This window comes from Brucella tritici, assembly GCF_008932295.1.
GTDB lineage: Bacteria > Pseudomonadota > Alphaproteobacteria > Rhizobiales > Rhizobiaceae > Brucella > Brucella tritici.
This window is the reverse complement of sequence record NZ_WBWA01000016.1, coordinates 56536-113722: the sequence shown is the minus strand read 5'-3', so window position 1 is coordinate 113722 and position 57187 is coordinate 56536. Positions and strand designations below refer to the sequence as shown.

The window sequence follows — 57187 nt, the reverse complement described above, 5'->3', positions numbered from 1 at the left end:
TTGGCTTTCATACCGCGAATATCGGAGCCCGCATCAGGCTCGGTCATGGCGAGCGCATCCATTCTTTCGCCGCGCACGGCAGGCAGGAGATATCGCTCGATCTGCTCGCCCTGACAGGCCATCAGAATATTTTGCGGACGCCCGAAGAAATGTGTGAGCGCCATCGATCCGCGACCGAGTTCGCGTTCCACCAGCGCGAATTCGAGATGGGAAAGTCCCGGGCCGCCGGCAGATTCCGGGAAATTGCTGGCGTAGAAGCCAAGTTCGATCGTCTTGCGCTTGATTTCCTCGCCGATCTCGTGTGGCACATGGCCGAGACGTTCGACGGTCGTTTCATGCGGATAAATCTCGTTCTCGACAAAGCTTCGAACTGTCGAGACGATCATTTCCTGTTCTTCAGTCAGTCCGAAATGCATTGCGTTCCTCCCATTACGCCTTGCTAGACCCTCTGGCCTATGGCGTTGTTATTTCTATAAGTGCAGGTCCCTCAACCGCCCGGGCGCGTCGCAGCGCTGTGGCAAGCTGCGCAAGATCAAGTGCGCCCGGACGAAGCGCGTCCTGATTGTCGCCATTTGTCAGCCGGATATGTTCGCCCGCTATGCCATAGGCCTGTGCGAGCTTGACGAAATCGGGCGCTGTCGGACGCACCCCAACCGGTTCTATCTCCCGGGACAGCATGTAATCTTCGATTTCCTGATAACCTTGATTGTTCCAGACCACGAAAATCACCGGTGCTTTCTCGTCCACGGCAGTGCCAAGCGTACCCAGACAAAACTGGAAACCGCCATCGCCCACAAGGCAGACGACAGGCGCGCCGCTCTGCGCAAGGCTGGCGCCGACAGCGGCAGGAGGACCAAACCCGAGCGCACCATAGCCGGTTGAAGCATTGAACCAGCTTCGCGGGTCATCGGCTTCGAAGAACAGATTGCCAGCATAGGCAAGCTGGGTGGAATCCCCGACGATAATGCTCCCGGGAAGCGTGTCGCGAATGGTATCCAGAACTTCGATCAATGCCTGCATTTTGGATGAAAGAGAGCGGTAGGCTGCCTCTGTTGCGACAGAAGCGCGTTCCTTTCCGCCGTCGCGCTCTGCGTGAGACAAATCACGAAGGGACGACGCGAGCGCTTCCACTATCAGGGCTGCGTCGCCTGTGAGTGAGAGCGCGGCCGGATAGCTGGTAGTGGCTGCATCGGGATCGACATCAATGCGGATCATTCTGGCGGGCGGTTCAAAACCGCCGTCCACATACATATCGTAATCGGTCGGCCCAAACTGGGTTCCAATGGCGACGACGAGATCGGCCTGTGCGATCAGTTGGCGGATCGGCGGCAGGCTCGGGCTTGCCTGCACCATAAGGGGATGGCGACCAAGCAAACCACGGGCATTTGTTGTGGTCACCACCGGTGCGTCAAGCATTTGTGCAAGGGTGGAAATGGCGTCACGCGCGCGGTTGGCGCCCCCGCCAGCGAGGATCAAAGGACGCCGCGCTTCCGCACACAATGTTGCGGCGTCGCTGATTTTGTCAGTGTCGAAAGCGGCGGCAGCCTTTTCCAACGGCTTCAGTGGTGCGCCTTCGAATGGAGCTTCCATGAGGTCGGTTGGAATTTCGATATGGACGGGACCGGGACGTCCCGATTTCATCCGGGCAAAGGCTCGGCCAACCAGTGCTACCAGATCACCGGGTTGTTCCAGCCGTTCTGACGACAAGGCGATTGTTCGCATCGTTGCGGACTGATCGGGCAGTTCGTGCAGATGCCCCCGGTAATGTCCGAGCGTGTGGCGGGCATTGACCCCGGAGATGACCAGCATCGGGATGGAATCCGCGCGCGCCTGCGCCATGGGGGTGATGGCGTTGGTCAATCCCGGGCCGGTAATCAGCAGGCAAACGCCGGGCTTACCGGACACCCGCGCATAGCCATCCGCCATGAAACCCGCATCCTGCTCGTCGCGCGGCGTGACGTGCCGAATGCCCGACCCGGCCAGACCGCGATAAAGCTCTGCCGTATGCACACCCGGAATACCAAATACGGTATCGACGTCGTGCGCTTCCAGAAGCTCAATCAACGCCTGCCCGACCGTTGTTTTGCTGCTCATGACACCAGACTTTCCGCATTGTGGTTAAGGCCGCGGGCAAAGCGGGCAATGCGGTCGCAAGCCTCGATAATCCGGTCTTCGGGAACGGTAACGCTCATGCGCACCAGATCCTTCGCAACCTGACCGAAAGATGTGCCGGGCATCATCGAGACATAGTGTTCTTCAAGCAGGCGGCTGGCGAATTCTTCGCCATTCAGTCCAGTGCCGCCAATATCCAGCAGTACGAACATGCCAGCTTCCGGCATGAGCGGCTTGATGCCTGCGACACCGCGCAATTGTTTGACGACGAGTTCGGACCGGGCCTTGTATTGGGCGCGCATGACGGAAGATGTCGTCAGGTCGTGGGTCAGCGCATAAGCCACCATGTCGGCGATGAAAGGCTGTCCGCCGAAAAGCATGGATTCGGAAAACGGCAGCAATCTTTGGCAGAACTCTTCCGATCCAATAGCCCAACCCGCGCGAAAACCGGGTGCTGCATGCGACTTGGATATGGAGGAGACCACGATTGCGCGATCAGCCATTTCCGAAATGTCGAGCGGCGAAGCAAATGCTGCGCCGAAGGTAAGCTCTTCATACACCTCATCGCAGATGATCCAGAGATTGTGCTTACGGCACACTTCGGCGATGGCGGCAATTTCGGGTTTTGTCAGCACCGAGCCGGTCGGGTTGTGCGGATTGTTGAGGAGCAACGCACGGCAGTCGGGCGTAATGGCGGCTTCCAGTATGTCCGCGCGAAGATGAAAACCGTCTTCGGCCCGCAACGGCACTGGAACGATATCGGCTCCCGGCGCGCGCACAACGCCTTCATAGGTCGCATAATAGGGGTCTGGAACGAGAACCTTGTCACCGGCCTCGACCAGTCCGGTCAGGACTGCATAGAGCGCTGTCTGGGTACCCGGAAAATAGAGGATATTGTCGGTGGTGATGGTGCGGCCAGTGCGCTTTGAGTATTTTGCGGCCAGTGCCGCCAGCACTGCCGGTTCGCCGCGACCGTTAGAATAGCGGGTGCGACCGGCGCGCATGGCATTGTTGCACACCTCCAGCAGCATGGGGTCTGGCGCGACGTCGGGTTCGCCAATCGTGAACTCGATAACCGGATGGCCGAGCGCGCGCAGTTCCCTGCCGCGCGCATGGACACGCCATTTGTCCGACCCCAGTCCTGATAGTCTTTCGGTGATGGAAGCGTAATGCATGTCAATGTCTCGGAAGTGGTGGCACGGCGGGAAGCTCGATGCCGAGAAGGGCGCCGATGGAGCTTAGTCCGATGCCGATTTGCATGGTGTCGTCGATTTCGTCCGCGCTGAGACAGCCTTCGATCCACAGGCCGTCGATCAGTGCATTGACTGCGATGGCGAGGCGTCGGCATGCCTCCGGGGTTGGCTCGCGGCCTTCCGCCGACAAGACCTCCGCAATCAGGGTCTCAGTCGCCCGGCGAAAAGCGAGATAGCCTTCACGATGCTCGCGTTCCAGATCCGGATCGAGATGAACCTGACTGACGAAAGTCGCCCAGAGCGAAAGCATGCGCGGGTCTGCAACCGCTCCACCAAGGCTGGCAGCGACGAAACGCGTCAGCCGGTCATGGGGCGTGCCGCCGTCCGATTCCAGAATACTCAACGCCGGTACGGTCATCATTTCGATCATACGCCGGTAGGCGGCGGCGATGAGATTGGCCTTTGATGTGAAGTGATGCCTGATGAGGCCATTGCTGACCCCGGCACGCGCCGCGACGGCGCGCACCGTCGTCGCCTGTATCCCCAGATCGGCAATGCAATCGAGCGTAGCCTCTATCATGTCTGTGCGACGGTCGAAGTCTGGCGCACGTCGAAACGATGCGGTCATCTTCTCCTCCCTTGATGCGTGACTATGCACTTGCATAACACTTATTCAAGTGTATAGTCAGCGTCAAGGGAACCGTTGGCTGCTTGTTGAGAAGTCGAAAAAGAACTTCGAAGCGGCTGATAGACAAGTAATATCCAGGTGGCTTTCGGCGAACCGATTGGGTGGCCGGGCCAAGGGAGGTTCGTGCCGCATGAGCCAGGGCGAAGAGGCGATCTCTGTCGTCGACCTTCACAAGCGTTTCGGTGATCTCGAGGTGCTTAAAGGCGTTTCACTCAAGGCGCGCGAGGGCGACGTTATCGCAATTATCGGCGGATCGGGCTCCGGCAAATCGACATTCCTTCGCTGCATCAACATGCTGGAACTGCCCACTTCGGGGGCGGTCACCATCCATGGTGAGACTATCGCCATGAAGAACGGTGGTAATGGCAGCCAGATTCCCACGGACAGAAAGCAGATCGAACGCATTCGCACACGGCTTGGAATGGTCTTCCAGAGCTTCAATCTCTGGCAGCATATGACTGTTCTGGAGAATGTGATCGAAGCGCCCGTGCATGTGCTGGGTGTGCCGAAAGTCGAGGCGATAGATCGCGCCGAAACGCTGCTGAAGCGCGTTGGGCTCTATGAAAAGCGGGATGTTTATCCAGCTTTCATGTCCGGCGGCCAGCAGCAGCGCGCCGCGATTGCGCGTGCGCTCGCGATAGAACCGCTGGTCATGCTTTTCGATGAGCCGACCTCTGCGCTGGACCCTGAGCTTGTTGGCGAGGTGCTCACCGTTATCGGAGATCTGGCCAAGGAAAAGCGCACGATGATTCTCGTTACGCACGAGATGAAATTTGCGCGCAAGGTCGCGAACCACATTGTCTTTTTACATGATGGCAGGATCGAGGAAGAGGGGTCCCCCGAAGACGTATTCGGGAACCCTAAATCCGAACGACTGAAAAAATTCATCAGTTCAACGCACTGAAACGGGAATGGGAGAAGTACTAATGAAGCGTCTTTTTACAAGTCTGTGTATCGGTGTAACATTTGCTGTCGCGGGCGTCGCGGTTGCGAATGCCGAACAGGTAAAGGTCGGTATCGCAGCAGAACCCTATCCGCCCTTTACCTCGCCCGATGCGTCGGGAAAGTGGCAGGGATGGGAAATTGATTTTGCCGATGCCGTCTGTAAAGAGGCCAAGCTTGATTGTGTGATCACGCCCGTCGCCTGGGATGGCATCATTCCGGCGCTGACCACCAGCAAGATCGACATGATTGTAGGTTCGATGTCGATGACGCCTGAACGTCTCAAGACGATCGATTTCTCGGACAAATATTACAATACGCCGACAATCGTCATTGGTACCAAGGATCTCAAATTCGATGCGACGCCGGAGGGGCTGAAGGACAAGACTCTTGGCGTACAGGTCTCGACCATCCATCAGGCTTACGCGATGAAGCATTTTGCGCCAGCCGGTGCGACGATCAAGGAATATCAGACGCAGGACGAAGCCAATAACGATCTGACAGCCGGGCGCATCGACGCTGTACAGGCGGATTCGCTGGCGCTTCGCACCTTCCTTGCCACAGACAGCGGCAAGGCATGCTGTGAGGAAAAGGGTACAGTCGCGCAGGACGTTGAGGTTCTGGGACCGGGCGTAGGGATCGGGTTACGCAAGGGCGATACGGAACTCAAAGACAAGCTGAACGCTGCAATCAAGGCAATCCGTGCCAACGGGACCTACGATACTTTCACGAAAAAATATTTCGACTTCGACATTTACGGCCAGTGAACGTGATGGCCAGTCGGCATCCTGTCGGCTGGCCTATTCTGATTTCAGCATGAACGGGACTGGCCATGGATGCACCACTGATCAACTGGAGCCTGCTTGCTCTCAATCCACCGGGGTGGGGAGGCGTCCTTCTGCAGGGCTTCTGGCACACGCTGCAAATTGCCGTCGGCGGTTATTCGCTCGGTCTGTTGATCGGCATGTTCGGTGCGCTGGGCAAGCTCTATGGCGGCCCTATCATTCGCGATCTGCTGGAAGTCTACACGACTGTGGTGCGCGCCGTGCCGGAGCTGGTGCTGATCCTCATCCTGTATTACGCAGGCACCGATTTGCTGAACCAGATGCTCGCTGTGTTCGGCTATGGCAAAGTCGATATCAGCGGGCTCGCTGCTGGCATCTTTGTCATCGGGGTGGTGCAGGGCGCCTATTCAACGGAAGTCCTGCGCGGTGCGATCAAAGCGATTGCACCCGGCCAGATCGAGGCGGCGCGCGCGTTCGGCATGCCGCCGTCGAAGATGCTCCGACGCATTACGATACCGGCCATGCTGCCCTTTGCCATACCGGGCCTTGCCAATCTGTGGCTTATCTCGACCAAGGACACGGCTCTTCTGGCTGTCGTCGGTTTCAGCGAATTGACGCTGGTAACACGACAGGCGGCAGGCACGACCAAGCACTATCTGCTGTTCTTCTTGACCGCTGGCGTGCTTTACCTCGGGCTCACCCTGATTTCGAATGCCTTCATCGGCATGATTGAGCGGCGCTCGCGCCGTGGTTTTGCGCGGATTGACTGAGATGAGCACATCTTCAGCCATATACGAAAACCGAACCTCTGCCAGAATCTGGCTTGAACCGCACCGCGTCGTGCTGATTGTCATCGCAATCGCACTGTTTGCCTCGGCGGTGATATTTGGCCGCTGGGACTGGCTGCCGCAATATCTGCCTCGTCTGGGGTCCGGCATTCTGGTCACCCTGTTCATGTTGTTTGGGTCGGCCATTCTAGGGTTCATGCTGGCGCTCCCGCTTGGGCTGCTTCAGGTGACTGGGCCCTGGTGGTTGAGCTGGCCAGCCAAGGCGTTCTGCACCGTCATCCGGGGCACGCCTCTGCTGTTGCAGCTCTGGCTGCTCTATTACGGCCTTGGTTCCCTGTTTCCGTCCATTCCCGGCATTCGCAGTTCATTTATCTGGCCTTATCTGCGTGAAGCATGGCCCTATGGACTTGCCGCGCTGACGATCTCATTTGCGGCCTATGAGGGCGAGGTCATGCGCGGCGCTTTCGCTGGCGTGCCGTCTGGCGAATTGCAGGCCGGGCGTGCTTTTGGCATGTCGCCCTGGAAAGTGTTTCGCCGCATCTGGCTGCCGCGCGCAATCCATCGCGCCTTGCCCACGCTGAACGGCGAAACGGTTCTGCAACTGAAGTCGACACCGCTGGTCGCAACAATCACCGTTGTCGATGTTTACGGCGTCGTCTCCCGTGTGCGGCAGGACACTTACCTGACCTATGAGCCGCTCCTTCTGCTGGCATTGATCTACATGATACTGACCGCAGGTCTGGTTTGGGTCTTCCGGCGTCTTGAGAGCCGAATTCCGACAAGAGGTGCTTGAATGCGCGATTTTTCGACTGCTATTCGCAACAACCTGCCCGAACTGACGGCATTGCGACGTGACCTTCATGCTCATCCCGAACTTGGTCTTGAGGAAAAACGGACCTCGGAGATTGTGGCGCGGGAGCTTGAGGCTTTAGGGTACAAAGTCACGCGCGGGCTTGCAAAAACCGGGGTGATTGGCACTTTGACGAACGGATCGAGCCGAAAGTCGGTCGGCATTCGCGCTGATATCGATGCGCTGCCGATCCACGAGCAGACAGGTCTTCCCTATTCCAGCAAGTCGCCGGGGCTGATGCATGCCTGCGGGCATGATGGCCATACGACCATGTTGCTCGGTGCCGCCAAGGCCTTGGCCGAGCGGCGCAATTTCGACGGCACCATTCACCTGATCTTTCAACCGGCGGAAGAGAATTTCGGCGGGGCCAAGATCATGATCGAAGAAGGATTGTTTGATCGCTTTCCCTGTGACGCTGTTTTTGCCCTTCACAATGATCCCGGCATTCCGCTTGGCAAGTTTGCCTTTCGCGATGGACCGATCATGGCTGCGGTCGATGAGGCGATGATCAAAGTGAAAGGCTATGGTGGTCACGGATCGGAGCCGGAAAAGACCGCCGATCCCATAATGGCGGGCGCTTCCATCGTGATGGCGTTGCAGACTATCAAGTCGCGCAATGTGCCGGCGCTGGACCCGGCGGTTGTGACGGTCGCCGCCTTTCATGGCGGCTCGGCAAGCAACATCATTCCGTCGTCGGCGGAAATTGTCGTCGGTATCCGCACCTTTTCGCCCGTCATTCGCGATCAGATTGAAGAGCGGATCAAACGTGTTGCGGCCTATCAGGCAGAGAGCTTTGGGCTGACTGCGGAAGTCGATTATCTGCGGAGCTACGACGCGACGATCAATCATACCGCTGAAACGGATTTCGCGCGCAATCTGGCGCTGAAATCGTTTGGCGCGACGAATGTGATTGAGCTGGAGCGCCCGTTTATGGGCAGCGAGGACTTCGCCTATATGCTTGTCGAGCGACCCGGCACCTATTTCTTTTTGGGTGGGGGCAAGGGAGAGAATGACTTCCAGCTCCACCATCCATCTTATGATTTCAATGATGATCTGATCCCCATCGGCGCGGCCTTCTGGACCGAGCTTGCTGAATCCTATCTTAAACCCGAGTGAGCCCATGACTGCCGTTTATGAATTCAATTCTGCCATCGTCCGGACACCGGGACGATCCGTCATCAATGGTTTGCGCGCCGATAACCGGGGCAACCCGACCTATGAGGGCGTCAAGGAAGAACACGAAGCCTATGTGCAGGCCCTGCGGCAGGCAGGTGTGGAAGTAACCGTGCTTCCCCCAATGGAGGAATTTCCGGATTCGATCTTTGTCGAAGACCCGGCACTCGTGTTTCACGAAGGTGCTGTTCTGCTGCGTCCCGGTGCGCCTACGCGTGTCGGCGAGACGGCGGAAATCGAGCTGGCTCTGCGCTCTCTTTTTGAGAGGGTCGTGCCGCTTCCATCCCCAGGCTTTGCGGATGGTGGGGACGTGCTTGTCACACCGTCGGCGGTGATGATTGGCCTGTCGGCGCGTACAGACAAAAGCGGCGCCGAGGGGCTTCGTGCAGCACTTGCAACCCTCGATCATGCTGCGGAAATTGTCGAAACACCGAAGGGCGTTTTGCATTTCAAGACCGACTGCTCGCTGCTTGATGAGGAGACCGTGCTTGCCACGCACAGGCTGGCGGGTTCGGGTTTCTTCAGAGGCTTGCGTGAAATCGTGACGCCCGAAGGTGAGGAAGCGGCCGCCAATGCACTGAGGGTCAACGATGTTGTCTTTGTCGGTGCTGATTATCCCCGTACAATCGATCTGCTTGATAAGAAGGGCTACAAGGTGGTTGCCCTGAAGACCGAGGAAATCGGTCGGATCGATGCAGGCCTATCCTGTATGTCGCTGAGGTGGCGGCGATAGTCAGTATGCATTCCAGATGATAGATCGGCGCTGTCATACAGCGCCGATTTTTATTGGATATCCGTGGGCCCGTCTCAGTGATAGGGGTCTATCGATAGGCATCCATATTGTCTGCGTCTGGTGTCCCAAAACTGCGCGCATAGGAATGGCCGCTATAAACCGCAGCGGCGATGATCGATGGTGCATAACAGTCACCAATTGAGGTGACGGATTTTATACCTGCGTCCTGCCATTCATTCCGGCGAGCTTCCAGTGCAACCGACAGGCTTTTGTCGGGATGACGGCTGGTTACAGGCACCAGTGTGCCGCAAGGAATTTCGGTTTCCCTGCCGGAATAGACACATGCGACAGACAGGCTGTCGGTGGTTTGTCTGGCGAGCCTGTGCAGCGGGATTATCCTGACACCCAGCTCTATCAATCTCGTTTGAATCTTCGACTGTTCGAGCGTGTGTTCACTCCAGGGGGCCACAATCGGCGCTGGTGTTACCAATGTCGTATGAATGCCGCGGCTCACGGCCAACTCGGCCAGTACCGAGCCGAGATAGTAACGATCATCATCGAATATCACCAAAGGGCCGCGACAATCATCAAGGGATGTTTTGTCTTTGAGAATGGTGTCGACACTCAATGTGTGACCATCCAGTGTTTGCAGAGGTTGTCGGTGGGAACGGCCCACGGCATCCGTGCGCCAGCGCGCGCCGGTTGCCAGCACCACGTTTGCAATTCCGTAGGTTAGAATCTCATCGGCATCCAGATGGCTGTCGAGATACATCTCCACATTGGTCGCACGCTGCAATTGCGTCATCCGCCAATCGCGAACACGCGCCCAGCTTGCAAGACCGGGGAGGGCCGCTTCCTCGGTCACACGCCCGCCCCAATGGGTGTTCTTTTCAGCGATGATGACTTCTGCGCCGCGCTCAGCCATGGCGCGGGCTGCTTCCAGACCGGCGGGTCCTCCACCGACCACCAGAACTTTCTCGGTAGTCTGTAGCTTGCCGATTTTTTCAGGGTGCCAACCCTTGCGCGCTTCTTCGCCAATTGTCGGGTTTTGGGTGCATCGCAATGGTGCAACGATGTTGTCGCTGGCGGTGCAGATATTGCAGCCGATGCATTCGCGAATGTCATCGACGCGACCAGTCCGGATTTTCTCGGGCAGAAATGGGTCGGCAATCGATGGGCGTGCAGCGCCGATAAGATCGAGAACACCGGACCGGATTGCCTGCACCATTGTGTCCGGTGATGTATAACGACCGACACCCACGACCGGTTTGCTGGTGAGCGATTTCACAAAGGAGATATAAGGCTCCTGAAAGCCCTCCTGCGAAAAGCGCGATGTCTGGCTGTCGTTGGACCAGCCGGACAGGTTCACATCCCAAAGATCAGGTTCATCGGCGAGAGCTGCGATGACATCCCGTCCTTCACCATTGTGCTGGATGCCCTGGTCTCCCAGAAATTCCTCTACTGCAAAGCGCACTGCAATCGCGCATTTGTCACCGACAGCGTCGCGCGTATCCGCCAGCACTTCGCGAAACAAACGCAAGCGATTTTCGAACGATCCGCCATATTCGTCTGTGCGGGTATTGTAACGTTGCAGCAGAAAATGCTGCAGCAAGGTCATGTCGTGGCCTGCGTAAACATAGACGATATCGAAACCGGCCCGTTTGGCGCGCAGTGCTGCATCGCGATGCCATTTGCGAAACCGGGCGATGTCGGCCTTGTCCATGGCCCTTGCCTGAACCGGATCTTCCACATCGACAATCATGTCCATGGGGCCGAGAGGCGCCAGTCTGGTCAGGCGGTTGGAGACATGGATACCGTTATGCACGAGCTGGATTGCAGCGAGACTGCCATGCTGGTGGACGGCGTCGGTCAGCTTCCGGAGACGGTCGGCGTCCTTCTCGTCCCATATGCGCCCTTGATTGGATGGCGTGATATCGGACGTGGGATGGATTTCGGTTTCCTGTGTGGAAACGACACCCCAGCCACCCTCTGCCTTCATCTCACGCAGCCGCAGGTCGTGCTCGGGATAACGATGTCCCATGCCGCTACAATGCGGAACCTGATAAAAGCGGTTCTTCGTCGTGACGGGGCCAATCTTGATCGGCTCGAACAGAATTTCGTGACGCTTGTCCATGGTCGCTCTGCTTGTCATTGTTCAGAATGTCATCCCTTGCGGGCGACTGCATGAAAAGTGGGTTTCCATCGCGCTTAACGCGCGATGGAACGCTTGAAGCGAGCTTCGAGTTTGGCCTGTCCATATTCCAGAACGATGGAGAGGGCCCAGTAGATCATCGATGCGGTGATCAGCATTTCGATGTGCCGGAACTCGGTCTGGCCCTGTGTGCGGGCGAGATACATGAGTTCCCATACGCCGATGACGGAGACCAGTGACGAGTCCTTGAGCATTGCGATGAACTGGTTGCCGGTTGGCGGAATGATGATGCGCATTGCCTGCGGAAGAATGACCAGCCACATGGTCTGCGAAGGGCCGAGGCCGAGCGCGAAAGCGCCTTCCTGCTGTCCGCGTGGGATGCTCTCGATACCTGCGCGGAAGATCTCGGTCATATAGGCGCCGTAGCACAGGGACAACGCCAGAATACCGGCGGGAATAGGCCCTATGACATAGCCCACCTGCGGCAGTCCAAGGTAGATGATGTAGATCTGCATCAGCAATGGCAGGCCGCGGAAGAGCGATGTGTAGAACGTCGCCAGCCCGTAGACGAGACCGTTCTTTGATAGCTTGGCCACAGCGCCAATCAACGCCAGAATGGTTGCGAAGAATATCGAGGCAGCGGAAATATAAAGCGTCGTGACGACACCCTGGCTGATCAGAAATCCGATCTTTCTTGCGATGAATTCAAATGAGAGATCGAAAGAATAGAAGAAGATCATCAGCAGCAGGAACAGTTCCAGCCATATTGCCGTGATCTGTGCCCAACGTGGGAAAAGTCTCAGGAAACTCCAATTGGCGAAGATGATAGCGCTAAGCAGTATCGAGGAGATCAGCGTCGCTTTGGTGAAACCGGCTTTCGCGACTTTGGGGTCGATACCAAGCCAGTTTGTTATGCCGGAGAACCGGATATTCATAAAACAGAAGAGTGCCGTCAGGATAACAAAAAAAGCTATCTGAACGGTACGCTTGGCGGCCTCCGGCCGCATCAGAAAAAACCTCCCGAGCATGTTCTCTCCTCTGTTAGCTTGCCTTTCGCTCAGCAAGCCAATCCTGCATCTGCAATTTCCAGTAGGTAAGCTGCGCGGCTGCGAGGCCAGCAGCTCCCCCAGCCCAGACCAGTCCGAATTTTTCGAAGAGCTTATAGCGGTCACTTTGTCCGCAAATGGCTTCGGCGACGACTTTACCGCCGATGGCGGTTGTGTTGAGCCCATGGCCACCAAAAGCGGTGCAATACCATGTGCTGCGGTCCAGTTGGCCTATCTGGGGCATCAAATGTCTGGCGTAAGACATCAGGCCCGACCATGCCAACTCCGTCTTCAGTGAAGCAAGCTGAGGATAAGTTCCCACCATCTCGTTGCGCAACTCGCGCACCACGCCGGGCGTATTGGCTGCTCTTGTGGTGATGCGTCCACCCCACAAAAGTCTGCGCCCACCATCAATCACGCGGTAGTAATCACCGGCCCTACGGTTATCACCAATCGCAGCCGTGGTGCGGATTGCGGATGCAATCAGCTCAGGCGCTTCTTCACTCACCATCACATAGGTTGCAATCGGCAGATAGGCTCGCCTGATCTGACCAACCAGACCGTCCGTATAACCACCGGTGGTGATCAGCACTGCGCCTGCATTGACCTGTCCGTGAGTTGTTTTGACCAGCTTGCCGTCCTTGTGGTCGAGCAACTGGACTGCGCGGCTATGCTCGAAAATCCGCCCGCCGAGCCGCTCTATCTCGCGCCCGAGTGCTCGCAGGTAGTTCAATGGATGGATATGGAATGCGTTAGGGTCGTAGACGGATTGGAAGTAGCGCTGCGAATTCAGGATGCTGCGTGTTTCCGCCGTTGGGTGGAAGTCTATTCTGTAGCCGTAATCGCGTTGCAGCGTATCTGCATAGTGTTTCAGGCTGTCACCATCGTCATAACGGCGTACGTTCAGAATGCCAGGAATGAGTTGTGCTTCTTCAATCTTCAGCGTGTCGATGTTCTGTCGAACGAATTCGACACCTTCAATCGATAATTGATGCAGTGTCTTGGCAACAGACTTGCCAGCCCGGGCAGCAATTTCATCGCCGCCTGAGGCAAAGCCGGGGCTGACAAACCCGCCATTGCGCCCGGATGCACCGAAACCGATGCTCTCAGCTTCCAGGACAACGACTTTCTTGCCCGCTCGCGACATCTGCAATGCGGCCGACAAGCCTGCAAGTCCGCCGCCAATCACTGCGACATCTGCTGTTGTTTCGCGTTCAAGCGTTGGACGCGCGAAATCGTCCGCCTTTGTTTGGCTGTAATAAGTGGCCGGATAAGTCATCGCAACACCAGGAAAAGCATATCGGATGAGCCACCTTCACGATGGCTCATTTCGATATTGATCTAAGGATAATGTCAGTCGGCGCTGTAGTCTTTGCCGTACCACTTTGCAGTGAGTGTCGCCAAAGTGCCGTCAGACTTCATCTGCTTGATGATTTCGCCAATCTTGGCGGTCCATTCCGGATCGTTCTTTTCGTCGATGACGACGAGCGGCTCGCGGAATGCATATTCGCCCTCAAGAATCTTCACCGGATAACCGTTCTTGATGGCGTTCTGTGCCGTCTGTTCCGGAGCGATGATCGCATCAATGCGAACGCCGTCACCCAGTCTCAGATCGTCGAATGGCAGCATGGAATCCGCGAAGGTGCGAATTTCGCCCGGTTCCAGCTTGTATTCGATTGGGGGAAGGCCCGGTGCGTCAATCTCCAGCTGCCGACGCGCGAAATCTTCCGACGTCGTTGCCGTTTCTACGCCAATGACTTTGCCCTTGAGATCGGCGACGGATTTCGCCTCGCTGTCCTTGTGAACGACATAGACATAGGGGCTGTAATAGTAGACCCCGGCAAAATCGATGACCTTGGCGCGCGCCTTGGTCGGGGTCACCGACCCAACGCCAACGTCGTAACGGCCCTGCCAGCGCCCACCGGTCAATGTCGCCCAGTCCGGCGTCTCGAAGGAAACGGTGACGCCAAGACGTTTGCCAATCTCGTTGGCCACATCTACGTCGAAGCCCACGAGCTTGTTGGAATCATCCAGAAAGCTTTGGGGTGGCCAGCCTGCATTGGTTGCGACGACCATGGCCTTTTTTTCCATGACGCGATCCAGCGTTTCGCCTGCAAAAGCAGAGAAACCCGTCGCCAGAATGGCGCCTGCGACACCCATTATCGTTATGATTTTTTTCATTTTATCGAACCCCTCCTCTGGTTTGATGCATCAGCATTGCATAAACCCGGAAGCAACGGCTAGGCGGCCCGGATAAGTAGGTTATGAAATTAGCGTATGATGATATGCTGTTCTTGCAGGATGTGGGTTCAAGCCTGCTTGTGTTCGGGGCCGCTCATGCGAGAGGCCCCGGTGTGATGAACGAATGCGTCTTATTGTCAGTGTTACCGACTATGGATTGCGCACAGCCATTGCAGTGACTTCGACCCGCATTTCCGGGGTGGCGAGGCCTGCAACGCCCACGGCGCAACGAACCGGAAACGGCTTTTTGAAAAAGCGCAGATAGACTTCGTTAAAAGCCGGGCGTTCATTGATGTCGGTCAGGTAGATCGTCAGGTGAATGACATTGGCCAGACTGCTCCCCGCCTTTTCGAGCGATGCTTTGAGACTATTCAGCGTGCATTCGCTCTGAGCGGTTATGTCGCCGGTTTCCATGGAACCATCTGCCCGGATGGGAACATGGGTGGTCACTAGGAAATTGCCGATGCCTGCAACATCAGAAGAGATTTCGCTTTCGTCCGTATCCTCCAGAAAATAGGGCGTTGCGTTGTTTGTCATGGTCATTCTCCAAGAGGTTAGGTGTTTGTGAAAAGCGTGAAGCGGTTTTCCGATAAGTTGTGCGCTAAAACAAGCAGCCAGATCATTTCCGTCGATTGAGTGAGCCTGATGGTCTTGAGGTAGCAACAATGTGTACTCGCCGGGACGGGCAACCTATTGCGATGGTGGTCGAGCGGGTCTAAGAAACACGTCGGAGGCGAGGAGGCTTCCCTCAACGATGACCGGTTCCGGTCTGAAGGCAATCCATGACAGAAAAACATTCTCATCGCGGGCTTGTTGTTGCCGCGATTATGGCAAGCATGGCCATGATCGCCGTCGAGGCAACGATTGTGTCAACCGCAATGCCACAGATCGCGGCGCAGCTGGGTCAGCTCAATCTCTATTCCTGGGTTTTCTCGTCATTTCTTTTGACACAGACAGCAACGACCGTCGTGTTTGGCAAGCTGGCTGACATCTACGGGCGCAAACCGGTTCTTGTTTTTGGTATTGCGCTGTTCCTGACGGCTTCTGTGCTGGCCGGTTTCGCATGGTCGATGCCGTCGATGATTGTTTTCCGGCTATTGCAGGGCATTGGGGCAGGGGCGATCCAGCCTGCGGCCATGACCGTGGTGGCCGATCTTTTCCCTGGAGCGCAGCGCAGCAAGGTTCAGGGATATCTTGCCAGTGTCTGGGCACTGTCAGCCGTTGTCGGTCCGCTGCTTGGCAGCCTGATTATTCACAATCTGAGTTGGGCCTGGGTATTCTGGATCAATGTGCCGGTCGGCATTCTGGCGGCATCGGGCTTTCTTCTCTTCCTGCATGAAGAGAAGCGGACAAAGCCGGTATCGATCGATGTGCTCGGCGCAGCACTTTTTGCCGTCTCCATTTCCTCTCTGATGATTGCGCTCACCCTGATGGAGAGTGCAGTTTCGCTCGAAGGAATTCTGGCGTTCATTCTCTTTGCTCTTTCACTGATTGCGTTCATCTGGCAGGAACGTCGCGCAAAGGAGCCCATGGTCGCACCAGACCTGTGGCTGAAACGTCCTATCGCTTTCTCCAATCTGGCGGTCTTTCTGGCCAGCATGTCGATCATGGGGTTGACGACATTCCTGCCGATGTATGTGCAGACAGTTCTCGACCGTTCTCCTGTGGTCGCGGGCTTCGCCCTGACCATGTTGCTGCTGGGCTGGCCGTGCGGGGCCACGATTGCATCGCGGCAGTTTACGCGGTTCGGATTGCGCCCGATCATGATCGCCGGAAGCATCTGCATTCCGATTGGCACCTCTCTGCTTGTCATGCTGAGCCCGTCAAGTTCCGCCACACTGGCCGGAACCGGTTCTCTGATCATGGGTTTTGGCATGGGGCTGCTCAATATCGGGGCGCTCATCCTGACACAGGATAGCGTGAGTTGGTCGGAGCGCGGCAGCGCCACGGCATCGAACGTCTTCTCGCGCAATTTGGGCAGCACGCTCGGAGCAGCCATTCTCGGTGCGGTGCTGACCTATGGCCTTGCCAACGCCAATCATGGCGAAGCGATTACGTCAGACCAACTTCGGGACCTGTTGAATGGCGCGGAGATGTTGATTGACCAGCAGGAGCTTCGGCTGGCGCTTCAACATGCGCTGCACGCAACATTTGTAGCAATGATGCTTATCGCGGTGCTGATCGTGCCGGCTTGCCTCTGTGTGCCCGGAGTGAAGAAGACCTACGAAGAAAACGTGGTGACTTGAATGTCTCCGAATATCTGCAAGCCATGGACTCAGCCGACCTGAAATCAACGGTCGGCTGAAATCGTGACCTTGCGGTAACCGCTTTGGTGAGCAATAGCTCTTCGCAGATGGAAAGCGTCTGAAAAAGCAAAAATCCCGGACAAAGCCGGGATTTTGTTGCCTGTACTTAACGGAAAACTGGAGCGGGCGAAGGGATTCGAACCCTCGACCCCAACCTTGGCAAGGTTGTGCTCTACCCCTGAGCTACACCCGCTCGCGCCAGTCGTTTCCGTCAGGCAGGCGCTATATGAACTAACACCCCGGAGATTGCAACAGGGAAATTACAGGAAAATGCCGTTTCAACGAAATTAGCTGCCGGTTAAATTGTAACTGTCTGTAAATATTGCATTTTTCAGATTATATGCCGTATTCTCGACTGTGGTTCTTCGTTAAAACAAGGAAAACGCGCTTCCACGGATAACGGAATCGGCTGTCGGAGGTGTGAGTCAGCGCAGTTGCGTTTCGCGCGAACATTCCAATTTGCTTTGCATGGTTTCTAAGCATGTATCCATGGTCTATAAGCGCTGTTGCAAGTCGCCGAAGCGTGAGGAGCGTGACGACATGCGCAATATTTTCAATGCCGAACAGAATGGGTGGAATCATGCCTTTGTCGCCGAGCGAGCTTCACGACTATCTTCAGAAACTCGGTATCGAAGTAAAAACTGTCGAACATCCTCCCTTGTTCACAGTCTCGGATTCCCAAAGCCTGCGTGGTGAAATTCCGGGTGGCCATACGAAAAATCTCTTCCTGAAAGACAAGAAAGACAATTTCTTTCTCGTGACAGTCGAAGAGGATGCGGTGGTCGATCTGAAGTCGATTCATCAACTGCTAGGCGCTGCAAGCCGTGTTTCGTTTGGCAAGCCGGAAAAGCTGATGGAATATCTGGGTGTGTTTCCGGGCGCAGTCACCGTGTTTGGCGCGGTCAACGATACTGCACATAATGTGCAGGTCGTTCTTGATGCCGATTTGATGAAGTATGACGTCATCAACGGCCATCCATTGACCAATGAAGCCACGACTTCCATCAAGCGCGAAGATCTTGTCGCTTTCCTCAAGTCCACCGGCCATGAACCGCGTGTTCTCGCCGTTTCCGAAGGTGCGAAAGCAGGCGCTTCGGTATAAACTGATTTTCAAAACGGGCGACTTTCTTGCACATAGCAATTGGCGATTGAAGTGGAAGGCCGGAGCGCTAAGTTACAGCGCAACTTGCTGAAACGACCGTCTTGAAATTGGCTTTCGAAGATACGAACTGAAAGAACGACACCGGCTTATATGCGGAGCATCGCATCGGTCGGAAAATACGAAGGAATTTCCTATGAGTAGCCAGAACAATCCTTATGCCGGTGCAGGTGGCCAGATGACGGCAAATGTCTCTTTCGGTTCGGCGCCGACCGCTACTGGAGGCGCGGAGCTCGTCAAGGATACGACGACGGCAAGTTTTCAGGCGGACGTCATTGCCGAATCCCGTAATCAGCCGGTGCTGGTGGATTTCTGGGCGCCGTGGTGCGGACCTTGCAAGCAGCTCACACCGATCATTGAAAAGGCCGTGCGGGACGCTGGTGGCGCTGTCAAACTGGTCAAGATGAATATCGATGACCATCCGGCCATCGCTGGTCAGCTCGGGATTCAATCCATTCCGGCGGTCATTGCTTTCGTCAACGGTCAGCCGGTCGATGGTTTCATGGGGGCTGTGCCGGAATCGAAGGTGAAGGAATTCATCGCCAAGATCGGCGGACCGAGCGACGCGGAAGCGGCGCTTGCCGAAGCCGTCACTGCCGCAAATGAACTGGTCGAAGCTGGTGATTTCGTTCAGGCATCGGAGATTTTCTCGTCCATTCTTCATGCCGTCCCGGATAATGTCGATGCGATTGTTGGTCTTGCGACCTGCCTTCTGGAATCCGGCGATGCGGAAAAGGCGCGCGAACTTCTCGCCCAGCTTCCCGCTGACAAGCAAAATGCACCTGCCGTTCGGGCATTGGAAGCGCGTCTTGCATTGGCTGATCAGGTCAAGCTCATTGGTGATCCGATTGCGCTTGAAAAGCGAATTCAGGCTGATCCGAAGGATTATCAGGCCCGGTTTGACCTTGCTCAGGTGCGTAATGCACAGGGGCGGCGTGAAGATGCGGCCAATGAGCTGCTTTTCATCATGAAGTCTGATCGCGAGTGGAACGAAGACGGCGCACGCAAGCAGCTTCTTCAGTTTTTCGAAGCATGGGGCAATGCCGATCCGGCGACGCTCGGTGCGCGGCGCAAACTGTCGTCGCTTCTGTTTTCCTGATCGCGAGTGTCGGGATTCCAACTGTTAGGGCGCATGTTTGGTGCGTCCTAAAGGGAGGTTGCAATGCAGGTGGGCAATGCCCGTTACAGAACGGGCGCTGATATACCCGAGACCGTGCCGGTTTTCCCGTTGAAGGGGGCGCTGCTTCTGCCCGGTGGCCAGCTTCCGCTCAATATTTTCGAGCCGCGCTATCTGGCGATGGTCGAGAATGCCCTGGCGGGTAAACGCATCATCGGCATGATCCAGCCGAAAATCGACGGCGATGATGACGAAACAATCAATGAGCTGGATGAAAGCCTTCGTCCGCAATTGAGCAGTGTCGGCTGTCTTGGCCGTATCACAACCTTTGCCGAAACGGGCGATGGTCGCCTGCTGATTACCCTGCAGGGCATCTGTCGGTTTCGCGTGCGGGAAGAAGTCAATTGCCGTCAGCCTTACCGGCAATGCCGGATCATGCCGTTTCTGGCTGATCTGGAAGAGGCGCGGGATTCATCGGAAATTGACCGGGACGCTTTGCTGGGGGCTTTCCGCGATTATCTGGAAGCGCACAATCTGGAAGCGGACTGGGATAGTATCACGCGGGCAAACAATGAAACCCTCGTCAATGCGCTCTCCATCATGTCGCCTTTCGGTCCGGCAGAAAAACAGGCCCTTCTGGAGGCCCCCGATTTGAAGACGCGTGCAGCAACTTTGATTGCCATTACCGAAATGGTATTGGCCAGAGTAAAGGACGATGATTTCGGATCGCGGCTGCAATAGATCTCAGGAATAAGCCAATGGACGACAAGACGGAAACCGGAAATATCGATGTTCGACTGCTGGAACTCCTCGTATGCCCGCTTACAAAGGGGCCCTTGGAGTATGATGCGGAACATGCCGAACTGATCTCGCGCAAGGCGAAGCTTGCCTATCCCGTCCGGGGCGGAATACCTATCATGCTGCCGTCCGAAGCACGCAGTTTGACAGAGTAAATACAGGTCGATTTGCAGGTGACTGGCGGCCTGAAGCGCTGAACAGCACGCGCTCTATCGGCTGTTATATAATTTCTGCACAAGCCCCTATCTTTTTCATAAGTTTCAGCCACGCGCATTATTGCTTGTCGGACAACAGGGCTCTATAACCCTCGCGGAACTTGATAAAGATGGTATCGGACGGCTTTATGCTCTTCGCTGCTGTCATGGATTTGAACGCAGTATTTCTGGCAAAACGGGTCATTGTTTTCCGGAATATGCGAAACAATACAGAGGCTTGGCATTATGGCATCCAGAAAACTCCTTCTCCTGCCCGGCGACGGCATCGGCCCAGAGGCGATGGCGGAAGTCCGCAAGATCATCGCTTTCCTCAACTCGGGCCTCAATCTCGGCTTTGAAACCGAAGAAGGTCTGGTTGGCGGCTGCGCTTACGACGCGCACGGTCAGGCGATTTCGGATGCTGATATGGAGAAGGCGCTGGCTGCCGATGCCACGCTGTTCGGCGCTGTCGGCGGTCCGAAGTGGGATGATGTGCCTTATGAAGTGCGCCCGGAAGCCGGTCTTCTGCGTCTGCGCAAGGACATGCAGCTCTATGCAAATCTGCGTCCGGCCATCTGCTACCCGGCTCTGGCCCATTCTTCTTCGCTGAAGCCGGAAGTGATCGAGGGTCTCGACATCCTCATCCTGCGCGAGCTGACCGGCGGCGTTTACTTCGGCGAGCCGAAGGAAATCATCGACCTCGGCAATGGCCAGAAGCGCGGTATCGATACGCAGGTCTATGACACCTACGAAATCGAGCGCATCGCCGATGTTGCCTTCGAGTTGGCGCGCACGCGCCGCAACAAGGTCACGTCGATGGAAAAGCGCAATGTGATGAAGTCGGGCGTCCTGTGGAATCAGGTCGTTACCGCTCGCCACAAGGACAAGCACGCCGATGTGGAACTGGAGCATATGCTGGCCGACGCTGGCGGCATGCAGCTCGTGCGCTGGCCGAAGCAGTTCGACGTTATCGTGACGGACAATCTGTTCGGCGACATGCTGTCGGACGTTGCTGCAATGCTGACCGGCTCGCTCGGCATGCTGCCATCCGCTTCGCTCGGTGCAGTCGATTCCAAAACCGGCAAGCGCAAGGCGCTGTATGAGCCCGTCCACGGTTCTGCACCGGATATCGCTGGCAAGGGCGTTGCCAATCCGATTGCGATGATCGCTTCGCTTGCCATGTGCCTGCGTTATTCGTTCAACCTCGTCGATGAAGCCGACCGTCTGGAAGCCGCGATTGAGCAGGTTCTCGATGATGGTCTGCGCACCGCCGACATCTGGTCGGAAGGCAAGACCAAGGTTGGCACTGTCGCAATGGGCGATGCCATCCTCGACAAGTTTTCGAAGCTTTCCGCTGAATAAGCGCGACGAGATCGCTTGATGAAAGCCCGCCTTGCACTTTGCATGGTGGGCTTTTCTTTTTTGAATAAGCGCCCGATTTGAGGCTGTAAATTCCTGCTCTGCTGCATAAGAATAGCTGCATGTTGTTCACGCTCCCAGATCAAAACAAACTCTACGACGCACTTGTCGCCCGTGATGCCGCTTATGAGGGCAGGGCCTATGTCGGTGTTGTCTCAACCGGAATTTTCTGCCGCCTGACTTGTCCGGCGCGGAAACCGAAACAGGAAAACTGCCGCTTTTTCGCATCGGTTGCCGAATGCATGGCCGATGGTTTTCGGCCCTGCAAAAGATGTCATCCGTTACAACCCGCTGCCGAGGCGGAGCCTTCCGTCAAGAAGCTTCTCGATGCGCTTGAAGCCGATCCGGAACGACGCTGGAGTGAAGAGGATGTTGCCCGAATGGGGCTTGATCTCTCGACCGTCCGTCGCAGTTTCCGCCGTCATTTCGGAATGACATTTCTGGAAATGGCGCGGCAGGAACGCTTGCGGCACGGGTTCCAGGCGCTTGCCGATGGCGGGCGCGTCATCGACGCCCAGATTGATGCGGGTTTTGAATCCCCGGAAGCTTTTCGGAGTGCCTTCGCACGTATTCTCGGGCTTCCACCCGGAAAATTGCGGGGTGATGGTTTGCTGCGCGCTGACTGGATCAAGTCACCGCTTGGTACGATGATCGCGATCTGTGATGCGCGAAGCCTGCACCTTCTGGAGTTTGCTGATCGCAAGGCGCTGTCAGCGGAACTGAAGAAGCTCTATACCACCTGTCGCGGTGATCTGGGGATCGGTCGTTTCAGCACCCATGACCTCGTCGAGCAGCAGTTGAATGCCTTCTTCGACGGCAATTCTCCGACGTTCGATTTGCCGCTGGTGCTGCATGGCAGTGCTTTTACGCAAGGGGTATGGCGGGAACTTCAGAACATTCGGGCCGGAGAGACGCGGAGTTACAGTGAACTGGCGCAGGCCATGGAAAAGCCGCTTGCCGTGCGTGCGGTCGCCCGGGCCAATGGGGCGAACCAGATTGCCATCGTCATTCCATGCCATCGTGTGATTGGCGCGGACGGATCGCTGACCGGTTATGGCGGCGGTCTCTGGCGGAAGCAGAAGCTGATCGAGATCGAAGCGCAATATCGCAGATAGATCATCAGACGAACATGAAAACGCCGCCCGATGGGCGGCGTTTTCTCGTTTGTAGGCGCGTTGGCTAGTCGAGCTTGTGCAGGTCGACGCCCTTGGTTTCCTTGACGAAGATCATGCCGATCACAAAGGTGATGGAGGCGATAATGATCGGATACCAGAGGCCGTAATAGATGTCGCCCCTGGCAGCGCTCAGTGCGAACACGCCAGCCGGAAGCAGGCCGCCGAACCAGCCGTTGCCGATGTGATATGGCAGCGACATGCCGGTGTAGCGGATGCGGGTCGGGAACATCTCGACGAGGATCGCGGCAATCGGGCCGTACACCATCGTCACGTAGATGACGAGGATGGTCAGGATGGCGATTGTCAGGAACCAGTTCACCTGTGCAGGGTCGGCGACCATCTTGAACGCACCGGCATTCGGGATGGTGTAGACAGCCTGATCGGTGCTGACGCCAAGGCCGTCAGCTTCGGTCTGGGTCAGAAGCTTCTGCTTCACCAGATCGGCAGCCGGAACCATGGTCTTGTCTCCGCCGCGGATGGCTTCGGCATTCAGCTGAAGTTCCGGATTGGCGGCGACGAATGCATCAAGCTTGCTGTCCGTCACTTTCGCAGGGTCGCGAACGAGCGGGAAACCTGCCTTCTGCAGGGCAAGGTTCACGTCGTGAGACAGGGCTGACTGCTTGGCCGCAGCATCTGCTCCAGCCTGAACCGCGTCGTAAGACGTGATCGTGCTGTCGCCGATCGTGACGGTTGCCGGGGTGCCGGCTGCTGCTGTCTGCACAATCTCATAAGGCACCGAGCTCTTGGCGAGGAAGCTTGTCGCAACATCGCAAGAGGTAGTGAACTTCGACGTGCCGGTGGCGTTGAACTGGAAGTTACAATCGCCGGGGGCAGCAGTAACGGTTGCCTTGATGGTCTGTTCAGCCTGTGCGAGAGCCGGGTTTGCAGCGCCGGTGAGAGCCTTGAACAGCGGGAAGTAAGTTACGGCAGCAAGCAGAAGACCTGCCATGATGATCGGCTTGCGACCGATCTTGTCCGACAGCCAGCCGAAGAAGACGAAACCACCGGTGCCGATCAGGAGCGCGATGGCGACCATGATATTTGCCGACTGGTTTTCGACCTTCAGAACGTTCTGGAGGAAGAACAGGGCGTAGAACTGACCGCAATACCACACCACGGCCTGACCGGCGGTAAGACCGAAGAGGGCGATGAGTGCGATCTTGGCGTTCTTCCATTGGCCGAATGCTTCGGAAAGCGGGGCCTTGGAGGTCTTGCCTTCTTCCTTCATGCGCTTGAATGCGGGCGACTCGCTCATTTGCATGCGAATCCAGACGGAAATGCCGAGCAGGAAGATGGAGACGAGGAACGGAATGCGCCAGCCCCAGGCAGCGAAGGCTTCCTTACTCAACAAAGCCTGGATGCCGAGGATCACCAGCAGCGACAGGAACAGGCCGAGCGTTGCCGTGGTCTGGATCCATGACGTGAAGAAGCCGCGCCGATTGTTCGGAGCATGTTCGGCAACGTAGGTTGCAGCACCGCCATATTCGCCACCGAGTGCCAGACCCTGCAGCATGCGCAGGGCGATCAAGATGATCGGTGCGAAAATGCCGAGCGTGGCCGAGCCGGGCAGGATGCCCACGAGAAACGTGGATGCACCCATGATGACGATGGTGACAAGGAATGTGTATTTACGTCCGACGAGATCGCCGATGCGTCCGAAGACGAGAGCACCGAACGGACGGACGAGGAAGCCTGCCGCGAAAGCGAGCAGAACGAAGATGTTTCGGGTTGCTTCCGGATATTCGTTGAAGAAGGCCGCGCCGATGAAGGCAGCAAGCGTTCCGTAGAGATAGAAGTCATACCATTCAAAGACGGTACCAAGCGATGACGCAAAGATCACCTTGCGTTCTTCGCTCGTCATTTTCTGCGTGCCGACATCGGCACTTGACGAGACTGCCATTAATCTGTCCTCCCAAACAGAGCCCCTGACGGGCAAATGTAAGACGATCTTTCTTCACCGGATAAATGAAGTTCGCTTGTTGCGCCGGGAACAGTTCCTCTCAACTGTCCGGGCGCTCTCCTCACACTTGCATGATGAACCGAAAAAGGGGATTCGTGCAGTAGTCTTTAGTATGAGACAGAACTGACGGCTTGAAATACTAGGGAAAATTAATAAAGCGCATCCCGAAAAGTGTGAAACGCCTACGCAGGGAAATCAGCCCACTGGACTGATTTCTGATCCTGCTTCGATCGGATAAGATGTGCGTGGATAGCCAAGGATTAGAGCGCTGATCTGATCCAATCAGATCGAAATGCGCTCTTAAGCGCCAAAAAATGCGCTCCTTGAAGGGTTGGAGAATTGACTCCATCTATAAACCGCGTAAAAGCAGTGGCGAACGAAGGAGAACCCGCGTGGATCGCGTCAACGTAGCGTCAGTTTCGCTTGGAACTGCCGGCATTTTTGCCGGGGCAGCGCGCATGCCTTCGATTTCCAAAACACTCACGGCCATTACTAAAACGACCACGAAAACGGTCTGATTCCCTTGGCCTGCTCGCCCTCTCCCCGGGTCTGGCCCGGGGGCGGAAGTCCCGCGTGGCCTGCGGGGTTCCGAATCTGGAAGCGGAGAGGGACAGGAGACGAAAAATGGGTTTCAAGGTTGCAGTTGTCGGCGCCACCGGTAATGTCGGGCGCGAAATGCTCAATATCCTCGAAGAACGCGGCTTTCCGGCTGACGAAGTTGTCGCGCTTGCATCGCGCCGCAGCCAGGGCACGGAAGTGTCCTATGGCGACCGGACGCTGAAGGTTAAGGCGCTCGACACATATGATTTCTCCGATACGGACATCTGCCTGATGTCTGCCGGCGGCGAGATTTCCAAGGAATGGTCGCCGAAGATCGGCAAGCAGGGCTGCGTCGTCATCGATAATTCCTCGGCCTGGCGTTATGACTCGGAAGTGCCGCTGATCGTGCCGGAAGTGAACCCGGATGCAGTCGAAGGCTTCCGCAAGAAGAACATCATTGCCAATCCGAACTGCTCGACGGCTCAGCTCGTCGTGGCTCTGAAGCCTTTGCACGATGTTGCCAAGATCAAGCGCGTCGTTGTGTCGACCTATCAGTCGGTTTCGGGTGCAGGCAAGGAAGGCATGGATGAGCTGTTCGAACAGTCGCGCGCTGTTTTCGTCGCCGACCCTGTCTCTGCGAAGAAGTTCACCAAGCGCATCGCGTTCAACGTGATCCCGCATATCGATGTCTTCATGGAAGACGGCTACACCAAGGAAGAATGGAAGATGGTGGCCGAAACCAAGAAGATGCTCGATCCGAAGATCAAGCTGACGGCAACGGCTGTTCGCGTTCCGGTCTTCATCGGTCACTCCGAGGCGGTCAATATCGAGTTTGAAAACCCGATCACGCCGGAAGAAGCACGCGAGATTCTGCGCGAAGCTCCAGGCTGCCAGGTTGTCGACAAGCATGAGAACGGTGGCTACATCACGCCTTACGAATCCGCTGGCGAAGATGCGACTTATATCAGCCGTATCCGCGAAGACATCACCGTCGAGAACGGTCTGGCTCTGTGGGTTGTTTCGGACAATCTGCGCAAGGGCGCTGCTCTCAACACGATCCAGATCGCTGAACTGCTGGTCGCGCGCGGCCTTATCAAGCCAAAGGCGCTTGCTGCCTGATCTGCTGTATTCAGTACTGATATTAAAAGCGCCGGGAAACCGGCGCTTTTTTTGTTAGCGGGAAATGCTGTCTGAAAGATTGCCGCGTATATTGAGCAATCGCGTGCGTAAATCCCGCAACTCATCGATGGGCTGACCAAGTGCGCAGAACACCTGTTCGGGGATGCTCTCGGCTTCCATGCGCAGTGCCTTGCCTTCGTCGGTCAATGTGATGCGGACTTGCCGCTCATCTTGCGGGTCACGCCGACGCGCGATACGTCCGGCGGCTTCAAGGCGCTTCAGCAGAGGGGTCAGGGTTCCTGAATCGAGATTGAGCTTTGCGCCAATCTCCGAAACGGTTCGGTCGTCCTGTTCCCAAAGAACGATCATCACCAGAAACTGCGGATAGGTCAGATCAAGCTTGCTGAGGATCGGTTGGTAGGCACGCGTCAGCGCATTCGCGGTCGAGTAGATCGCAAAGCAGACCATGTTGGAAAGGCCGAGATTGGAATCCTGATCGTCGCGCTTCATCATGATAACTCCTTGGCAAATATATACATCATACGCAATTGGATTGCGCGTCACTTAATTGTGAAATTAAATTTTGTAAAATTATATTGCGCACAATTTAATTATCTGCAAGTTTGGCTACGGAGACAAACCAAAGGAGAAGCCCAAATGCCAATTCTGTACACAACCCAATCCACAGCAACCGGCGGCCGCACCGGCAGCGCCAAGACTGCCGACGGACGGCTCAGTGTCGTTCTCGATACACCGAAGGAACTCGGCGGTTCGGGTGGCGAAGGCACCAATCCTGAGCAGCTTTTCGCTTCCGGCTATGCTGCTTGCTTCCTGGGCGCGTTGAAATTCGTTGCTGCCAAGGAGAAAGTTGCCATTTCGGCAGACAGCACCGTGACTGCGACGGTCGGCATTGGTCCGCGTGAAGATGGCACTGGCTTCGGGCTCGATGTGGCGCTGCAAGTGGCACTTCCGGGCGTGGACAAGGCGAAGGCGGAAGAGCTGGTTCAGGCTGCGCATATCGTCTGCCCGTATTCGCATGCGACACGCGGCAACATTGATGTTCGCCTGAGCGTGGCATAACAAAGAAAAGCAAAAGGCGCCCGACGAGGGCGCCTTCTATTTCGCAAGCTTATCGGCGCGTCACTTCGATCGCTAATACATCAAGTGCTTTTTCTACCTGCTCATACACCTCGGTTCCCAGTGGCAGGATCGGGCGTGGTGGCGCGATTTTCGCGAGGCCCAGAAGGTCGGCAATGACATACATTACGCGGAAACTGCTGTGGGCTTTGAACAAATCCCAAAGCGGCGTGAAAGCTGCATTGATGCGTTCCGCCTCCGCCCTGTCTCCGCTTTGTGCCGCGCGCGTCAACGCCAGCGCTGGCTCGGGAAGAAGCCCTGCAACCACGCTGTACCAGGCATCCGCGCCAGCCAGAAGCGCATCCGCCGCACCCCAGTCGCCGCTAAAGCCTATGACGAAGCTTGATGGCGCTTCCGAACGCAATTTGGAGATGGCACCCTCGTATTCACCGCTTGCGGGCAGGGGCATCTTGATCGCGCTGATATTCTTTACATTGGCAAGCCGTGCGATCAGTTCATCGCTGAAGATGAACTTTGTCGTGCCGGGATTATTGTAGATGCAAAGGGGAAGGTCGGTCGTTTCGGCAACGGCTTTGAAGTGCTGGAACACTTCTTCCTGTGTCAGCGGTGTATAGGAAACAGGCGCCAGCAACAGCCCGTCTGCACCGGCATCTGCGGCGTCCCGCGCCAGTGCTTGCGCCTCATCTGTCCGCAACGCACCAACGCCGACGATGATCGGTGTTCTGCCGCCGATAGACCTGACGGCGGTGTTGATCGTATGCAACCGCTGTTCCCGCGTGAGAAAGGCATAGCTGCCAGTGCTTCCCAGAAGACCGATAGAATCCGCTCCCGCCTCGCAGATGCGCTCAAGAAAGACGCAGAGCGTATCCTCCATGAGTTTGCCCGCGGCATCGATTGGTGTGAGCGGAAAGGCGGAAAGACCTTTGAAGAGTTTCATGGTGCTCATTTCTCAAACGGATTAGCGCGACAGAAGCAGGCGGATGCCGGCAAGGCCGAAAACAGCCGCGAGTACGCCTTCGATCCAGCGGCGCGCGCGACGATAGAGGCGCACCATGGGCATAGTGGAAAATACGATGGCATAGCCGCAGAAAATGGTCACGCTGAGCGCGATGCAGCCGCCCAGAAATGCTGCCAGATGTGGCCATGAGGAATTGGCGCCAAGCCCCAGCGTAACCAATGCGATCCAGGACAGGATGGACTTCGGGTTTGACAGATGCATCAGAAGGCCACGGCGATAAAGCTCCCCATGGGACAAAATTGCCTTGCTGCCGGAAGTTCGCATAGCCAATGCTTCGTCCGATGTCATGGCCGCCCGTCCGGCCTTGAAGGCAAGATAAAGCAGATAAAGCCCGCCGAAGATTTTCAGGATGAACAGAGCTTCGGCAAATCGTGTGAGGATGGCCGAAACGCCGGTCGCGGCCATCACGCCCCAGAAAATGGAGCCAGTGACAACACCGGCGGCAAAGAAAAGTCCTGACTTGCGGCCCTGATCCATCGCCACGCCCATGATCCGCATTGTGCTCGGACCGGGGCTGCCTGCTGCTATGATGTAAGTCACATATACGAGGAGAAGCTGGTAGATGGCAGGGGAAATGCTCATATCGCTACTCTAGTGAATTGAATTTGACGTTTGATACCCGTCCGATATAAATCCCGTTTCAAACGTCAAATTCGAAAAATCCACTAGATTCATAAGGTTACTAGTAGTCTTTTTGCTTCCGACATTTGCTCGGCGCTCATATCCGAGGGATGCAAATGTCGGAATCAGACCGCTAGTTGCATCAGGAGAATCTATAGCATTCTCTCAATGCAATATCTGTATGCGATTGTGCCAGAATCCAAGGAGGAACTGCCGGAACTGCCGATGGTTTCGTCGAAAACGACAAAACTTGACGCTTTGATCCTGCTCGAGCGGTTCTACTCGGCCTGTGCCTCGATATTTTCCATATCGTCATCGGACAAGCCGAAATGATGGCCGATTTCGTGGATCAGAACATGGGTGATGATATCGCCCAGCGTTTCTTCATGTTCGGACCAATAGTCGAGGATCGCACGGCGGTAGAGCGTGATGCGATTGGGGCCTTCGCCCGTCTGCAGGCTGAAACGTTCGCCGATGCCGCGACCTTCAAAAAGGCCGAGCAGGTCGAAAGGCGTTTCCAGCCCCATATCCTCAATGATCTGGTCGTCAGGAAAGTCGGCGATCTGGATGATGATGTCGCCGCACAACGCACGAAACTCCTGCGGCAGATGCGCAAGAGCTTCAATCGCGATGGATTCTATTTCGTCCAGCGAGGGCGAGAGACGTCCCGCCCAGTCGCCGCTTTGATCTTCTCTGGCCATTCCAGCCAATCGTGTCCTATTCACTTGTGCAGGCCGCCAGACCTGCGACCGGGCATTCTGGCCGAGTATATATAGTGCATACCGACATTATGCCCAGGGACGCTGTTCAGCGCGCTTGGCCTCGAATGTGTCGATGCTGCCAGCCTTTTCCATGGTCAGGCCGATATCATCGAGACCGTTGAGCAGGCAGTGGCGCTTGAAATCATCGACATCAAAGGAAATCGAACCGCCATCCGGACCGTGAATTTCCTTGGCTTCGAGATCGACGGTAAGGGTCGCATTGGCGCCGCGCGAGGCGTCGTCCATCAGCTTGTCCAGATCTTCCTGGCTGACCTTGATCGGCAGAATGCCGTTCTTGAAGCAGTTATTGTAGAAGATGTCGGCAAATGAGGTCGAGATCACGCAACGGATGCCAAAATCAAGCAGAGCCCATGGCGCATGCTCGCGCGAGGAGCCGCAGCCGAAATTGTCGCCAGCAACGAGGATCTGCGCGTTGCGATAGCCCGGCTTGTTCAGGACGAAATCCGGGTTTTCGGTGCCGTCTTCGTTGAAGCGCATTTCGGCGAAAAGACCCTTGCTCAGACCCGTGCGCTTGATCGTCTTCAGGTAATCCTTCGGGATGATCATGTCCGTATCGATATTGACGATCGGCAGGGGGGCGGCAACGCCCGTGAGCTTGGTGAACTTATCCATGTCCTGAACCTGTCGGTTGGGAATTTGCAATTTGCAAACTGGTTTACATCAGCTTGACCGAGAGTCAACGTTTGAGGCCGAAACTGCCCAATAGGTCGCAACTCCCGACCCGCTTCGCGAAATATCCGACGCGCGGACAAGCGCGCCGGATAGTCCGACTGTCGGGTTATGCGCATAATCCTGTCTGGAAACCGCGTCAAGTTTTCCGGATCATGCGTCATTGACGCAGTTCACGCAATTATCCGACGTTGAGGGCGACGCCACCGGTCTCGCTGCCGGTCAGTCGGCGGGATTTGCCATCTGTGCCAACGACGATCGTATAACGCCTGCGCCGCATTGAGAGGTTCGGCGAAACCGCCACATCGATGGCCGGATCGAACTGAAGCGTGATGCGCCAGAGTTCGGGCTTGATCGTTTCCTCGACGGCGATGATGCGGGCATCGAACGGCGTGGTATGAAACATGCCGGTAATGCGCTGTCCGACGCGGTAAGGCGCGGTATCGTCCTCAACTGGTGCGGGCGCCACCTTGCCGTCATTGGCGGCAAGCGTATTCCAGTCACGTGTGCCGGACTGGCGCGCTACAAGGTCGAGTGCCTTGCCGTGGCTGATGGTGATGCCTTCCTCACTCAAAGCCTGCCGCAGACGGCGGGCCTGATGCTTGAAGTCAGCGTTATTGGTCCCAGCGATAATAGCTGTGGTCATTGTTTTCGCTCCTGGTTGTGAGCGGCGTTTTCATGAACGGGTGCCCGCGTTGCCGTTTCTGCCGTCACCGGAACAAAAACGAAGTTTCAGAATGCTTTACCATGGCCGTAAGGCTGCGGGCGGCGGGTGCATTCCAACCGAAAGCTGGAAAATAGGCGTGTCGATACAGGATTTCAAGGGCCCGCCTGCTCGCGCTCTCGGCGCTTGCGCAGCAGGGTGGTTCCGTGCACAAATCGGGACATGAAAACTATTGTTCGTCCCCGCCGTTCTGTTCTCTTCGTTCCTGCCGCCAATGCTCGCGCTCTTGAGAAGTCGCTGACCCTTTCAGCGGATTGCGTGATCTATGATCTGGAGGATTCCGTCGCGCCGGAGGCGAAGGTCGCGGCGCGCGATGCGCTAGCGGTGCATTTCGCAAGCCATCCGAAGGTCAATTTCGAGCGGATTGTACGGGTCAATACGGCGGAAACGCCGTGGGGCAGGGATGATGTCGCGGCGGCTGCGAAGATGGGGGCGGACGCCATCCTTCTGCCCAAGACTGAACGACCGCAGGATATAATCGACGCGGCCAACCGGCTTGATCGTCAGGATGCCGATCCGGCAGTTGGTGTATGGGCGATGATCGAAACCGCGCGCGGTATTCTCAACGCCGACGAAATCGCCGTTCTTGGGCATCGTTCGGCGGTGCGGCTTGCCTGTTTCGTCGTCGGGCCGAACGATATTGCGCGGGAAACCGGTGTGCGCCCGCAACCGGGGCGACCTTATCTCGTCCCGTGGCTGATGCAGATCATTCTCGCAGCGCGCGCTGGCGGGATCACCGTTCTCGACGGCGTTTACAATGATTTTCGGGATAGCGTTGGCTTCGAGGCAGAATGCGCGCAAGGTGCCGCCATGGGGTTCGACGGCAAGACGTTGATTCATCCAGGCCAGGTTGAAGCGGCTAACCGGGCCTTCTCACCAACCGAGGACGAGGTGGCCCGTGCCCGCGCTGTCGTTGAAGTCTTTGCCCGGCCTGAAAATGCCGAGAAAGGCGTCGTCTCGCTCGACGGGCAGATGGTCGAACGTCTTCATCTTGAAATGGCCGAGCGCGTGCTCGCGAAGGCGGACGTAAAGTTATAACAGAGGAAGTAACAGCATGAAGTTATATCGTTTCATCACAGGTCCGGATGATTCCGCATTCTGTCATCGCGTCACGGCGGCGCTCAACAAGGGCTGGCAGCTCTATGGTTCGCCGACCTATGCTTTCAACGCAGCAACCGGCGTCATGCATTGCGGTCAGCCGGTGGTGAAGGAAGTCGACGGCGTCGATTACACGCCGGACATCAAGCTCGGCGAATACTGATGGCCGTCCGCCGCATCGTTGCCAATATTGCAGCCGCCGATGCTGCGGCGGCAAAGCGCTTCTACGGCGACTTGCTGGGCCTTGATGTGGCGATGGATTTCGGCTGGATCGTCACCTATGCCACGGATGTGCAGGCACGGGTACAGGTGAGCATCATGAATGAGGGCGGGGCGGGCACACCGGTGCCCGATCTTTCCATCGAGGTCGATGATGTCGATGTCGTGCTGGAGCGCGCAATCGCGTTGGGATTTCCCGTCGAATATGGTCCGGCAGATGAGGAATGGGGTGTGCGTCGTTTCTACACGCGTGACCCGTACGGTCGGCTCGTGAATATTCTGACTCATAAAAACTGAAAAAGGCCGGTTTCCCGGCCTTTTGTTTTTGGTTTAATTCAATCCGCGCTTTTCAATCATCGCGTCCGGTGTCGGCATCTTGCCACGGAATGCCTTGTAGAGCTCTTCCGGGTCACGGCTGCCGCCAGCGGCATAGATATGCTGCTTCAGCTTCGCCGCCAGTTCAGGATTGAAGGCGTCGCCGGTTTCCTCGAATGCCGAGAAAGCGTCTGCATCCAGCACTTCCGACCACATATAGGAGTAGTAGCCAGCGGAATAACCGTCGCCGGAGAAGACGTGAGTGAAATGTGGCGTGCGATGACGCATGATAATCGCATCCGGCATGGAAAGCTTTTCCAGCGTCTTTACCTCGAAAGCGAGCGGATCAGCGATCTTTTCCTTGCCGGTATGGAACGCCATATCCACCAGCGCGGATGAGGTGAACTCGACCGTGTTGAAGCCTGCATTGAAAGTACGGGCCGCAAGCACCTTGTCGAGGAGCGCCTTCGGCATGGCTTCTCCTGTGCGATAGTGCACGGCGTATTTTTCGAGAACAGCCGGAACTGTAAGCCAGTGTTCGTAAAGCTGCGACGGCAGTTCCACAAAATCGCGGGAAACGGCGGTGCCGGAAACGGCGGGCCAGGTCACATCCGAGAGAAGCCCATGCAGTGCATGACCGAATTCGTGGAACAGCGTGCGCGCATCATCAAGCGAGAGCAGGGCAGGTTCACCAGCCTTTGGTTTCGCAAAATTCATCACGTTGTAAATGATCGGCTTCTGTCCGCCGTCAAGCTTGTGGCTCGATTGCAGGGAACTCATCCATGCGCCAGAACGCTTTGAGGTGCGCGCAAAATAGTCGCCAAGGAAAAGGCCGCGTTCGCTGCCATCCGCATTGAAGACCTGAAACACCCGCACGTCCGGATGCCATGCGGCTATGCCCTTCTTTTCCTCGAAGCGGATGCCGAACAGACGGCCTGCTACGTCGAAAGCGGCTTCGATGATCTTTTCCAACTGAAGATATGGCTTCAGTTCCGCTTCATCAAAGGCGAAGCGTTCGGCGCGCAGCTTTTCGGCATAGAAGCGCCAGTCCCATGGAGCAACCTTGTGATTGCCGCCATCGGCTGCGATCAGGCGCTCCAGTTCGACCTCTTCTTCATGGGCCTTGGCGCGCGCCTTGTCCCAGACCGGCTCAAGCAAGTCCATGACTGCCTTAGGTGTCTTGGCCATGGTGTCGTCGAGCTTGTAGGCGGCAAAGTTGGCGTAACCGAGCAGATGGGCTTTGCGCTCGCGCAGTTCCACCATTTCGCGCACGATTTCACGATTGTCGCTTTCGCCGCCATTCTCACCGCGCTTTGCCCAGGCATTGAACGCCTGTTCACGCAGTTCACGGTTTTCGGAGAAGGAAAGGAATGGCTCGACAATCGAACGTGATAGCGTAACCGCCCAGGAATCAGGTTTGCCGCGTTCGGCGGAGGCACTCTGCATGGCGTTCTTCAGGAAATCCGGCAGGCCGGCGAGGTCGGCTTCATCGGTGATGAACAGGGCCCAGCTCGATTCATCCTTCAGCACGTTCTGACCAAATCGCGCGCCAAGTCCGGCAAGCTTTTCATTGATGCCTGCAAGCTCCGTCTTGCCCGCTTCATCGAGCTTGGCTCCGGAGCGGACAAAACCTTTCCACGTCTTTTCAAGAACGCGTTTGGTCTCGGTGTCGAGGTCCAGCATGTCGCGATTTTCATAAAGCGCGTCAATGCGGGCGAAAAGCGCCGGGTCCATCATGATGCGAGAATAATGACGCGACATTTTCGGCGCTATCTCGCGTTCCAGAGTCTGGATCGTGTTGTTGGTATGGGCGCCAGCACGCATCCAGAAAACTGCGGATACGCGGTCGAGCGCTTTGCCGGTCAGTTGCAGAGCTTTGAGTGTGTTGTCGATGGTCGCTTCGTCCGTCGCCTTGGCGATGGCTTCCACTTCTGCGAGGTCCGCAGCCAACGCGGCATCGAATGCGGATGCGAAATCGTCATCTTTGAAAGCGGTGAAATCCGGCAGGCCCAGCGGTCCGTTCCATTCAGTCAGCGCGTGATTGTAGGCAGTCTTGTCGGACATGATGAAACTCCGGTTCAGATGAATTCGAGGTGAACCAGACTTAGGATTTACTTGCCGGTGGAGCAAGGGTCTGAACAGCCAAATAAAGTGAGAAGCCGCCTTTGCTTGACCCTGTTCCGCACTGCGAATAAGGATTGCTTGCGCGCGGGTCGCCAATATCGCGGGCTATTTTTTGAAGACCCTAGCCGGTCGTAAACGAGCATCGCATTTCATGAACGTCCAGCCGCAGCATCGCCCGGAACAGGAAAACGAACGCCCGGTGATGAGCGAGCTGCGTGTCGGTATAGTGGGCGGATTGCTTGCTGCTATCGGCCCAATGTCTATGTCGCTTTACACACCTGCCATGACCGAGATTGTTCATGCCTTCGGTACGACGGACGCGCTGGTCAAGCTCACGCTATCCATCTACTTCGCCGGTTTCTGCTTTGCCCAGCTCATCTGCGGGCCGCTGTCTGATGGCTTTGGGCGCAGACCCATCACCATTGCATTCATGGGCATCTATCTGGCCGCAAGCGTTTTGGCGTTGTTCTCCGGATCGATAGAGGTCCTGCTGGCTGCACGCTTTCTGCAAGGTGTGGGTTCTGCCGTCGGTGTAACGGTTTCCCGCGCCATCGTGCGCGATCTTTTCACCCATGAAGCCTCGGCGCGCGTGATGAATCTCATTGGTATCGTGATTGCGATTGGGCCTGCAATTTCGCCGACGCTCGGCGGTTTCACCATGGAGTTCTTCGGCTGGCACGCGATTTTCGTGGTGATGGTGATCCTTGGATTGCTGGTCGTGTTGATGGCGCTCTTCGTCATCAAGGAAACGGTGGCACGCGATCTCAGCCGCATCCGCCCGCGTGAGCTGGTTCGTTCTTACCGAACTCTGCTGACAAGCCGCCATTTCATCTATGCGAGCCTTGGTGTTGGCGGCACCACGGGAGCGCTCTATACGGCTGCAACCATTCTGCCTTTCATTCTGATGGGGCGGGTTGGTATGTCGGCCACCCATTTTGGAATGGGCCTTTTGCTGCAGACCGGGAGTTATCTCGCTGGCGGGTTGCTGTTTCGTCGTCTGATGACGTTCTACAATCCGCGACTGCTTGCGATGGCGGGTTATCTGGCAATTGTGATTGCCGGTAGTATCATTATTGTTTTGCTGAGCTTCTTGGAACCATCCTACCTGCTGGTTATGGCGCCGATGGCGCTCTTTGCCTTCGGGATCGCTCTGGTCATGCCGGTGATGACATCGGCAGGCATGGCACCGTTTCCGGGCATGGCTGGTGCCGCTTCGGCATTGATGGGATTTTTCCAGATGGGCGGTGGTCTTGTCGGCGGAGCCATCGCTGCCCTGATGGGCGATCCGCTGGTCGCTTTCGCGACGCTCATCCCCACCATGGGCTTCATTGCCACCGGTTCCTTTCTGCTCTGGCGGCGTTTGCCGCATGCAGCTTGATGGCAGGACGAAAAAGCGTTCGACTTCGTCTCGAAGGGCTTGACTTTGTTGGCGACCAAGCGCACATCACGCCCGCAGCCGAATTTCTGCGGCAGCATTTTCAACCGGAGTTTTATTCTCTTATGCCCAGCGACAGTCACAGTCGATTGTTTCAGCCGTCAAGGCAGTTCGTGATCTGATCGCTCGCGGTCGGCTTGCACGGTCTGCCTTCGACGGCGGATCGACAGAAAGGCAAGCTCATGACCGACAACAACTTCTTCCCGGAAGTACTCAATGTTGCCGACCTCCCTGCTGCTGCCATCGCAAGCCGCATTGCGGACATGCGTACCGGCGACGCAGTGGAACTCGTTAACGAACTTGATGCAGATGATGCAGTCGCCGTCATCGCGCAGCTTTCGCACGAAGATGCCATCCGTCTGCTCGACCAGCCGGAACTGCACCGTGCTACCGAAATCATCGCTACCCTCCCGCCCGGCCTAGCAAGCCTTCTGCTCGACGGCATGTCGGCCGACCGTGCAACCGACGTTTTTCAGGAACTGGAAGACGATGATCGTGCACGCCTGTTTCCCGTTCTCGCACCTGAAACCAAGGTCGCGCTGAAGAAACTGATGGGCTATCCGCCGAATACGGCGGGATCGCTCATGACCATCGAATTTATTGCCGTGCCTTCCAACTGGAATGTTGGCCAGACGCTGGAACATATCCGCAAGGTCGAACGCACGCGCGAGACGGTTTATGCGATCTATGTGGTCGATCCGGCCAGCCGTGTCCTGTTGGGTGTGGTCAGCTTGCGCCGCCTCATCATCCGCCAGCCGGACGAACCGATTCTGTCCATTGTCCGCGACGAAGAGCCAATCACCATTTCGCCTCTCGCCAGCCGTGAGGAAGTGGCGCGCCTGTTCCGCAAGCACGATCTTCTGGCCGTGCCTGTCGTGGACGAAAGCCGCCACATCATCGGCATTGTGACTGTCGACGACGTGCTCGACGCCATGACGGAAGAGGCAAGCGAGGACGCGTATCGTTTCGGCGGTATGGAGGCTCTGGACCGGCCTTATATGCGCATTGGATTCGGCGAGATGCTGAAGAAGCGCGCCGGCTGGCTTGGTATCCTTTTCCTGGGCGAGATGCTGACCGCGAGCGCGATGCAGCATTTCGAGCTGGAGCTTGAAAAGGCTCTGGTGCTGACGCTGTTTATCCCGCTCATCATGTCATCCGGCGGTAATTCCGGTTCGCAGGCGACGTCGCTGATTATCCGCGCGCTGGCCTTGCAGGAAATCAAGCTCAAGGACTGGTGGCGTGTCGCCCTGCGCGAATTGCCAACGGGGTTGGCCCTTGGCAGCTTCCTCGGTGTCATTGGCATCATTCGCATCGCCATCTGGCAGACGCTCGGCATATACGACTATGGCGAACACTGGATTCTGGTGGCCGCGACCGTCGGTATGGCGCTGGTCTGTATCGTGACTTTCGGCTCGCTGACAGGCTCCATGCTGCCTTTCATACTGCAAAGGCTCGGATTCGATCCGGCCAGCGCATCGGCGCCTTTCGTTGCAACTCTGGTCGATGTGACCGGTCTTGTGATCTATTTCAGCGTCGCGCTGGTCATTTTGTCAGGCACGCTTTTATAAGGCTCAGGCATGTCGCGAAAAAGTGGAAACCGGTTTTTCGATAACGACATGCCCGAAAAGAATTCAAAAAACTGTCAGAATGACAGTGTAAAAATGCAATGAAATTCGGGTTTTTCGGGTTAATTGAGGGGCAGTTTCGCGCTGCCCCTTTCTAAAATGCAAAAAAACCTGTAAGAGCGCCGCATTGTTTTTCCGCGCGGGTCTGTTGGCGCGGCTCCCAACTCATATAGAAGTGATCTCCATATGGAATTGCGTAATATCGCTATTATCGCACACGTCGATCATGGCAAAACCACTCTGGTCGATGAACTCCTGAAGCAGTCCGGCTCGTTCCGCGACAACCAGCGCGTCGCAGAGCGCATGATGGATTCCAACGACATCGAAAAGGAACGCGGGATCACCATTCTCGCGAAGGCCACTTCGGTTGTCTGGAAAAACACGCGTATCAACATCGTCGACACGCCGGGCCACGCCGACTTTGGCGGTGAGGTTGAGCGTATCCTTTCGATGGTGGACGGCGCTATCGTTCTCGTTGACGCTGCCGAAGGCCCGATGCCACAGACGAAATTCGTCGTTGGCAAGGCGCTGAAAGTCGGCCTGCGTCCGATCGTTGCGATCAACAAGATCGACCGTCCGGATGGCCGTCATGAAGAAGTCATCAACGAAGTGTTCGACCTCTTCGCCAATCTCGACGCGACCGACGAACAGCTCGACTTCCCGATCCTTTACGGTTCAGGCCGTAACGGCTGGATGGCGCTGAACCCGGAAGGTCCGCAGGACGAAGGTCTGGCTCCGCTGTTCGACCTCGTGTTGAAGCACGTGCCTGCGCCAAAGGTTGCTGAAGGTCCGTTCCGTATGATCGGTACGATCCTCGAAGCCGATCCGTTCCTGGGCCGCATCATCACCGGTCGTATCCATTCCGGCTCGATCAAGCCGAACCAGGCCGTCAAGGTTCTCGGTCAGGATGGTTCGCTGCTCGAAAATGGCCGTATCTCGAAGATCCTCGCTTTCCGCGGCATCGAGCGTCAGGCTATTGACGAAGCCCATGCAGGCGACATCGTCGCTATCGCCGGTCTTTCCAAGGGCACTGTTGCCGACACCTTCTGCGATCCTTCGGTAAGCGAGCCGCTCGCCGCGCAGCCAATCGATCCGCCGACCGTGACCATGTCCTTCATCGTCAATGACAGCCCTTATGCGGGCACCGAAGGCGACAAGGTGACGAGCCGCGTTATTCGTGACCGTCTGCTCAAGGAAGCTGAAGGTAACGTTGCGCTCAAGATCGAGGAATCGACCGAAAAGGATTCGTTCTTCGTTTCCGGTCGTGGCGAATTGCAGCTTGCAGTTCTGATCGAAAACATGCGCCGCGAGGGCTTTGAGCTTGGCGTTTCGCGTCCGCGCGTCGTCATGAAGGACGGCGAGAACGGCGAAAAGCTGGAGCCGGTGGAAGAAGTCGTCATCGACGTCGATGAAGAATATTCCGGCACGGTTGTGCAGAAGATGTCCGAACGCAAGGCCGAAATGGTCGAACTGCGTCCTTCGGGCGGCAACCGCGTTCGCATGGTGTTCTATGCGCCGACCCGTGGCCTTATCGGCTATCAGTCGGAACTCCTGACCGATACGCGCGGCACGGCGATCATGAACCGCCTGTTCCACGACTATCAACCGTACAAGGGCGAAATTGCTGGCCGCAATAACGGCGTTCTGATCTCCAACGATCAGGGTGAAGCTGTTGCTTACGCATTGTTCAACCTTGAAGATCGCGGCCCGATGATTATCGACGCAGGCGTCAAGGTTTATCAGGGCATGCTGATCGGCATCCACAGCCGTGACAATGATCTTGAAGTGAATGTCTTGAAGGGCAAGAAGCTCACGAACGTTCGCGCCTCGGGCAAGGACGAAGCCGTGAAGCTGACGCCGCCGATCAAGATGACGCTGGAACGCGCCCTGTCGTGGATTCAGGACGACGAGCTGGTTGAAGTGACGCCGAAGTCGATCCGTCTTCGCAAGCTCTACCTCGACCCGAATGAGCGCAAGCGCTTTGAAAAGAGCGGCAAGTCCAGCGCTGCATAAGTTCGACAACATAAAAGAAAACGGCGCCTTCGGGCGCCGTTTTTGTTTGCACGTTTAACGTGAACTTCAGCTCTTTGGTCGATTATGAGATCAATTGGGGGCGCTGATGATATTCTCGCGTTATGAGCGATTTGTTCTGACTGTCGTTGGTGCGTTGGGCGCAATCGACATTCTTCTGATTGCCGCGAAGGGCATTCGCGTAGACTGGACAGGCTACGGGATGATCGGGATGATCGGTCTCGGAACGATCATGCTTGGCCTGTTCTATCGTCTGGTCAGACATGATGCGCGCATTTCGGAAACGCTCATTCTGACGGCGGGCTTCGTATTGTTCACTCTGGTCGGTTCGGTATTCAACTATATGTTGCTGCCGATCCATTTCCCGCGAATTGACGATTTCTGGGTGAGTGTTGACCATCTGATGGGCTATCACTGGCCAAGTCTGGTCCTGTTCTTTTCCGAACGGCCCGGCTTTGCGAAGCTTCTGAAGATCGTTTATTTCACGTCTCTGCCGCAACTGGTCATCGTGGTGCTTCTGCTCGGCTTTACCGGACAATCCCGCAAGCTCGCGCATTTTCTCATCACCGGAATGATTGGCGCGCTAGTCTGCATGGCGATATGGGCGTTTTTCCCGTCATTCGGAGCATCCGCCGTCTCGACACTGCCCGCGAACGTCGAGGCAAAGCTTGGTCTTCCCGTTGGCCCGACCTATGCCGCAGAACTTGTTCGTCTTTCGATACAAGGTGTCGACTATCTATCGCCAGCCAATGTGCTCGGCCTCATAGGCTTTCCATCATTCCATACCGTAATGGCGGTCATGTCGGTGTTCTTCACATGGCAGATCGTGTGGCTGCGTTTGCCCGTATTGGCCCTGAATATACTGATGGTGCCCGCTTTGCTTTTACACGGCGGACACCATTTGAGCGACTTCCTCGGCGGGCTGGCCGTATTCGCCGTCGCCTGCCTTGCTGCCGGTTATGTTGTCAACGCTCTCCGCGACGATAAGGCTGCATCAGCGCCTGCGGAACACGTGCACGCCGCGCCATGACGATCAGCGCCACAATCGACATGATATAAGGGATCATCAGGAAAAGCTGGTAAGGCACGACCTTACCGTAAACCGTTTGCAAGCGGAGCTGGAAAGCATCGAACAGCGCGAACAGCAGCGCACCCAGAAGTGCGCGTGCAGGCTTCCATGACGCGAAGACGACGAGCGCAATACAGACCCAGCCGCGCCCCTGCATCATCGTCGGGAAGAACGAATTGAAGGCGGAAAGCGTAAGGAACGCGCCGCCGACAGCCATGAGCGCGCTGCCGAACATGATTGTGAAAATGCGCACGCGGATCGGGTTGATGCCCTGCGCTTCGGCTGCATGTGGGTTTTCGCCAGTCATGCGGATCGCAAGGCCGAGCGGCGTGCGGAAAAGCACATAACCAAGCAGCAGTGCCAGAGGAATGGCGATCCACGTGAGCGCCGTTTGCGTGCCAAGCACCTGTCCGACGAACGGGATATCTGCAAGCCAGGACGGATTGACCGGCTGGAATGGTGTGATCGTCGGCGGAGTTGAAGAGAGCGGCACCAGAAGACGAAACAGGAAATAGCTAAGGCTCGATGCAAATAATGTGATGCCCAAGCCCACAACATGCTGCGACAGGCCGAGCGGCACGGTGAGGGCTGCATGAAGCAGGCCGAACACGGCGCCCGATGCTGCTGCCGCAAGCACGCCCATCCAGAGGTCTGCGCCATTATAAACCGTCAGCCAGCCAATCATCGCGCCGAAGGTCATGATGCCTTCAATGCCGAGATTAAGCACACCCGCCCGTTCGCAATAAAGTGCGCCGAGCGTGCCGAAGATCAGCGGCGTTGCAATGCGCAGGACCGAGACCCAGAGGCCTGCGGAGAGCAGGATATCCATCAACTCGTTCATCGGGCGATCCTGTATTGTGTGAAGAACAGAGCAACCAGCATGGTCAGAAGCGACAGCGCCACAGTCACATCGGCAATGAAGCTTGGAATGCCGATAGCGCGGCTCATGCCGTCGGCGCCGACAAACATAGCGGCTGCAAAAAGCGCTGAGAAGATCGCGCCGATAGGATTCAAATTGGCCAACATGGCGACAATGATACCGGAATAGCCGAAGCCCGGTGAGAGGTCAGTTGTGACGTAACCCTTGACGCCCATGACCTGTATTGCGCCTGCAAGGCCCGCAAGACCACCGGAAATGCAGGCGACTTTCACCAGCGTCTTGCCAAGCGGAACGCCTGCAAAGCGCGCGGCTTGCGGATTGAGACCGGCAGCCTTGGTTTCAAGCCCGAAGACGGTGCGCTTCTGTACATAGGCAATGATGAGCGCCAGAGCGATTGCGATGACGATACCAATGTGCAGTCGCATGCCCGCCATGATTTTCGGCAGTATCGCTGCATCCGGCACAGGCTCGGATTGCGGCCAGCCAAAGGCGAGGGGGTCTTTCATCGGCCCTTCGATCATCATCGAGACGATGAGCACGGCAACAAAGTTCAAGAGTAGTGTCGTCACCACTTCATCGACACCGAAGCGCAGGCGAAGCCCGAGCGGAATAAGCAGGAAAATCATACCTGCAATCGCACCGACCACGAGCAGCAGCGGAATGAGAATAGCGGCTGGAAGCTGCAATTGCGTGCCACAGGCGACGACCGCAAGAGCCCCCATATAGAACTGGCCTTCGGCGCCGATATTCCAGAGTTTTGAGCGAAAGGCGACGGCAGCGGCAAGGCCGGTCAGCATCAGGGGTGTTGCGCGGGTGAGTGTTTCGGTGATCGAAAGCTTGTTGCCGAAAGCGCCGATGGCTATCTGGCGGAAGGATTCCAACACCGGCGCACCGGCAGCGGCGATCAGCAGACCGGCAAGCACGAATGCGGTCAGGACAGCGATAATAGGTGCGGTCGCCACCAGAGCCATGGGCCGTGTTTCGCGTCGTTCAATACGCATCAATTGAGCCCCTTCTTGGTATTTGTCTGCCACTCGCCAGCCATCATCAGGCCCAGCCTTTGTGCATCGGCTTCTTCCGCGTCGATGGGTGGGGAGAGGCGACCTTTAACAATCGCTTGAACACGATCCGCCAAGCCAATGATTTCATCCAGATCTTCCGAAATCAGCAGTACTGCGGCTCCCTTGGCGCGCGCTTCCAGAATGCGGGCATGGATGGCCGCAACGGCACCTTCATCAAGGCCGCGCGTCGGCTGCGCCGCAATCAGGATACGTGGAGCGGTTTCCAGATTACGACCCAGAATGAGCTTCTGCATGTTCCCGCCGGAAAGCAGGCGAATGCGGCTGTCGGGCGTTCCGCCACGTACATCGAAATCCTTGATGATGCGGTCGGTAAATTCACGCGCGGCCGTACGGTTGACCAGAAGACCATTGGAGAACTGCGGATCGCGCACGCGTTCAAGCACAGCATTTTCCCAAAGTGTCAGGTCACCGATTGCGCCTTCCGCATTGCGATCTTCCGGAATGCGGCCAACACCTTCCGCCACAAAGCGGCGGGGATCGAATTTGGTAACTGCCTGCCCGAACATGACAAGTGAGCCGCTCGCAGGTTGGCTGAGGCCGGAAACGAGACGCCCGAGTGCTGCCTGCCCATTGCCCGACACGCCAATGATGCCCAGCGTTTCGCCTGCGCGGAGGTGAAAGTCGAGATCGCTGAGGCGTGTCGCACCATCTTCCACGACCGTTACATTCTTTGCTTCCAGCAAGGTTTCGCCGGGCGTAGCTGCTGCACGCGAAGGGCGCGAAACGCGACGGCCAACCATCAGTTCGGCGAGTTCTTCCTTGGAAGTTTCGGAAGCCTTGCGCTCAGCGACAAGCTTTCCACCGCGCAGGACGACAACGTGGTCGGCTGCCGACATGACTTCATGCAGCTTGTGCGAGATGAAGATCAGCGAAAGCCCCTGACGTGCCATTTCTTTCAGTGTCGCAAACAGGTTTTCGGCTTCCTGCGTGGTCAGAACGGCGGTCGGCTCGTCGAGGATCAGAATGTCGGCGTCGTTATAAAGCGCTTTCAGGATTTCCACGCGCTGTTGCTCGCCCACCGAGAGATCGCCAAGCCGTGCATCGGGATCAACCTGCAGGCCAAAGCGTCCGGCGATGTCGGCAATCTTGGTGCGCGCGGGTCCATGTGCCGATTTGAGTTTCCAGAGGCTTTCAGTGCCGGTGATGATATTTTCAAGCACTGTGAGGTTGGGCGCGAGCGTGAAATGCTGGTGCACCATGCCCACACCCGCATCGATGGCAGCGCGCGGCTTGCCTTGCGGGATTTCCTCGCCCTTGACGAAGACGCGGCCCTCATCCGGCACATAATGGCCGAACAGGATGTTCATCAGCGTGGTTTTGCCTGCACCATTCTCGCCAAGAAAAGCGAGGATTTCGCCGCGCTCAAGCTTCAGCGAAATATCGTCATTGGCGGTAAGCTGGCCAAATCGCTTGGTGATGTTTTGCAGTTCAAGAACGGTCGTGGTCATATGTTCAACCCCGCAACGGGAAATCTGTGCTGCCAGCGCTGATCCTCCTCCAGACGCTGGCCAAGGTTCAGAAGCCGCCGGTCAGCGCCCATTGGCGCCACGAGCTGCAAGGCGACCGGCATGCCGTTGGCGTCGGTTCCAAAGGGAAGGGAGAACGCCGGGAAACCGGAAATATTCGCTAGCGCCGCATAAGGCGCGAAGGCATTCATCTTCTGCCAATGCGCATCGACATCGCCTTGATCCATGGGAAAGGAGCCGAGCGGCATCGGCCCGCGCGCGAGCATAGGCGTAATCAGCACGTCGATGTCGCGGAAAATCTGCCAGAGCATATGTGCGGTGCTGACGGCTCCGTTCATGGCGCGGTAAAGCGCGGTGGCTTCCATGCGCCGCCCGCGCTCCGCAACCGCACGGGTAAGCGGTTCAAGCCTGTCTTCATCAAGCGCCAGAAAGTCAATTGCAGCCGCGAGATTGACGGAAATGATACGGTCGAAAGCGCGTGCGCTGGAAGCGATCAGCGGGCTGAATTCCGAAGCCGGAATTTCACGGATTGTATGACCTTGTGCATCCATGAAATGCGCTGCATCGGCCACAACCTGCAGGCGCTCCGATGTGATTGGATAGTTTGCAAGATCGCCGGTCACGATGCCCACACGAAGGCGCTCCGGCAAATCACCTGCCTGCATTGCCGGGTCGGGCAGAAAGCCTTCTGTTTTGCCTTCGACAAGCGGCAGAAGCGCTTTCGCATCACGGACGGAGCGACAGAGCGCAAATTCGCTCGCAATGCCTGCAAGATAATTGCCGAAATGCGGACCCGCTGGCATGGCGCCACGGCTTGGTTTCAGGCCGACAAGACCGCAGGTTGCGGCGGGTACACGGATGGAGCCGCCAGCGTCGGTGGCGTGCGCAATTGCGACTATCCCGGCTGCGACGGCTGCCGCCGCTCCGCCGGATGACCCGCCGGGTGAAAGCGTTTCATCGAAGGGATGGCGTGCAGGCGGGGCTCCCGCTGGCTCGCTCGCAAGCGCCAAGCCGAATTCTGGCACGGTGGAGGTGCCAAAAAAGTTGAGTCCGGCTGCGCGCAGCCTGCGACCGAGTTCGGAATCCATCTGCGCTGAGGCATTGAGAAATGCCTGTGAGCCGAGCCGGATCGGCAGACCGGCACAGGGGCCGCCCAGATCCTTGAACAGGGAGGGAACGCCCGCAAAAGCCGCCCTGGATGGCGCGGCATCGAATGCAATGGCACCGGCACGGCCCAGATCGTGATCGAGATATGCAATGGCGCCCAATGGGCGCCATTTTTCTGCTGCGTCGAGAGCGGCATCCATGGCCTGTTCGGCACTGAGGATTCCTTCCGCAATCGCCTGCGCGAGCGCGGTTGCATCCTGCTGGTTCATGTCGATTGCCACGATGTGCTTGCCCGTCCTGAGAGATTACTTCGGTTCGGCTGGGTTCGGCTTGTACTCGAACTTGCCTTCCTTCAGTTCCACACGACGGGCTTCCATCTTGGCTTCTGCTTCGGCAGGGGCAATGCCCTTGACGTAGATGATGTCGTTGCCGCCTTCCTTCATCAGGCTGAATGGCGTGTAATCCTTGCCGGTTGCCTGGCTGGCCTTCACGTCGGCGATAGCCGCATTGAGGATCGGGCGGAAATTCCAGATCGCATTGGCAAAGACCGTATCGGGATAGCGCGGCGTATAGTCGATCAGCGAGCCGATGGCCTTGATGCCGCGTTCCTTGGCGGCGTCTGCCGTGCCGATGCGCTCGCCGAACAGGATGTCCGCGCCAGAGTCGATCTGGGCAAGACCGGCTTCACGTGCTTTTGGCGGGTCGAAGAAGGTGCCGATGAACGACGCGATGAACTTCGCGTCAGGCCGGGTTTCCTTCACGCCGTCCTGAAAGGCATTGATGAGCATGTTGACTTCCGGGATCGGCACGGCACCGACCGAGCCGAAGGTGCCGGACTTGCTCATAGCGCCTGCCAGCATGCCTGCAAGATAGGCAGCCTCGAAGTTCCAGGTGCCGAAAACACCGAAATTGTCGCCCTGCGGCTTGCCCGAGGAGCCCATGACGAAAGCCGTCTTCGGATAATCGCCTGCCACCTGGCGCGCTTCGCGTTCGACGGCATAGGATTCGCCGACGATCAGCTTGATGCCCTGTTCGGCATATTCGCGCATGGCGCGGGGGTAGTCGCTCGCCGAAACGCCTTCGGAGAAGACATATTCGATGACGCCTTCGTCATTGGCCTGCTTCAGTGCATCGTGGAGACGCGAATTCCACGCGTTTTCGACTGGCGAGGCGTGAATGCCTGCTACTTTCAGCTTTTCATCGGCAGCGAAGACGCGGGTGGTGATTGCCGTTGCGCCCAGTGCTGCAGACATTGCGAGAATGTCGCGACGGGTAAAGTTCGGTGTTTTGATGATTTTTGTCATTTGGTCAGGGACCCCTCATGTGTGTTTTCGGCGCGTGGGTGCGCGCAGCCGGTTGCTTCGTTTTGACGTGCGGATTTCTTGAGCAACGATTTCCATCATTGCCCAAACCACCTTTAATTCAAGAAGATTCTAAAGCTGGCCGACTGGCGCGTAGTCTGCTCCGTCAACCGAAGACGGACGGCCTTCGAGGTTGAGGCGGCTTATGCGCTGCGGGGTTTCGGCGATGACCTTGCCGCGCTTCACGACTTTGAGGCGGTTTGCCTTGAGGCGCAGCGCTTCAATCGGGTCGCGTGCCTGCAGCACCACGAAGTCGGCATTGCAGCCTTTTGCAAGGCCATAGCCTTCGAGGCCCAGCGCCTTGGCGGAATTGACGGTGAGCGCGTCGAAAACCTGCTTCTTGCCTTCGATGGAGGTCATTTGTGCGACATGGATCGCCATGTGGCCGACTTCCAGCATGTCGCCGGAACCCATGGAATACCAAGGGTCCATCACGCAGTCATGGCCGAAGGCGACATTGATGCCAGCAGCCATCAGTTCCGGCACGCGGGTCATGCCGCGGCGCTTCGGATAGGTGTCCGCACGGCCCTGAAGCGTGATGTTGATGAGCGGGTTCGGAATGGCATTCATCTTTGCTTCCGCAATCAGCGGAATGAGCTTCGAGACGTAATAATTGTCCATGGAATGCATGGAGGTCAGATGCGAGCCGGAAACGCGACCCTGCAGGCCAAAACGCACGGTCTGCGCGGCCAGCGTTTCGACATGGCGCGACATCGGATCATCGCTTTCGTCGCAATGGATATCGACCGGCAGGCCGCGTTCGGCGGCGATACGGCAGAGTTCTTCCAGCGAGGCTGTGCCATCGGCCATGGTGCGCTCAAAATGCGGAATGCCGCCGACGACATCGAGCCCCATATCGAGCGAGCGGTTGACGAGATCAACCGCGCCCGGCGAACGATAGTAGCCGTCCTGCGGGAAGGCTACAAGCTGAAGGTCGATGTAAGGCTTCACCTTCTCACGCACTTCGATCATCGCTTCAGCGGTGAAGAGGCGCGGATCGCTGACATCGACATGGCTGCGGATTGCCAGCAGGCCCTGCGAAACGGCCAGATCGCAATAACGCAGCGCGCGCTCGACCATGGCCTCAACGGTCAGTATCGGCTTTAGTTCGCCCCACAGCGCGATACCTTCCAGTAGCGTGCCGGAACGATTGAGGCGCGGCAGGCCGAGCGACAGGGTCGCATCCATATGGAAATGCGGGTCGACGAAAGGTGGGGTTACGAGCCGGTCGGTCGCATCAATTTCCTGCGCCGCCTGATGTTCCTCCTTGGAGGGCACGATATCGGCAATCTTGCCGTCCTTGACCAAAATGTCCTGCTTCTCGCGACCGTCGGGGAGATTGGCGTTTCTCACGATCAAATCGAACATCGGCAAGACCTTTCATCTGGATATGCAAGAACAGAGCTCAAAAATATGGGCTCATTTTTCAATTGCCTTATACCCTATATCCAGTGGGCGCAATGCCAGGGGAAGCTGGAAGGGGTCGTCATCCTCAATGGAAAATGCTAGGCCCCGAAATCATCTTTGCAGGATTGCCATGTTCACGATTAGTCGCGTCGAAACCTATAGTCAGGAGATCAAGAAAAGTCGGTTTCTGGCCATTGCTGCGCCTGTGGCGAGCGAGCAGGCGGCGAAGGACTTTTTGAGCGAGCATTCCGACCTGTCGGCAAGCCATAATTGCTGGGCCTGGCGCATGGGGCAGAACTACCGTTTCAGCGACGATGGCGAGCCGAGTGGCACGGCAGGAAAGCCGATCCTGCAGGCAATCGACGGCCAGCAACTCGATAATATTGCAGTTGTGGTCACGCGCTGGTTTGGCGGCATTCTTCTGGGAAGCGGCGGCCTGATGCGCGCCTATGGCGGCACGGCTGCAACCTGTCTGCGACAGGCGGAGAAAACAGAAGTTATTCCGCTGGTCGGATTTCAGTTCGCCTGCGATTTTTCAGATCATGCGCTGCTGAAAGCCCGTCTGACAGCGGTGGAAAATCTTACCATAGCGCAAGAGAACTTCACCGGCACCGGCGTGGAGATCGCGGGCACCATGCCCATTGCCATGCGGGATGAACTATCCCGCCTCGTTACCGATCTGACGCGCGGCAAAACGATTATCGCATTTGATGACTAGATCATGCCGCTCGTATATTGCTGACGCTTGTTCTCATACATCAGCAGATCGGCGCGCTTGGCAACGGTTTCCAGCTTTTCGCCCGGCATGCTGGTTGCAGAGCCGATGGAAAGATTGAGCTTGAGCTGGGAATAATACTGGTTGTTGATTTCGACCAGCCGCTGAATGTCATCGACCATTGCCTCGGCGCCGCGCTCATCCACATAAGGCAGCACAACTGCGAATTCGTCGCCGCCGATGCGCGCCGCATGGCCCGGCTGCTTCACCGCTTCATTCAGCACTTCGCCGATGCGCCGCAGCAATCCATCGCCTGTCGCATGCCCCCATTGGTCATTGGCGGCCTTTAGGCCGTTGAGATCGATGATGATGACCGAAACGGGCGTATGGCCCTTCCGCTCAAGCCGGTTAAGCTCGTCGACATAATAGGCGCGATTGTGAAGCTTGGTCAGAACGTCGTGTTTGCCCAGATATTCCAGATAGGCTTCTGCCTTTTTGCGCGCAGTGATATCAGTCAGCGCGATCTGCACCAGAGACCAGTCCGTCTCATGTCCCGGCAGAACGGAGAATTGCAGAAGCACATGCCTTTCGGAGCCGTCGAGCGCGTAGTTCACTACTTCGCGGCGCTGGAACAGGACACCGTTCCACAGATCAATCAACTGTTCGCGGAACGATGATTCCATCTCGTCCTTGAAGATGTGCGGCAGGTTCTGCAGCAGCGTCTTCTTGTCGGATGCGAGGAAGAGGGCAGTTGTCTCGGTGTTGACTTCGAGAACCCGGATTTCGCTCATGCACTGACGTACGAATTCCGGATGCACGTCGGTAAATACCCGAAAATCAACGATGCCGCGCTGGCGCACATCGTCCATCAATTGCTTGATGCGGCTGAAATCCTCGACCCAAAGCGACACGGGCGAATGTTCGAAAAGGCCCTGCGCGTGCTGCTTGTGGCGGTCCTGTTCGCGGCGGGCGTCCTCGCGGGCGGTAACATCCTCGATGGAAAGCAGCACCCGCTCCCAGGTGTGCTCATAGCTGGGAAGCACGACGCCCTTGAGCTGTATGTCGAGCCGCTTGCCGCCAAGCGAATAGTTGATGGTATCGCTTGAGAAGGCATTGCCGCCATTCCAGAGCTGGACCATCTCGTCGATATGCGGGTCCAGCATGTCGTCGCGAAACACGCGCTCGAGATTGGCGACCAGATGGCTGACGCTGTCCGCCTCGAAAAGCGAAAGCGTCTTGCGGTTGACCTTCAAAACCCGGATATGGCTGGTGCAGATGCGAAGCCGGGTCGTGTCTTCGTGCAGGAATGCCTTGAGATCGGTAACGCCAAGCGCGCGCCATTCTTCGAACTGCTTGCGCAGGCCGCTATAATCCTCAAGCCACAGGGAAATTGGCGCAAGGTCAAAAATATTGGCGCTGTCGCTCAAGGCAGACTCGATATTCATGGATTTCCCGCTCTACCATTGGCTTCCCGCATTTCCGAAACCGAGACGTTCGGAATATGCGCTCAAACCGGATTCTCTTTTCCCATCGGGAAAAGCCGCGATGGTTTATTGGGAGCGCGTTATATTACGAGCGGCTCAGATAAACTAGAGGTTTTATTGTTCTGCAACTTCGCTTTCTACGCAAAACACAAAGGGCGGCTCCCAAAGGTGCCGCCCCTGTTCATATATAGGTCGCTATCAATTCTCGATCGGCAGCCGATGGCGTACGAGCGTGGTCCAGTATGAGCAACCCCAGGAGATGACATCGTCGTTGAAGTCATATTTGGGGTGATGGAGATTGGCACTCGGGCCGTTGCCGATATTGATCATCGCGCCCGGCACTTCGTTCAGCATGAAGGCAAAGTCTTCACCGCCCAGCGTCGCCGGCATGTCGCGCGTCACACGGTCGGCGCCTGCAACTGCATCGGCAGCGATTGCCGCCAGTTCCGTTTCGCGCTCGTGATTGACGGTGACCGGATAGCTGCGCTGATAATCGAGCGTGGCCTTGGCGCCGAAAGCATCGGCAATGCCCTGCACGGCGCGGGTAAGCTTCTCCTCGATATGGTCACGCACTTCCTCGCGAAGCGTACGAACCGTGCCGGTCAGCCGGATTTTCTGCGGAATGACGTTGAACGCGTCGCCACCCTGAATGGTGGTGATCGAGATCACCGCGGAATCCAGCGGGTCGATGGTGCGTGCCGTCAGCGTCTGGATTGCCTGAATGAGCGCTGCGGTGACGGGAATGGGGTCTATGGTCTGGTGCGGCGAAGCGGCATGTCCGCCAACACCCTCAATGGTGATGTCCAGAACATCGACCGATCCCATGATCGGGCCGGAATTGATGGTGAAATGACCGACTGCGAGGTTTGGACGGTTGTGCATGCCGTAAACTTCGTTGACCGGCCAGCGCTTGAACAAACCGTCGTCGATCATCGCCTTGGCGCCAGCGCCACCTTCTTCGGCAGGCTGGAAAATCACGATGACTGTGCCGTCGAAAGCGCGGCTTTGCGCCAGCTCGCGGGCAGCGCCCAGAAGCATGGTCGTATGGCCATCATGGCCGCAGGCGTGCATCTTGCCCGGCACTTTTGACGACCATTCAGCGCCGGTTTCTTCGAGGATCGGCAGTGCGTCCATGTCGGCGCGCAGGCCGATGGCGCGACCCGAGCGGTTCGACTGGCCACGAATGACGCCGACGACGCCGGTGCGCCCGATACCAGTCACGACCTCATCGACGCCAGCGGCGCGCAGCGCTTCGGCAACTTTTTCGGCAGTCCGGTTCACATCGTAAAGCAGCTCGGGGTTTTCGTGCAGGTCACGACGGAACGCGACGAGTTCGTCAAGCTGGTTCGATGTCCAGTTTTCAACCGGCATGTCAGGCTCCTTTTGTGTTGTCTTCAGTCGTGTCGAGGCGGTAGCGGAAATCGCAGTGGCTTGCGCCCTTCATGATGGTCTGCGTGCGTTCCAGCTTCATTTCGGGATTGTAGCCGATGCAGAAATCGCCATCGCGATTGCAGGACAGCAGGTGACCGATATGGCCAAGACCCATCTCGCGGTACATTTCCGAATAACGGCAGCGCGTAACGTTGAAATCGAAATGATCTTCGCCCTGCGAAATCACGTCGATCTCCAGCGCGTTTTCCTTCGTCCATCGCGGCTGGATATCGGCAAAGTCCTGTATTGTCGGCGTGCGACCCAACTCATCGGCAAAGCTCTTGCCCTGTTCGATGGCCGAGCGGCTGACTGCTTCGCCGATTGCAGCCTGCGCTTCTTCTTCGCCGGAACGTTCGCGAATGACTTCGTAGACGTTCTTGAGAACCAGCGCTTCAATGCGGCGACGTTCGAGAATTGACATTTGATTCATGGACCTGACCTTTCACATGAACGTTGAATGAGATGAGTTAGAGATTGGGCTCGGAGAGATCCTTGCGCCGAAGCCATGCGAGATAGAACGGCGCGATCTTCCGCGCGACTTTATGAAAAGGCAGTGGTGCCGGTTCCGAGACGGGCAGGGCAAGCTCCTGCACAGGCTCGCCATCGAGCGCCCGTGCGAATTCACGCCCGAGCGATGTGCCAAGCGCAACACCGCGCCCGTTGCAGCCGATCCATGCCCAGCCATTGGGGCCGAGCTGATGAACGCGCGGGAAACGATCCCATGTCATGCCGATATAACCGCTCCACACATGGGTGATTTCCGGCTCGCCAAGTGCGGGGAAAGCTTCCGCCATGTTACGCGCTGTCTTGCGCTTGACGCGTTCGGCGATGTTGAAATTCCCCATCACCACGCCGCCGGTAATCAGCCGGTTGCGGGCATCGTAGCGGAAGAAGCGCAGATCGCCGCGCGTATCGGAAACCGCCTGCCGTCCGGGCAAAATCGTCGCCCGCAGATTATCGCTGACGGGCGCGGTCGCCATCTGCCACGAGAGTACCGGCACGATGGTGCGGGCTAGGCGCGGGGCAAGCCCTTCGCGCAGCTCGCCGGTATAGGCGTTGGTGGCGAGCAGAAAGCCCTTGGCGCGAACTGTGGCGCCGGCGGTCTTGACTTCCCAATGGTCGCCCACCTGGGCATAGGAGATGACCGGGCTTTGCTCGTGAATGATTGCGCCGTGGCGTTCGGCTGCGGCTGCAAGCCCGCGCGCGAAAGCCAGCGGATTGATATGGCCGCCGGTCGGGTTGAACATGCCGCCATACCAGAAATCAGTGCCGAGCAATTGCGATGTGGCCGCTCGGTCAAGAAATTCTGCTGGAAAGCCGAACCGCTTCCATGCATCCACGCGGGTTTGCGAAAGCTTCACCCTGCCCGGCGAATGGGCGGGCTGAAACCAGCCGTTCTGCTCGGCCTCGGCTTCGATATTTTCATCACGCACGATGGAGAAAAGAATGTCGGCACTATTGCCGATCAGTCTGGCAAAACGTTCACCCGATGCGCCGTAGCGTTTGGCGATTGCATCGGGTTCCGCCGAGGTCATGGTCGGGATGACCTGACCGTTATTGCGTCCAGACGCGCCCCAGCCGACAGCATTGCCTTCCAGAAGGATGACGCGCTTGCCGCGTTTGGCCAGATGGAGCGCTGCCGAAAGTCCCGTAAAGCCGCCACCGACGATGGCGACATCGGCTTCCGCGTCATTGGCCAGCGACTTTGCAGGTGTGCGGGCAGGGGCGGTGGCAGCCCAGATGGATGGTGGAAAGACTATCTTCTGCATGGCTCTAGGCATTTTCCAAACGAGGTGGCGTCCAGCCCTTGCCAGGAATGGAGGCAAGCAGGCGCTGTGTATATTCATGTTGCGGGTTGGCGAAGACTTGCGCTGTCAGACCTGCTTCGGCGATCTCGCCCTTCGACATGACGATGATGCGGTCGCAGAGCTGGGCTGCGACACGCAAATCGTGCGTTACGAAAAGCAGCGACAGGTTGAGACGTTCGCGGAGGTCGGCAAGAAGACGCAGAACCTGCGCCTGTACCGAGACATCGAGCGCCGACACCGGTTCGTCCGCGACGATGATGCGCGGCTCCAAGGCGAGTGCACGGGCGATGCCTATACGCTGGCGCTGTCCGCCCGAGAACTCATGCGGAAATCGGTCGGCGGCAGCGGGCGATAGTTCGACCAGTTCCAGCAATTCCCGCGCTTTCGCATGGGCCTGTTCCTTCGGCACGCCATGGACAATCGGACCCTGCGCAATCAGGTCAACGACACGGCGGCGCGGGTTGAGCGAGGCCATCGGGTCCTGAAAGACCATCTGGATGTCCTTGCGCATGGCCCGCACTTCCCGCGGACTGGCGCTCAGAAAATCCCTGCCATTCACATCGACCTTGCCGCTATCGGCTTCCAGCAGACGGGTGACGATGCGCGAAACGGTTGTCTTGCCCGACCCGCTTTCGCCTACAACGCCGAGCGTTTCGCCCTGACGCAGCTCGAATGAAAGATCCTTGACGGCAGGAACGGCACTTCTTTTGCCGGTGAGCAAACCGCCGCGCGCCTTGAAGGTTTTGCGTAAAGCGCTCGCCTTGAGGATGACCGGCTGAGCATCCACAGATGGCTTCGGTTCGGGCGGAGTGAGGGCTGGAACCGATGCGATCAGCGCCTTTGTGTAAGCGTGCTGCGGATGGTTCAGCACTTCATTTGCCGGACCTTCCTCAACCAGTTCTCCAAGCCGCAGCACGGCAACGCGGTCGGCAATTTCCGCCACTACGCCGAAATCATGCGTGATGAACAGAATGCCGGTATCGTGTTCGCGTTGCAGGTCGCGGATCAGTTTCAGGATTTGTGCCTGCGTGGTCACGTCGAGCGCCGTGGTCGGCTCGTCGGCGATGATGAGGCGCGGTTTCAGGATCAGCGCCATGGCAATCATGACACGCTGGCGCTGTCCGCCTGAAATCTGGTGCGGATAGGCGTTATAGGCAGATTCCGGGTCGGGGATTTTCACTTCTGCCAGCATGTCGAGCACGGCGGCGCGGCGCTCCTTGCGACCGAGCTTCGTGTGCAGGCGCAACACTTCATCAATCTGCCAGCCGACTGTCTTCTGCGGGTTGAGCGCGGTCATCGGCTCCTGAAAGATCATGCCGATGCGGTCGCCGCGCAGCCTCTTCATGTCGGCTTCGCTCAGCGAATAGAGATCGGTGCCTTCAAGCCTGATCGTGCCGTGGGTTACGCGCACATGCGGTTCCGGCAGAAGGCGCATGATCGCGCCTGCCGAAAGCGACTTGCCGGAGCCGCTTTCGCCGACGAGGCAGACGATTTCACCGGGATTGATGGTCAGCGTCAGGTCCTGCAAGGCGTAAGGACGGTCGGCGCCCTTCGGCAGCGCGATTTGCAGGTTTTTGATTTCGAGAACGGGTGCGGCGGTCATTATTTCTTCTGCCTCGGATTAAGCGCGTCGTTCAGGCCTTCGCCGAGCAAGCTGAAGGAAAGAACGGTGAGCAGAATGGCGATGCCGGGAATGACCGAGCAGAACCAGTCGGTGCGCAGCACGGCGCGACCCTGGCCGATCATGTTGCCCCAGCTTGCATAGTTCGGATCGCCGAGACCAAGGAAGGCGAGAGCGCTTTCCATCAGGATGGAGGTGGCCATCACCACCGATGCGAAGACGATCACCGGCGGAAGGGCATTCGGCAGGATTTCGCGAAAGATGATCGAGGCATTGCCAACACCGAGATTACGCGCAGCATCAATGAATTCGCGCTTGCGCAGCGCCAGAAATTCGGCGCGCACCATGCGGGCAGGCGCGGTCCATGACACGATGCCGATGCAGATGATGATGTTTTCGATCGATGACCCGAAGATTGCCACCAGTGTCAGAAGCAGAACGAAGCTTGGAACGGTCTGGAAGGCTTCGGTGATGCGCATCAAAACGTCATCCACCCAGCCGCCATAATAGCCGGCGAGCGCGCCGATCACGATGCCGATGATGATCGAGATCAAGGTTGCGACGACGCCAATCAGCAACGAGATGCGCGCGCCATGGAAGATGCCTGCCATGATATCGCGCCCGAGCTGATCGGTGCCAAGCGGCGTTGCAGCATTGACGAATGGCCAGACGAGCGGATCGCCAGCGCGCCGCAGCGGGTCACCGGGCGTAATGACATCGGCCAGCAGCGCAATCAGGACCACGGCGACAAAGAGGATAAGGCCCAGTACGGCGGCGCGGTTGCGGCTGAAACGCTGCCACAGAATTTTTGTACGCGAGACCTGCGGGCGGGTGAGGGAGAGGTCCTGTGAAGTCATGACAGTTCGATCCTGGAATCAAGCCGCGCATAGATGAGATCGGTGATGAAATTCACGATCACCACCAGCACCGAGCACAGGAAGATGATGCCCATGAGCGTGTTGAGGTCGCGCTTGATCACGGAGGTGTAGGCAAGCTGACCGAGGCCGGGCAACGAGAAGATTGTCTCGATCACGACGGAGCCGCCAAGCACGGTCGAGAACTGCAATCCGAGCAGCGTCACGACGGGCAGAAAGGCGTTGCGCATGATGTGATGGAACATCAGCCTTGCACCGCTGGCGCCCTTGGCTCGTGCGGTACGAACATAATCGAGGTCGGCCACTTCCAGCACGCTGGTGCGCATCAGGCGCATGTAGAATGCAAGATAGATGAGCGAAAGCGCCGTCGTCGGCATGACGAGGTGCACGGCAATATCCCAGACATTCTTCCAGCCGGTATAAAACCCGGCAATCGTCTTGTAACCGCCGACCGGCAGCCAGCCGAGCTTGACGGAAAAGATGAACATCAAGATGAGGCTGAGAAAGAAGCTCGGCATGGCATAGAAAACAAGACCGAGTGTGGAAATTGCATTGTCGGTCAGGGAATATGCCTTGCGCGCCGCAAAAGCCCCAAGCGCAATGCCGAAAATGAAGGCCACCGAAAGCGATGA

The 57187-nt window shown here is 57.1% G+C and carries 53 protein-coding genes and 1 tRNA gene (2 of these 54 running past the window's edge); 23 read left to right on the top strand and 31 right to left on the bottom strand.

Features of this window, described 5'->3' with window-relative positions; genetic code table 11:
- The 4 genes in view from F9K91_RS16545 to F9K91_RS16530 are tightly spaced (at most 37 nt apart) and all read right to left on the bottom strand, a layout consistent with a single transcriptional unit that may run on beyond the window.
- A protein-coding gene (locus F9K91_RS16545; protein ID WP_151678243.1) for an acyl-CoA dehydrogenase family protein crosses the window boundary here: on the bottom strand, window positions 1-416 show its 5' portion. The gene continues 745 nt to the left of window position 1, outside the view; the window shows 416 of its 1161 coding nt (coding positions 1-416); the start codon lies at window positions 414-416; its stop codon lies beyond the left edge, outside the window.
- Between the two features lie 37 nt (window positions 417-453).
- The gene (locus F9K91_RS16540; RefSeq protein WP_151678242.1) at window positions 454-2094 is read right to left on the bottom strand and encodes a 5-guanidino-2-oxopentanoate decarboxylase; all 1641 of its coding nucleotides are present in this window, start codon (window positions 2092-2094) and stop codon (window positions 454-456) included.
- Window positions 2091-3287 (bottom strand): pyridoxal phosphate-dependent aminotransferase, encoded by a 1197-nt coding sequence (locus F9K91_RS16535; protein ID WP_151678241.1) that lies wholly within the window; start codon window positions 3285-3287, stop codon window positions 2091-2093. The genes F9K91_RS16540 and F9K91_RS16535 overlap by 4 nt, the downstream gene beginning before the upstream one ends.
- Window position 3288: 1 nt before the next feature.
- A complete protein-coding gene (locus tag F9K91_RS16530) occupies window positions 3289-3933 on the bottom strand; it encodes a TetR family transcriptional regulator C-terminal domain-containing protein (protein WP_151558110.1) in 645 nt (214 codons plus the stop codon).
- Window positions 3934-4123: 190 nt separating this feature from the next.
- Here F9K91_RS16530 and F9K91_RS16525 point away from each other — a divergent pair, with 190 nt between their 5' ends.
- The 6 genes from F9K91_RS16525 (at window position 4124) to F9K91_RS16500 (ending at window position 9264) form a co-directional block, all read left to right on the top strand.
- Window positions 4124-4897 carry an ABC transporter ATP-binding protein gene (locus F9K91_RS16525; protein WP_151678240.1) on the top strand — a complete coding sequence of 258 codons (774 nt, stop codon included), beginning with the start codon at window positions 4124-4126 and terminating at the stop codon, window positions 4895-4897.
- A 22-nt stretch (window positions 4898-4919) separates the two neighbouring features.
- Entirely contained in the window at window positions 4920-5702 is a 783-nt protein-coding gene (locus F9K91_RS16520; protein WP_151678239.1) for a transporter substrate-binding domain-containing protein, read from the top strand.
- 65 nt (window positions 5703-5767) lie between these two features.
- On the top strand, window positions 5768-6490 hold the full coding sequence (locus F9K91_RS16515; protein ID WP_151653305.1) for an ABC transporter permease: 723 nt from the start codon (window positions 5768-5770) through the stop codon (window positions 6488-6490).
- 1 nt (window position 6491) lies between these two features.
- Window positions 6492-7301, top strand: a complete 810-nt coding sequence (locus F9K91_RS16510; RefSeq protein WP_151678238.1) for an ABC transporter permease — start codon at window positions 6492-6494, stop codon at window positions 7299-7301.
- Window positions 7302-8474 carry a M20 aminoacylase family protein gene (locus F9K91_RS16505; protein WP_151678237.1) on the top strand — a complete coding sequence of 391 codons (1173 nt, stop codon included), beginning with the start codon at window positions 7302-7304 and terminating at the stop codon, window positions 8472-8474.
- Between the two features lie 4 nt (window positions 8475-8478).
- Window positions 8479-9264 carry a dimethylarginine dimethylaminohydrolase family protein gene (locus F9K91_RS16500; protein ID WP_151678236.1) on the top strand — a complete coding sequence of 262 codons (786 nt, stop codon included), beginning with the start codon at window positions 8479-8481 and terminating at the stop codon, window positions 9262-9264.
- Window positions 9265-9352: 88 nt separating this feature from the next.
- Here the strand turns inward: F9K91_RS16500 and F9K91_RS16495 are convergent, their stop codons facing one another.
- The 5 genes from F9K91_RS16495 to F9K91_RS16475 all read right to left on the bottom strand — a co-directional run bounded on the left by F9K91_RS16495 (window position 9353) and on the right by F9K91_RS16475 (window position 15240).
- Complete coding sequence (locus F9K91_RS16495; protein WP_167522226.1) at window positions 9353-11398, bottom strand: oxidoreductase; 2046 nt, start codon at window positions 11396-11398, stop codon at window positions 9353-9355.
- Window positions 11399-11472: 74 nt separating this feature from the next.
- Window positions 11473-12444, bottom strand: coding sequence for an amino acid ABC transporter permease (locus tag F9K91_RS16490; protein ID WP_151653296.1), 972 nt, complete (start codon window positions 12442-12444; stop codon window positions 11473-11475).
- Between the two features lie 13 nt (window positions 12445-12457).
- On the bottom strand, window positions 12458-13741 hold the full coding sequence (locus F9K91_RS16485) for an NAD(P)/FAD-dependent oxidoreductase (protein WP_151678234.1): 1284 nt from the start codon (window positions 13739-13741) through the stop codon (window positions 12458-12460).
- Window positions 13742-13815: 74 nt separating this feature from the next.
- Window positions 13816-14643 (bottom strand): transporter substrate-binding domain-containing protein, encoded by an 828-nt coding sequence (locus F9K91_RS16480; RefSeq protein ID WP_412842172.1) that lies wholly within the window; start codon window positions 14641-14643, stop codon window positions 13816-13818.
- Between the two features lie 210 nt (window positions 14644-14853).
- Entirely contained in the window at window positions 14854-15240 is a 387-nt protein-coding gene (locus F9K91_RS16475; protein WP_151558090.1) for a RidA family protein, read from the bottom strand.
- A 245-nt stretch (window positions 15241-15485) separates the two neighbouring features.
- Here F9K91_RS16475 and F9K91_RS16470 point away from each other — a divergent pair, with 245 nt between their 5' ends.
- Entirely contained in the window at window positions 15486-16949 is a 1464-nt protein-coding gene (locus F9K91_RS16470; RefSeq protein WP_151678233.1) for an MDR family MFS transporter, read from the top strand.
- 178 nt (window positions 16950-17127) lie between these two features.
- On the opposite strand, the gene F9K91_RS16465 is transcribed toward F9K91_RS16470, so the two are convergent.
- A tRNA-Gly gene (locus F9K91_RS16465) sits at window positions 17128-17202 on the bottom strand.
- Window positions 17203-17589: 387 nt separating this feature from the next.
- On the opposite strand from F9K91_RS16465, the gene F9K91_RS16460 reads away from it, so the two are divergent.
- The 6 genes from F9K91_RS16460 (at window position 17590) to F9K91_RS16430 (ending at window position 22811) form a co-directional block, all read left to right on the top strand.
- The gene (locus F9K91_RS16460; protein WP_151653291.1) at window positions 17590-18111 is read left to right on the top strand and encodes a prolyl-tRNA synthetase associated domain-containing protein; all 522 of its coding nucleotides are present in this window, start codon (window positions 17590-17592) and stop codon (window positions 18109-18111) included.
- Between the two features lie 193 nt (window positions 18112-18304).
- The gene (gene trxA, locus F9K91_RS16455; RefSeq protein ID WP_151678232.1) at window positions 18305-19267 is read left to right on the top strand and encodes a thioredoxin; all 963 of its coding nucleotides are present in this window, start codon (window positions 18305-18307) and stop codon (window positions 19265-19267) included.
- 63 nt (window positions 19268-19330) lie between these two features.
- Window positions 19331-20026, top strand: coding sequence for an LON peptidase substrate-binding domain-containing protein (locus F9K91_RS16450; RefSeq protein WP_151558082.1), 696 nt, complete (start codon window positions 19331-19333; stop codon window positions 20024-20026).
- A 17-nt stretch (window positions 20027-20043) separates the two neighbouring features.
- Window positions 20044-20238, top strand: a complete 195-nt coding sequence (locus F9K91_RS16445; protein ID WP_061347729.1) for a Trm112 family protein — start codon at window positions 20044-20046, stop codon at window positions 20236-20238.
- Window positions 20239-20523: 285 nt separating this feature from the next.
- Window positions 20524-21639: a 3-isopropylmalate dehydrogenase gene (leuB, locus tag F9K91_RS16435; protein ID WP_151678231.1), complete on the top strand. Its 1116-nt coding sequence runs from the start codon at window positions 20524-20526 to the stop codon at window positions 21637-21639.
- 119 nt (window positions 21640-21758) lie between these two features.
- Window positions 21759-22811 (top strand): bifunctional transcriptional activator/DNA repair enzyme AdaA, encoded by a 1053-nt coding sequence (locus tag F9K91_RS16430; protein WP_151558076.1) that lies wholly within the window; start codon window positions 21759-21761, stop codon window positions 22809-22811.
- Between the two features lie 64 nt (window positions 22812-22875).
- Here F9K91_RS16430 and F9K91_RS16425 read toward each other — a convergent pair whose 3' ends face one another.
- A complete protein-coding gene (locus F9K91_RS16425; protein ID WP_151558074.1) occupies window positions 22876-24771 on the bottom strand; it encodes an MFS transporter in 1896 nt (631 codons plus the stop codon).
- Between the two features lie 684 nt (window positions 24772-25455).
- On the opposite strand from F9K91_RS16425, the gene F9K91_RS16420 reads away from it, so the two are divergent.
- Window positions 25456-26490, top strand: a complete 1035-nt coding sequence (locus F9K91_RS16420; protein ID WP_010658488.1) for an aspartate-semialdehyde dehydrogenase — start codon at window positions 25456-25458, stop codon at window positions 26488-26490.
- A 54-nt stretch (window positions 26491-26544) separates the two neighbouring features.
- Here F9K91_RS16420 and F9K91_RS16415 read toward each other — a convergent pair whose 3' ends face one another.
- Window positions 26545-27000 carry a MarR family winged helix-turn-helix transcriptional regulator gene (locus tag F9K91_RS16415; protein WP_151678248.1) on the bottom strand — a complete coding sequence of 152 codons (456 nt, stop codon included), beginning with the start codon at window positions 26998-27000 and terminating at the stop codon, window positions 26545-26547.
- A 147-nt stretch (window positions 27001-27147) separates the two neighbouring features.
- Here F9K91_RS16415 and F9K91_RS16410 point away from each other — a divergent pair, with 147 nt between their 5' ends.
- Window positions 27148-27570, top strand: a complete 423-nt coding sequence (locus tag F9K91_RS16410; protein ID WP_010658490.1) for an organic hydroperoxide resistance protein — start codon at window positions 27148-27150, stop codon at window positions 27568-27570.
- 49 nt (window positions 27571-27619) lie between these two features.
- Here F9K91_RS16410 and F9K91_RS16405 read toward each other — a convergent pair whose 3' ends face one another.
- The 5 genes from F9K91_RS16405 to F9K91_RS16385 form a co-directional block, all read right to left on the bottom strand.
- Window positions 27620-28534 carry a dihydrodipicolinate synthase family protein gene (locus tag F9K91_RS16405; RefSeq protein WP_167522225.1) on the bottom strand — a complete coding sequence of 305 codons (915 nt, stop codon included), beginning with the start codon at window positions 28532-28534 and terminating at the stop codon, window positions 27620-27622.
- Window positions 28535-28546: 12 nt separating this feature from the next.
- Complete coding sequence (locus F9K91_RS16400; RefSeq protein WP_151678229.1) at window positions 28547-29188, bottom strand: LysE family translocator; 642 nt, start codon at window positions 29186-29188, stop codon at window positions 28547-28549.
- Between the two features lie 317 nt (window positions 29189-29505).
- A complete protein-coding gene (locus F9K91_RS16395) occupies window positions 29506-29928 on the bottom strand; it encodes a metallopeptidase family protein (RefSeq protein ID WP_012092734.1) in 423 nt (140 codons plus the stop codon).
- 87 nt (window positions 29929-30015) lie between these two features.
- Entirely contained in the window at window positions 30016-30621 is a 606-nt protein-coding gene (leuD, locus tag F9K91_RS16390) for a 3-isopropylmalate dehydratase small subunit (protein WP_061347735.1), read from the bottom strand.
- Between the two features lie 238 nt (window positions 30622-30859).
- Entirely contained in the window at window positions 30860-31324 is a 465-nt protein-coding gene (locus tag F9K91_RS16385; protein ID WP_061347736.1) for a glyoxalase superfamily protein, read from the bottom strand.
- A 240-nt stretch (window positions 31325-31564) separates the two neighbouring features.
- On the opposite strand from F9K91_RS16385, the gene F9K91_RS16380 reads away from it, so the two are divergent.
- The 3 genes from F9K91_RS16380 to F9K91_RS16370 are packed head-to-tail and all read left to right on the top strand — an operon-like array spanning window position 31565 to window position 33016.
- Window positions 31565-32440, top strand: coding sequence for an HpcH/HpaI aldolase/citrate lyase family protein (locus F9K91_RS16380; RefSeq protein WP_151678228.1), 876 nt, complete (start codon window positions 31565-31567; stop codon window positions 32438-32440).
- Between the two features lie 16 nt (window positions 32441-32456).
- Window positions 32457-32663 (top strand): DUF1737 domain-containing protein, encoded by a 207-nt coding sequence (locus F9K91_RS16375; RefSeq protein WP_002965766.1) that lies wholly within the window; start codon window positions 32457-32459, stop codon window positions 32661-32663.
- Window positions 32663-33016: a VOC family protein gene (locus tag F9K91_RS16370; RefSeq protein ID WP_151678227.1), complete on the top strand. Its 354-nt coding sequence runs from the start codon at window positions 32663-32665 to the stop codon at window positions 33014-33016. Before F9K91_RS16375 ends, F9K91_RS16370 begins: the two co-directional genes overlap by 1 nt.
- A 33-nt stretch (window positions 33017-33049) precedes the next feature.
- On the opposite strand, the gene F9K91_RS16365 is transcribed toward F9K91_RS16370, so the two are convergent.
- The gene (locus tag F9K91_RS16365; protein ID WP_151558563.1) at window positions 33050-35098 is read right to left on the bottom strand and encodes a M3 family metallopeptidase; all 2049 of its coding nucleotides are present in this window, start codon (window positions 35096-35098) and stop codon (window positions 33050-33052) included.
- Window positions 35099-35309: 211 nt separating this feature from the next.
- Between F9K91_RS16365 and F9K91_RS16360 the strand changes: the two genes are divergently transcribed.
- The 4 genes from F9K91_RS16360 (at window position 35310) to F9K91_RS16340 (ending at window position 41279) form a co-directional block, all read left to right on the top strand.
- Window positions 35310-36536, top strand: coding sequence for a multidrug effflux MFS transporter (locus tag F9K91_RS16360; RefSeq protein ID WP_151678226.1), 1227 nt, complete (start codon window positions 35310-35312; stop codon window positions 36534-36536).
- A 239-nt stretch (window positions 36537-36775) separates the two neighbouring features.
- Window positions 36776-38161 (top strand): magnesium transporter, encoded by a 1386-nt coding sequence (mgtE, locus tag F9K91_RS16350; RefSeq protein ID WP_151678225.1) that lies wholly within the window; start codon window positions 36776-36778, stop codon window positions 38159-38161.
- A gap of 243 nt (window positions 38162-38404) precedes the next feature.
- Complete coding sequence (gene typA / locus F9K91_RS16345) at window positions 38405-40231, top strand: translational GTPase TypA (RefSeq protein WP_071630947.1); 1827 nt, start codon at window positions 38405-38407, stop codon at window positions 40229-40231.
- A gap of 106 nt (window positions 40232-40337) precedes the next feature.
- Window positions 40338-41279 (top strand): phosphatase PAP2 family protein, encoded by a 942-nt coding sequence (locus tag F9K91_RS16340; RefSeq protein ID WP_151678224.1) that lies wholly within the window; start codon window positions 40338-40340, stop codon window positions 41277-41279.
- Here F9K91_RS16340 and F9K91_RS16335 read toward each other — a convergent pair.
- The 6 genes from F9K91_RS16335 to F9K91_RS16310 form a co-directional block, all read right to left on the bottom strand.
- On the bottom strand, window positions 41215-42159 hold the full coding sequence (locus tag F9K91_RS16335) for an ABC transporter permease (protein ID WP_151558574.1): 945 nt from the start codon (window positions 42157-42159) through the stop codon (window positions 41215-41217). The genes F9K91_RS16340 and F9K91_RS16335 overlap by 65 nt on opposite strands.
- Window positions 42156-43199, bottom strand: coding sequence for an ABC transporter permease (locus F9K91_RS16330; protein ID WP_151678223.1), 1044 nt, complete (start codon window positions 43197-43199; stop codon window positions 42156-42158). Before F9K91_RS16330 ends, F9K91_RS16335 begins: the two co-directional genes overlap by 4 nt.
- Window positions 43199-44728: an ABC transporter ATP-binding protein gene (locus F9K91_RS16325; RefSeq protein WP_151678222.1), complete on the bottom strand. Its 1530-nt coding sequence runs from the start codon at window positions 44726-44728 to the stop codon at window positions 43199-43201. The genes F9K91_RS16330 and F9K91_RS16325 overlap by 1 nt, the downstream gene beginning before the upstream one ends.
- Window positions 44725-46122: an amidase gene (locus tag F9K91_RS16320; RefSeq protein WP_151678247.1), complete on the bottom strand. Its 1398-nt coding sequence runs from the start codon at window positions 46120-46122 to the stop codon at window positions 44725-44727. The genes F9K91_RS16325 and F9K91_RS16320 overlap by 4 nt, the downstream gene beginning before the upstream one ends.
- Window positions 46123-46158: 36 nt before the next feature.
- Entirely contained in the window at window positions 46159-47157 is a 999-nt protein-coding gene (locus F9K91_RS16315) for a BMP family protein (protein WP_061347747.1), read from the bottom strand.
- Between the two features lie 129 nt (window positions 47158-47286).
- Window positions 47287-48582, bottom strand: a complete 1296-nt coding sequence (locus F9K91_RS16310) for an amidohydrolase family protein (protein WP_151678221.1) — start codon at window positions 48580-48582, stop codon at window positions 47287-47289.
- A gap of 169 nt (window positions 48583-48751) precedes the next feature.
- Here F9K91_RS16310 and F9K91_RS16305 point away from each other — a divergent pair, with 169 nt between their 5' ends.
- Window positions 48752-49339, top strand: coding sequence for an IMPACT family protein (locus F9K91_RS16305; RefSeq protein ID WP_151558584.1), 588 nt, complete (start codon window positions 48752-48754; stop codon window positions 49337-49339).
- Here the strand turns inward: F9K91_RS16305 and F9K91_RS16300 are convergent.
- The 7 genes from F9K91_RS16300 to F9K91_RS16270 all read right to left on the bottom strand — a co-directional run.
- Window positions 49336-50781, bottom strand: a complete 1446-nt coding sequence (locus F9K91_RS16300; protein ID WP_151678220.1) for a sensor domain-containing diguanylate cyclase — start codon at window positions 50779-50781, stop codon at window positions 49336-49338. The genes F9K91_RS16305 and F9K91_RS16300 overlap by 4 nt on opposite strands.
- A gap of 237 nt (window positions 50782-51018) precedes the next feature.
- Window positions 51019-52191 (bottom strand): M20 aminoacylase family protein, encoded by a 1173-nt coding sequence (locus tag F9K91_RS16295; protein ID WP_151678219.1) that lies wholly within the window; start codon window positions 52189-52191, stop codon window positions 51019-51021.
- Between the two features lies 1 nt (window position 52192).
- Window positions 52193-52681 (bottom strand): L-2-amino-thiazoline-4-carboxylic acid hydrolase, encoded by a 489-nt coding sequence (locus F9K91_RS16290; RefSeq protein ID WP_151678218.1) that lies wholly within the window; start codon window positions 52679-52681, stop codon window positions 52193-52195.
- Window positions 52682-52718: 37 nt separating this feature from the next.
- Window positions 52719-54020 carry an NAD(P)/FAD-dependent oxidoreductase gene (locus F9K91_RS16285; RefSeq protein ID WP_151678217.1) on the bottom strand — a complete coding sequence of 434 codons (1302 nt, stop codon included), beginning with the start codon at window positions 54018-54020 and terminating at the stop codon, window positions 52719-52721.
- A gap of 4 nt (window positions 54021-54024) precedes the next feature.
- Entirely contained in the window at window positions 54025-55662 is a 1638-nt protein-coding gene (locus tag F9K91_RS16280) for an ABC transporter ATP-binding protein (protein WP_151678216.1), read from the bottom strand.
- Window positions 55662-56537, bottom strand: coding sequence for an ABC transporter permease (locus F9K91_RS16275; RefSeq protein ID WP_151651619.1), 876 nt, complete (start codon window positions 56535-56537; stop codon window positions 55662-55664). Before F9K91_RS16275 ends, F9K91_RS16280 begins: the two co-directional genes overlap by 1 nt.
- Window positions 56534-57187, bottom strand: partial view of an ABC transporter permease gene (locus F9K91_RS16270; protein WP_151556616.1) — the 3' portion only. 330 nt of this gene lie beyond the right edge of the window; only the last 654 of its 984 coding nucleotides appear in the window; its start codon lies off the right edge, out of view — the gene reads right to left on this strand; the stop codon is at window positions 56534-56536. The genes F9K91_RS16275 and F9K91_RS16270 overlap by 4 nt, the downstream gene beginning before the upstream one ends.

Bases quoted from the DNA above. Each gene is read 5' to 3' on its own strand.
- F9K91_RS16370 (WP_151678227.1), top strand. From the start codon at position 32,663: ATGGCCGTCCGCCGCATCGTTGCCAATATTGCAGCCGCCGATGCTGCG.
- F9K91_RS16380 (WP_151678228.1), top strand. From the start codon at position 31,565: ATGAAAACTATTGTTCGTCCCCGCCGTTCTGTTCTCTTCGTTCCTGCC.
- F9K91_RS16340 (WP_151678224.1), top strand. From the start codon at position 40,338: ATGATATTCTCGCGTTATGAGCGATTTGTTCTGACTGTCGTTGGTGCG.
- F9K91_RS16470 (WP_151678233.1), top strand. From the start codon at position 15,486: ATGACAGAAAAACATTCTCATCGCGGGCTTGTTGTTGCCGCGATTATG.
- F9K91_RS16515 (WP_151653305.1), top strand. From the start codon at position 5,768: ATGGATGCACCACTGATCAACTGGAGCCTGCTTGCTCTCAATCCACCG.
- F9K91_RS16275 (WP_151651619.1), bottom strand. From the start codon at position 56,537: ATGACTTCACAGGACCTCTCCCTCACCCGCCCGCAGGTCTCGCGTACA.
- F9K91_RS16480 (WP_412842172.1), bottom strand. From the start codon at position 14,643: ATGAAAAAAATCATAACGATAATGGGTGTCGCAGGCGCCATTCTGGCG.
- F9K91_RS16320 (WP_151678247.1), bottom strand. From the start codon at position 46,122: ATGAACCAGCAGGATGCAACCGCGCTCGCGCAGGCGATTGCGGAAGGA.
- F9K91_RS16280 (WP_151678216.1), bottom strand. From the start codon at position 55,662: ATGACCGCCGCACCCGTTCTCGAAATCAAAAACCTGCAAATCGCGCTG.
- F9K91_RS16315 (WP_061347747.1), bottom strand. From the start codon at position 47,157: ATGACAAAAATCATCAAAACACCGAACTTTACCCGTCGCGACATTCTC.
- trxA (WP_151678232.1), top strand. From the start codon at position 18,305: ATGAGTAGCCAGAACAATCCTTATGCCGGTGCAGGTGGCCAGATGACG.
- F9K91_RS16420 (WP_010658488.1), top strand. From the start codon at position 25,456: ATGGGTTTCAAGGTTGCAGTTGTCGGCGCCACCGGTAATGTCGGGCGC.
- F9K91_RS16325 (WP_151678222.1), bottom strand. From the start codon at position 44,728: ATGACCACGACCGTTCTTGAACTGCAAAACATCACCAAGCGATTTGGC.
- F9K91_RS16445 (WP_061347729.1), top strand. From the start codon at position 20,044: ATGGACGACAAGACGGAAACCGGAAATATCGATGTTCGACTGCTGGAA.
- F9K91_RS16295 (WP_151678219.1), bottom strand. From the start codon at position 52,191: ATGCCGGTTGAAAACTGGACATCGAACCAGCTTGACGAACTCGTCGCG.
- F9K91_RS16425 (WP_151558074.1), bottom strand. From the start codon at position 24,771: ATGGCAGTCTCGTCAAGTGCCGATGTCGGCACGCAGAAAATGACGAGC.
- F9K91_RS16525 (WP_151678240.1), top strand. From the start codon at position 4,124: ATGAGCCAGGGCGAAGAGGCGATCTCTGTCGTCGACCTTCACAAGCGT.
- F9K91_RS16485 (WP_151678234.1), bottom strand. From the start codon at position 13,741: ATGACTTATCCGGCCACTTATTACAGCCAAACAAAGGCGGACGATTTC.
- F9K91_RS16460 (WP_151653291.1), top strand. From the start codon at position 17,590: ATGCCTTTGTCGCCGAGCGAGCTTCACGACTATCTTCAGAAACTCGGT.
- F9K91_RS16375 (WP_002965766.1), top strand. From the start codon at position 32,457: ATGAAGTTATATCGTTTCATCACAGGTCCGGATGATTCCGCATTCTGT.
- leuB (WP_151678231.1), top strand. From the start codon at position 20,524: ATGGCATCCAGAAAACTCCTTCTCCTGCCCGGCGACGGCATCGGCCCA.
- F9K91_RS16510 (WP_151678238.1), top strand. From the start codon at position 6,492: ATGAGCACATCTTCAGCCATATACGAAAACCGAACCTCTGCCAGAATC.
- typA (WP_071630947.1), top strand. From the start codon at position 38,405: ATGGAATTGCGTAATATCGCTATTATCGCACACGTCGATCATGGCAAA.
- F9K91_RS16430 (WP_151558076.1), top strand. From the start codon at position 21,759: ATGTTGTTCACGCTCCCAGATCAAAACAAACTCTACGACGCACTTGTC.
- F9K91_RS16330 (WP_151678223.1), bottom strand. From the start codon at position 43,199: ATGCGTATTGAACGACGCGAAACACGGCCCATGGCTCTGGTGGCGACC.
- F9K91_RS16290 (WP_151678218.1), bottom strand. From the start codon at position 52,681: ATGAATCAAATGTCAATTCTCGAACGTCGCCGCATTGAAGCGCTGGTT.
- F9K91_RS16495 (WP_167522226.1), bottom strand. From the start codon at position 11,398: ATGGACAAGCGTCACGAAATTCTGTTCGAGCCGATCAAGATTGGCCCC.
- F9K91_RS16450 (WP_151558082.1), top strand. From the start codon at position 19,331: ATGCAGGTGGGCAATGCCCGTTACAGAACGGGCGCTGATATACCCGAG.
- F9K91_RS16335 (WP_151558574.1), bottom strand. From the start codon at position 42,159: ATGAACGAGTTGATGGATATCCTGCTCTCCGCAGGCCTCTGGGTCTCG.
- F9K91_RS16540 (WP_151678242.1), bottom strand. From the start codon at position 2,094: ATGAGCAGCAAAACAACGGTCGGGCAGGCGTTGATTGAGCTTCTGGAA.
- F9K91_RS16530 (WP_151558110.1), bottom strand. From the start codon at position 3,933: ATGACCGCATCGTTTCGACGTGCGCCAGACTTCGACCGTCGCACAGAC.
- F9K91_RS16285 (WP_151678217.1), bottom strand. From the start codon at position 54,020: ATGCAGAAGATAGTCTTTCCACCATCCATCTGGGCTGCCACCGCCCCT.
- F9K91_RS16535 (WP_151678241.1), bottom strand. From the start codon at position 3,287: ATGCATTACGCTTCCATCACCGAAAGACTATCAGGACTGGGGTCGGAC.
- F9K91_RS16400 (WP_151678229.1), bottom strand. From the start codon at position 29,188: ATGAGCATTTCCCCTGCCATCTACCAGCTTCTCCTCGTATATGTGACT.
- F9K91_RS16395 (WP_012092734.1), bottom strand. From the start codon at position 29,928: ATGGCCAGAGAAGATCAAAGCGGCGACTGGGCGGGACGTCTCTCGCCC.
- F9K91_RS16490 (WP_151653296.1), bottom strand. From the start codon at position 12,444: ATGCTCGGGAGGTTTTTTCTGATGCGGCCGGAGGCCGCCAAGCGTACC.
- F9K91_RS16410 (WP_010658490.1), top strand. From the start codon at position 27,148: ATGCCAATTCTGTACACAACCCAATCCACAGCAACCGGCGGCCGCACC.
- leuD (WP_061347735.1), bottom strand. From the start codon at position 30,621: ATGGATAAGTTCACCAAGCTCACGGGCGTTGCCGCCCCCCTGCCGATC.
- F9K91_RS16310 (WP_151678221.1), bottom strand. From the start codon at position 48,582: ATGTTCGATTTGATCGTGAGAAACGCCAATCTCCCCGACGGTCGCGAG.
- F9K91_RS16385 (WP_061347736.1), bottom strand. From the start codon at position 31,324: ATGACCACAGCTATTATCGCTGGGACCAATAACGCTGACTTCAAGCAT.
- F9K91_RS16520 (WP_151678239.1), top strand. From the start codon at position 4,920: ATGAAGCGTCTTTTTACAAGTCTGTGTATCGGTGTAACATTTGCTGTC.
- F9K91_RS16505 (WP_151678237.1), top strand. From the start codon at position 7,302: ATGCGCGATTTTTCGACTGCTATTCGCAACAACCTGCCCGAACTGACG.
- mgtE (WP_151678225.1), top strand. From the start codon at position 36,776: ATGACCGACAACAACTTCTTCCCGGAAGTACTCAATGTTGCCGACCTC.
- F9K91_RS16300 (WP_151678220.1), bottom strand. From the start codon at position 50,781: ATGAATATCGAGTCTGCCTTGAGCGACAGCGCCAATATTTTTGACCTT.
- F9K91_RS16475 (WP_151558090.1), bottom strand. From the start codon at position 15,240: ATGACAAACAACGCAACGCCCTATTTTCTGGAGGATACGGACGAAAGC.
- F9K91_RS16305 (WP_151558584.1), top strand. From the start codon at position 48,752: ATGTTCACGATTAGTCGCGTCGAAACCTATAGTCAGGAGATCAAGAAA.
- F9K91_RS16360 (WP_151678226.1), top strand. From the start codon at position 35,310: ATGAACGTCCAGCCGCAGCATCGCCCGGAACAGGAAAACGAACGCCCG.
- F9K91_RS16500 (WP_151678236.1), top strand. From the start codon at position 8,479: ATGACTGCCGTTTATGAATTCAATTCTGCCATCGTCCGGACACCGGGA.
- F9K91_RS16405 (WP_167522225.1), bottom strand. From the start codon at position 28,534: ATGAGCACCATGAAACTCTTCAAAGGTCTTTCCGCCTTTCCGCTCACA.
- F9K91_RS16365 (WP_151558563.1), bottom strand. From the start codon at position 35,098: ATGTCCGACAAGACTGCCTACAATCACGCGCTGACTGAATGGAACGGA.
- F9K91_RS16415 (WP_151678248.1), bottom strand. From the start codon at position 27,000: ATGAAGCGCGACGATCAGGATTCCAATCTCGGCCTTTCCAACATGGTC.